53 protein-coding genes are annotated in these 50,122 nt (G+C 62.0%); 30 read left to right on the forward strand and 23 right to left on the reverse strand.

Going from position 1 to position 50,122, the window contains the following annotated elements; genetic code table 11:
- Positions 1-429: 429 nt before the first annotated feature.
- The 4 genes from ACW9I6_RS08940 to ACW9I6_RS08955 form a co-directional block, all read right to left on the reverse strand.
- Complete coding sequence (locus ACW9I6_RS08940; protein WP_008430152.1) at positions 430-1,497, reverse strand: ABC transporter ATP-binding protein; 1,068 nt, start codon at positions 1,495-1,497, stop codon at positions 430-432.
- Between the two features lie 5 nt (positions 1,498-1,502).
- A complete protein-coding gene (locus ACW9I6_RS08945; RefSeq protein WP_008430153.1) occupies positions 1,503-2,294 on the reverse strand; it encodes an ABC transporter permease in 792 nt (263 codons plus the stop codon).
- A 28-nt stretch (positions 2,295-2,322) separates the two neighbouring features.
- Entirely contained in the window at positions 2,323-3,258 is a 936-nt protein-coding gene (locus ACW9I6_RS08950) for an ABC transporter permease (RefSeq protein ID WP_214498575.1), read from the reverse strand.
- 109 nt (positions 3,259-3,367) lie between these two features.
- On the reverse strand, positions 3,368-4,528 hold the full coding sequence (locus ACW9I6_RS08955) for an ABC transporter substrate-binding protein (RefSeq protein WP_008430158.1): 1,161 nt from the start codon (positions 4,526-4,528) through the stop codon (positions 3,368-3,370).
- A 761-nt stretch (positions 4,529-5,289) separates the two neighbouring features.
- Here ACW9I6_RS08955 and ACW9I6_RS08960 point away from each other — a divergent pair.
- The gene (locus ACW9I6_RS08960) at positions 5,290-6,381 is read left to right on the forward strand and encodes a thiamine pyrophosphate-dependent enzyme (RefSeq protein WP_457339196.1); all 1,092 of its coding nucleotides are present in this window, start codon (positions 5,290-5,292) and stop codon (positions 6,379-6,381) included.
- On the opposite strand, the gene ACW9I6_RS08965 is transcribed toward ACW9I6_RS08960, so the two are convergent.
- On the reverse strand, positions 6,372-7,238 hold the full coding sequence (locus ACW9I6_RS08965; RefSeq protein ID WP_032899479.1) for a helix-turn-helix transcriptional regulator: 867 nt from the start codon (positions 7,236-7,238) through the stop codon (positions 6,372-6,374). The genes ACW9I6_RS08960 and ACW9I6_RS08965 overlap by 10 nt on opposite strands.
- Positions 7,239-7,677: 439 nt before the next feature.
- Here ACW9I6_RS08965 and ACW9I6_RS08970 point away from each other — a divergent pair, with 439 nt between their 5' ends.
- The 5 genes from ACW9I6_RS08970 (at position 7,678) to ACW9I6_RS08990 (ending at position 13,468) form a co-directional block, all read left to right on the forward strand.
- Positions 7,678-8,844: a Gfo/Idh/MocA family protein gene (locus ACW9I6_RS08970; protein WP_177040046.1), complete on the forward strand. Its 1,167-nt coding sequence runs from the start codon at positions 7,678-7,680 to the stop codon at positions 8,842-8,844.
- 64 nt (positions 8,845-8,908) lie between these two features.
- The gene (locus ACW9I6_RS08975; protein WP_457339197.1) at positions 8,909-9,940 is read left to right on the forward strand and encodes a glycoside hydrolase family 3 N-terminal domain-containing protein; all 1,032 of its coding nucleotides are present in this window, start codon (positions 8,909-8,911) and stop codon (positions 9,938-9,940) included.
- Positions 9,927-10,967: a glycoside hydrolase family 3 N-terminal domain-containing protein gene (locus ACW9I6_RS08980; RefSeq protein WP_457339198.1), complete on the forward strand. Its 1,041-nt coding sequence runs from the start codon at positions 9,927-9,929 to the stop codon at positions 10,965-10,967. The genes ACW9I6_RS08975 and ACW9I6_RS08980 overlap by 14 nt, the downstream gene beginning before the upstream one ends.
- Positions 10,951-11,832: a sugar phosphate isomerase/epimerase family protein gene (locus ACW9I6_RS08985; protein ID WP_177035691.1), complete on the forward strand. Its 882-nt coding sequence runs from the start codon at positions 10,951-10,953 to the stop codon at positions 11,830-11,832. Before ACW9I6_RS08980 ends, ACW9I6_RS08985 begins: the two co-directional genes overlap by 17 nt.
- 49 nt (positions 11,833-11,881) lie before the next feature.
- Positions 11,882-13,468 (forward strand): GMC family oxidoreductase, encoded by a 1,587-nt coding sequence (locus ACW9I6_RS08990; protein WP_457339199.1) that lies wholly within the window; start codon positions 11,882-11,884, stop codon positions 13,466-13,468.
- A gap of 41 nt (positions 13,469-13,509) precedes the next feature.
- Here ACW9I6_RS08990 and ACW9I6_RS08995 read toward each other — a convergent pair whose 3' ends face one another.
- The 5 genes from ACW9I6_RS08995 to xylA form a co-directional block, all read right to left on the reverse strand.
- The gene (locus tag ACW9I6_RS08995) at positions 13,510-13,689 is read right to left on the reverse strand and encodes a hypothetical protein (protein WP_102605574.1); all 180 of its coding nucleotides are present in this window, start codon (positions 13,687-13,689) and stop codon (positions 13,510-13,512) included.
- A 91-nt stretch (positions 13,690-13,780) separates the two neighbouring features.
- Positions 13,781-14,917, reverse strand: coding sequence for a sugar ABC transporter permease (locus tag ACW9I6_RS09000; RefSeq protein ID WP_003219656.1), 1,137 nt, complete (start codon positions 14,915-14,917; stop codon positions 13,781-13,783).
- A complete protein-coding gene (gene xylG, locus ACW9I6_RS09005) occupies positions 14,918-16,477 on the reverse strand; it encodes a D-xylose ABC transporter ATP-binding protein (RefSeq protein WP_102369420.1) in 1,560 nt (519 codons plus the stop codon). It abuts the gene before it with no gap.
- A 68-nt stretch (positions 16,478-16,545) separates the two neighbouring features.
- Complete coding sequence (xylF, locus tag ACW9I6_RS09010; protein ID WP_008436026.1) at positions 16,546-17,547, reverse strand: D-xylose ABC transporter substrate-binding protein; 1,002 nt, start codon at positions 17,545-17,547, stop codon at positions 16,546-16,548.
- A gap of 57 nt (positions 17,548-17,604) precedes the next feature.
- Positions 17,605-18,921: a xylose isomerase gene (gene xylA, locus ACW9I6_RS09015; protein ID WP_307519576.1), complete on the reverse strand. Its 1,317-nt coding sequence runs from the start codon at positions 18,919-18,921 to the stop codon at positions 17,605-17,607.
- A gap of 153 nt (positions 18,922-19,074) precedes the next feature.
- On the opposite strand from xylA, the gene ACW9I6_RS09020 reads away from it, so the two are divergent.
- The 3 genes from ACW9I6_RS09020 to ACW9I6_RS09030 all read left to right on the forward strand — a co-directional run bounded on the left by ACW9I6_RS09020 (position 19,075) and on the right by ACW9I6_RS09030 (position 22,906).
- A complete protein-coding gene (locus tag ACW9I6_RS09020) occupies positions 19,075-20,286 on the forward strand; it encodes a XylR family transcriptional regulator (RefSeq protein ID WP_003219663.1) in 1,212 nt (403 codons plus the stop codon).
- A gap of 54 nt (positions 20,287-20,340) precedes the next feature.
- Positions 20,341-22,491 (forward strand): phosphocholine-specific phospholipase C, encoded by a 2,151-nt coding sequence (locus ACW9I6_RS09025; RefSeq protein ID WP_457339200.1) that lies wholly within the window; start codon positions 20,341-20,343, stop codon positions 22,489-22,491.
- Between the two features lie 139 nt (positions 22,492-22,630).
- Positions 22,631-22,906 carry a hypothetical protein gene (locus tag ACW9I6_RS09030; protein ID WP_003219667.1) on the forward strand — a complete coding sequence of 92 codons (276 nt, stop codon included), beginning with the start codon at positions 22,631-22,633 and terminating at the stop codon, positions 22,904-22,906.
- Here ACW9I6_RS09030 and ACW9I6_RS09035 read toward each other — a convergent pair.
- A complete protein-coding gene (locus ACW9I6_RS09035; protein WP_457339201.1) occupies positions 22,897-24,612 on the reverse strand; it encodes an amidase in 1,716 nt (571 codons plus the stop codon). The genes ACW9I6_RS09030 and ACW9I6_RS09035 overlap by 10 nt on opposite strands.
- A gap of 152 nt (positions 24,613-24,764) precedes the next feature.
- Between ACW9I6_RS09035 and ACW9I6_RS09040 the strand changes: the two genes are divergently transcribed.
- Together ACW9I6_RS09040 and ACW9I6_RS09045 are read left to right on the forward strand one after the other, a co-directional pair.
- Positions 24,765-25,070 (forward strand): putative quinol monooxygenase, encoded by a 306-nt coding sequence (locus ACW9I6_RS09040; RefSeq protein WP_003219672.1) that lies wholly within the window; start codon positions 24,765-24,767, stop codon positions 25,068-25,070.
- A gap of 86 nt (positions 25,071-25,156) precedes the next feature.
- Positions 25,157-25,411 carry a hypothetical protein gene (locus tag ACW9I6_RS09045; protein ID WP_003219674.1) on the forward strand — a complete coding sequence of 85 codons (255 nt, stop codon included), beginning with the start codon at positions 25,157-25,159 and terminating at the stop codon, positions 25,409-25,411.
- 14 nt (positions 25,412-25,425) lie between these two features.
- Here ACW9I6_RS09045 and ACW9I6_RS09050 read toward each other — a convergent pair whose 3' ends face one another.
- Entirely contained in the window at positions 25,426-26,226 is an 801-nt protein-coding gene (locus tag ACW9I6_RS09050; RefSeq protein WP_457339202.1) for an SDR family NAD(P)-dependent oxidoreductase, read from the reverse strand.
- Between the two features lie 120 nt (positions 26,227-26,346).
- Between ACW9I6_RS09050 and ACW9I6_RS09055 the strand changes: the two genes are divergently transcribed.
- Together ACW9I6_RS09055 and ACW9I6_RS09060 are read left to right on the forward strand one after the other, a co-directional pair.
- Positions 26,347-26,871 carry a MarR family winged helix-turn-helix transcriptional regulator gene (locus ACW9I6_RS09055; RefSeq protein ID WP_457339203.1) on the forward strand — a complete coding sequence of 175 codons (525 nt, stop codon included), beginning with the start codon at positions 26,347-26,349 and terminating at the stop codon, positions 26,869-26,871.
- Positions 26,872-26,945: 74 nt separating this feature from the next.
- Positions 26,946-28,274, forward strand: coding sequence for an LLM class flavin-dependent oxidoreductase (locus tag ACW9I6_RS09060; protein ID WP_003219678.1), 1,329 nt, complete (start codon positions 26,946-26,948; stop codon positions 28,272-28,274).
- 262 nt (positions 28,275-28,536) lie between these two features.
- On the opposite strand, the gene ACW9I6_RS09065 is transcribed toward ACW9I6_RS09060, so the two are convergent.
- The 3 genes from ACW9I6_RS09065 to ACW9I6_RS09075 form a co-directional block, all read right to left on the reverse strand.
- Positions 28,537-29,058 carry a hypothetical protein gene (locus ACW9I6_RS09065; protein ID WP_043225000.1) on the reverse strand — a complete coding sequence of 174 codons (522 nt, stop codon included), beginning with the start codon at positions 29,056-29,058 and terminating at the stop codon, positions 28,537-28,539.
- Positions 29,059-29,119: 61 nt separating this feature from the next.
- Positions 29,120-29,758 (reverse strand): helix-turn-helix domain-containing protein, encoded by a 639-nt coding sequence (locus ACW9I6_RS09070; RefSeq protein ID WP_177067190.1) that lies wholly within the window; start codon positions 29,756-29,758, stop codon positions 29,120-29,122.
- A 4-nt stretch (positions 29,759-29,762) separates the two neighbouring features.
- Positions 29,763-29,921 (reverse strand): hypothetical protein, encoded by a 159-nt coding sequence (locus ACW9I6_RS09075; protein WP_003219684.1) that lies wholly within the window; start codon positions 29,919-29,921, stop codon positions 29,763-29,765.
- A gap of 217 nt (positions 29,922-30,138) precedes the next feature.
- On the opposite strand from ACW9I6_RS09075, the gene ACW9I6_RS09080 reads away from it, so the two are divergent.
- The gene (locus ACW9I6_RS09080) at positions 30,139-32,286 is read left to right on the forward strand and encodes a TonB-dependent receptor family protein (RefSeq protein ID WP_457339204.1); all 2,148 of its coding nucleotides are present in this window, start codon (positions 30,139-30,141) and stop codon (positions 32,284-32,286) included.
- 51 nt (positions 32,287-32,337) lie between these two features.
- On the opposite strand, the gene ACW9I6_RS09085 is transcribed toward ACW9I6_RS09080, so the two are convergent.
- Positions 32,338-32,649, reverse strand: a complete 312-nt coding sequence (locus ACW9I6_RS09085) for a DUF7693 family protein (RefSeq protein ID WP_102605590.1) — start codon at positions 32,647-32,649, stop codon at positions 32,338-32,340.
- Positions 32,650-32,823: 174 nt separating this feature from the next.
- Here ACW9I6_RS09085 and ACW9I6_RS09090 point away from each other — a divergent pair, with 174 nt between their 5' ends.
- The 3 genes from ACW9I6_RS09090 to ACW9I6_RS09100 all read left to right on the forward strand — a co-directional run bounded on the left by ACW9I6_RS09090 (position 32,824) and on the right by ACW9I6_RS09100 (position 36,889).
- The gene (locus tag ACW9I6_RS09090) at positions 32,824-33,369 is read left to right on the forward strand and encodes a sigma-70 family RNA polymerase sigma factor (RefSeq protein WP_102605591.1); all 546 of its coding nucleotides are present in this window, start codon (positions 32,824-32,826) and stop codon (positions 33,367-33,369) included.
- The gene (locus ACW9I6_RS09095; protein ID WP_008435992.1) at positions 33,366-34,310 is read left to right on the forward strand and encodes a FecR family protein; all 945 of its coding nucleotides are present in this window, start codon (positions 33,366-33,368) and stop codon (positions 34,308-34,310) included. The genes ACW9I6_RS09090 and ACW9I6_RS09095 overlap by 4 nt, the downstream gene beginning before the upstream one ends.
- Before the next feature lie 89 nt (positions 34,311-34,399).
- Positions 34,400-36,889 carry a TonB-dependent siderophore receptor gene (locus ACW9I6_RS09100; protein ID WP_457339205.1) on the forward strand — a complete coding sequence of 830 codons (2,490 nt, stop codon included), beginning with the start codon at positions 34,400-34,402 and terminating at the stop codon, positions 36,887-36,889.
- A gap of 55 nt (positions 36,890-36,944) precedes the next feature.
- On the opposite strand, the gene ACW9I6_RS09105 is transcribed toward ACW9I6_RS09100, so the two are convergent.
- From ACW9I6_RS09105 to ACW9I6_RS09115, 3 genes are all read right to left on the reverse strand, one after another.
- A complete protein-coding gene (locus tag ACW9I6_RS09105) occupies positions 36,945-37,544 on the reverse strand; it encodes an LOG family protein (RefSeq protein WP_177021635.1) in 600 nt (199 codons plus the stop codon).
- A 77-nt stretch (positions 37,545-37,621) separates the two neighbouring features.
- On the reverse strand, positions 37,622-39,034 hold the full coding sequence (gene pdxR, locus ACW9I6_RS09110) for a MocR-like pyridoxine biosynthesis transcription factor PdxR (protein ID WP_457339206.1): 1,413 nt from the start codon (positions 39,032-39,034) through the stop codon (positions 37,622-37,624).
- 17 nt (positions 39,035-39,051) lie between these two features.
- The gene (locus ACW9I6_RS09115; protein ID WP_087693030.1) at positions 39,052-39,654 is read right to left on the reverse strand and encodes an FMN-dependent NADH-azoreductase; all 603 of its coding nucleotides are present in this window, start codon (positions 39,652-39,654) and stop codon (positions 39,052-39,054) included.
- Positions 39,655-39,849: 195 nt separating this feature from the next.
- Here ACW9I6_RS09115 and ACW9I6_RS09120 point away from each other — a divergent pair, with 195 nt between their 5' ends.
- From ACW9I6_RS09120 to ACW9I6_RS09130, 3 genes are all read left to right on the forward strand, one after another.
- Positions 39,850-40,296 (forward strand): carboxymuconolactone decarboxylase family protein, encoded by a 447-nt coding sequence (locus ACW9I6_RS09120; protein WP_029615984.1) that lies wholly within the window; start codon positions 39,850-39,852, stop codon positions 40,294-40,296.
- 67 nt (positions 40,297-40,363) lie between these two features.
- A complete protein-coding gene (locus ACW9I6_RS09125; RefSeq protein WP_087693029.1) occupies positions 40,364-40,684 on the forward strand; it encodes a DMT family transporter in 321 nt (106 codons plus the stop codon).
- Between the two features lie 117 nt (positions 40,685-40,801).
- Positions 40,802-41,440: a hypothetical protein gene (locus tag ACW9I6_RS09130; protein ID WP_134326911.1), complete on the forward strand. Its 639-nt coding sequence runs from the start codon at positions 40,802-40,804 to the stop codon at positions 41,438-41,440.
- A 62-nt stretch (positions 41,441-41,502) separates the two neighbouring features.
- Here the strand turns inward: ACW9I6_RS09130 and ACW9I6_RS09135 are convergent, their stop codons facing one another.
- Positions 41,503-42,048 (reverse strand): hypothetical protein, encoded by a 546-nt coding sequence (locus ACW9I6_RS09135; RefSeq protein WP_003219695.1) that lies wholly within the window; start codon positions 42,046-42,048, stop codon positions 41,503-41,505.
- A gap of 213 nt (positions 42,049-42,261) precedes the next feature.
- Here ACW9I6_RS09135 and ACW9I6_RS09140 point away from each other — a divergent pair, with 213 nt between their 5' ends.
- Positions 42,262-42,591: a hypothetical protein gene (locus ACW9I6_RS09140; protein WP_023658946.1), complete on the forward strand. Its 330-nt coding sequence runs from the start codon at positions 42,262-42,264 to the stop codon at positions 42,589-42,591.
- A gap of 3 nt (positions 42,592-42,594) precedes the next feature.
- Here ACW9I6_RS09140 and ACW9I6_RS09145 read toward each other — a convergent pair whose 3' ends face one another.
- Entirely contained in the window at positions 42,595-43,146 is a 552-nt protein-coding gene (locus tag ACW9I6_RS09145; RefSeq protein ID WP_003219697.1) for a DUF4262 domain-containing protein, read from the reverse strand.
- A gap of 172 nt (positions 43,147-43,318) precedes the next feature.
- Here ACW9I6_RS09145 and ACW9I6_RS09150 point away from each other — a divergent pair, with 172 nt between their 5' ends.
- From ACW9I6_RS09150 to ACW9I6_RS09165, 4 genes are all read left to right on the forward strand, one after another.
- The gene (locus tag ACW9I6_RS09150; RefSeq protein ID WP_102369405.1) at positions 43,319-44,014 is read left to right on the forward strand and encodes a fumarylacetoacetate hydrolase family protein; all 696 of its coding nucleotides are present in this window, start codon (positions 43,319-43,321) and stop codon (positions 44,012-44,014) included.
- A gap of 36 nt (positions 44,015-44,050) precedes the next feature.
- Positions 44,051-44,950 carry a helix-turn-helix transcriptional regulator gene (locus ACW9I6_RS09155; protein WP_134326910.1) on the forward strand — a complete coding sequence of 300 codons (900 nt, stop codon included), beginning with the start codon at positions 44,051-44,053 and terminating at the stop codon, positions 44,948-44,950.
- A gap of 91 nt (positions 44,951-45,041) precedes the next feature.
- Entirely contained in the window at positions 45,042-45,488 is a 447-nt protein-coding gene (locus ACW9I6_RS09160) for a GNAT family N-acetyltransferase (protein WP_003219700.1), read from the forward strand.
- 4 nt (positions 45,489-45,492) lie between these two features.
- Positions 45,493-45,753, forward strand: a complete 261-nt coding sequence (locus ACW9I6_RS09165) for a hypothetical protein (RefSeq protein WP_003219703.1) — start codon at positions 45,493-45,495, stop codon at positions 45,751-45,753.
- A 287-nt stretch (positions 45,754-46,040) separates the two neighbouring features.
- Here the strand turns inward: ACW9I6_RS09165 and ACW9I6_RS09170 are convergent, their stop codons facing one another.
- Positions 46,041-46,985 carry a sensor domain-containing diguanylate cyclase gene (locus ACW9I6_RS09170; RefSeq protein ID WP_003219704.1) on the reverse strand — a complete coding sequence of 315 codons (945 nt, stop codon included), beginning with the start codon at positions 46,983-46,985 and terminating at the stop codon, positions 46,041-46,043.
- A 243-nt stretch (positions 46,986-47,228) separates the two neighbouring features.
- Between ACW9I6_RS09170 and ACW9I6_RS09175 the strand changes: the two genes are divergently transcribed.
- Positions 47,229-47,477: a DUF1652 domain-containing protein gene (locus ACW9I6_RS09175; protein ID WP_008435982.1), complete on the forward strand. Its 249-nt coding sequence runs from the start codon at positions 47,229-47,231 to the stop codon at positions 47,475-47,477.
- Between the two features lie 4 nt (positions 47,478-47,481).
- Here the strand turns inward: ACW9I6_RS09175 and ACW9I6_RS09180 are convergent, their stop codons facing one another.
- Positions 47,482-47,625, reverse strand: coding sequence for a hypothetical protein (locus ACW9I6_RS09180; protein WP_166742173.1), 144 nt, complete (start codon positions 47,623-47,625; stop codon positions 47,482-47,484).
- 270 nt (positions 47,626-47,895) lie between these two features.
- Between ACW9I6_RS09180 and ACW9I6_RS09185 the strand changes: the two genes are divergently transcribed.
- Genes ACW9I6_RS09185 through ACW9I6_RS09200 form a run of 4 tightly spaced genes read left to right on the forward strand, consistent with a single transcriptional unit; the run spans position 47,896 to position 49,746 of the window.
- Positions 47,896-48,216 carry a YXWGXW repeat-containing protein gene (locus ACW9I6_RS09185; protein WP_457339207.1) on the forward strand — a complete coding sequence of 107 codons (321 nt, stop codon included), beginning with the start codon at positions 47,896-47,898 and terminating at the stop codon, positions 48,214-48,216.
- 47 nt (positions 48,217-48,263) lie between these two features.
- Entirely contained in the window at positions 48,264-48,845 is a 582-nt protein-coding gene (locus ACW9I6_RS09190; protein WP_008435980.1) for an RNA polymerase sigma factor, read from the forward strand.
- Positions 48,842-49,273, forward strand: a complete 432-nt coding sequence (locus ACW9I6_RS09195; protein WP_003219715.1) for a hypothetical protein — start codon at positions 48,842-48,844, stop codon at positions 49,271-49,273. Before ACW9I6_RS09190 ends, ACW9I6_RS09195 begins: the two co-directional genes overlap by 4 nt.
- The gene (locus ACW9I6_RS09200) at positions 49,270-49,746 is read left to right on the forward strand and encodes a periplasmic heavy metal sensor (protein ID WP_003219717.1); all 477 of its coding nucleotides are present in this window, start codon (positions 49,270-49,272) and stop codon (positions 49,744-49,746) included. Before ACW9I6_RS09195 ends, ACW9I6_RS09200 begins: the two co-directional genes overlap by 4 nt.
- Positions 49,747-50,122: the final 376 nt, after the last annotated feature.

A 50,122-nucleotide genomic window follows, 5' to 3' on the forward strand; every position in this document is an offset into this window, starting at 1 on the left:
GCTTTTAACACTCAGGTCGGCTTTCAGGCCGCCGTGCTCTTGCTTTTGATCTTGATCTGACTGCCCCAATAAGCCCGAGGCCGAACGCAGGTATTGCGCAGCGGGTAAACCGGCAGGACGCCGGTTTAGCCGCGCCGGGCCATGGATGGCCCGTCGCGGCGGCCCGCTTCGCGGTGCCGGAGTGAGGGAACGCCGAGCCCTAGCGAGGCGCCGACAGGCGGGGCAGAGCCCTAATGAGATGGTCAGCCCGGCACGGGCCCCCGGTAAATCTAGACTTACCGGAGGGCCCACTTCCCGCTCAATAAAACCGACCATTACTCTCTTCCCCCCGGGCAAAAAAAACGCCAGACCAGCCTCCCGTGAAAGAGCGCATGATCCAGCGTAAAAATGAACCTCGGCTGCTTCAGCCAGGCCCCATGTTCAACCCCTTCAGACCGGAATCACCACAAAGCTTTCCGGTTTGCAGGTCAACGCCACATTCGTACCCGGCGGCAGTGCGTGGCTGCCGGGAGTCGGCAGTTGCTGGCATTTGAGATCAAGCGTGCCACCGGCCACCTCCACGCGGTAGATCACCCGATTACCGATAAACGAAGTGTCCTTGACCTTCCCGGCAAACGCACCGTCGGCCAGTGCGGCGCCCAGAGCCGGCTCAAGGCCGATGGTTTCAGGCCGGATCGACACATTCACCGGCCCTGCACCCACGCCGCTTTTAGCCGTATGGGCATAACGCCCAAACGGCAACTCGACCACGCCACCCAGCCCATACGTGCCGTTGACGATATTGGTATCGCCGAAAAACCTGGCGGCAAACAACGTGCGCGGCGACCAATACATCTCCTGCGGCCCGCCGATCTGCTCGATGCCACCCTTGTTCAGCAATACCACACGGTCCGACAAGATCATCGCTTCGTCCTGGTCGTGAGTCACATACACAAACGTGGTGGAAGTCTCTTCGTGGATGCGCTTGATCTCGTTAAGCATGTGATGGCGAATCTTCAGGTCCAGGGCCGCCAGCGGCTCGTCCAGCAGCAACACCGCCGGGCGATTCACCAGCGCGCGGGCCAGGGCCACACGTTGCGCCTGCCCGCCACTGAGCTCGGAGATCCAGCGGCTCTTGAAGCTTTCCAGTTGCACCAGTTCCAGCGCCTTGTTCACTTCACGCTTGATCTCATCCTTGGGCTTCTTCTTCAAACGCAACCCGAAGGCCACGTTGTCGAACACGTCCAGGTGCGGGAACAGCGCGTACTTCTGGAACACCATATTCACCGGGCGGTGTTCAGGCGCCAGGGCGGTGGAGTCCTTGCCGTCGATCACCACTTTGCCGGTGGTGGGCTCTTCGAAGCCGGCAATGATCCGCATCAGGGTGGTCTTGCCGCAGCCACTGGGGCCGAGCAGGGTCAGGATCTCGTTGCGTTTTACCGTGAGGTCGACTTTGCCCAGGGCAGTGAGGTTGCCGTAGCTCTTGGAAATCCCGGTCAGTTCAATACTGTTGGTCATGGTGATTACTCTGCAGTTTCAGCACGTTCAAGTTCGAGGCGGCGACGACGCAAGGTCATGACCAGGCCGGCAATGGCGATGATGGCGATGGTCACCACCAGCATGAATACCGAGGCGGCATTGATGGTGGGGCTGACGGCGCGGCGCATCATCGAAAGAATCATGAGGGGCAGCGTGGTGTCGCTGCCGGTGACGAACACGGTGATCAGGAATTCATCCATCGACAGCGCCACCGCGAGGATCGCGGCGCCGGCAATGGTTGGCCCGATGATCGGCAGCGTCACCAGCCAGAACGCTTTGAGGGGCGAGGCGCCGAGGTCACGCGCGGCCTCCTCGAACGACAGGTCGAAATACTCCAGCCGTGAGCGCACCGACTCCACGAAGAACGGAAAGGTGAACAGGGTGTGGCCGATGATCACCGTCAGCAGCGAGCGGGGCAGGCCGACCAGTGAGAAGAAAATCACCAGTGCAATCCCCAAAAATAAACCGGGCAAGGCGATGGGGGCGAAGTTCATGAACGCGAACACCGCTTTCACCCGGCCTTTCATGCGCATCAGCGCCAGGGCCGAGAACGTGCCCAGCAGCGTGGTGAGAATCGCCGAACCGGCGGCGACGATCGCACTGTTGGTCAGGGCTGTCATGAAGTCCGAACTGCTGAACAGCGCCTCGTACCAGCGCGTGGAAAAACCCTCGAACGGGAACGACAGCGAGGCGGACGAGTGAAAGCTGAACAGCGCGATAATCGCGATGGGCGCGTAGAGGAACAACATGTAGACGTAAGTGAATAACCGGATCATGGCGAGTTACCTTTTTTATGAGCGGCAGTCAGTCGTGGTAACGCTTGCCGGGTGCCAGGTTGGCTGCGCGCAACACCCCCAGCAGCAACGCGTACACCAGCATGAACACGATCAACAGCAGATAAGCCATCGCCGCACCGAGTGGCCAGTTACCTACCGAGCGGAACTGGTTGGCGATCACCAGCCCGGTGGTCATCGCATCCCGGCCGCCCAGCAGTTGCGGGGTGACGTAGTCGCTGGCGGCCAGCACGAAGGTGAACATGAAGGAGCTGACGATGCTCTTGTGGGCCATCGGCATGATCACCCGCCACAGAATGGTGACACCGCCGGCGCCCAGGTCCGCAGCGGCCTCCAGGTAGTCCTTCTTGATGTCCCGCAGGCCCGACACCAGCAGCAACAGAGTGAAAGGCAGCATGATGTGCACCAGGGTCAGCACCACGGCGAACTTGCTGAACACCAGCCACTCCAGCGGCTGGTCGATCAGGCCGAAGTGCAGCAGGGTGGAGTTGATCACGCCGTTGGTGCCCAGGATCGAGCGCCATGCGTAGACCCGTACCAGGTAACTGGAAAACCACGACACCAACGCCAGGTACAACACGGCGTTGGAGTGTGTGCGGTACACGATGTAATAGGCCACCGGCGCACTGATCACGGTGGAGAGCAGGGCGGTCCAGAAGCCGTTTTGCAGGGCGATCCACAGCGAGTCATAAAACCCGCTGGCGCTCAGGGCCTTGGCATAGTTGGTCAGGGTGGCGGCGGGCTCCATGCTGAAGGTCTTGGCGGTCCAGAAACTGGCAATCAGCAACAGTGCCGACGGAACCAGAAAGAACACCACCAGAAACAGCAACGGCGGCGACGCCAGCCAATACCCGCTGAGGGTTCTCTTATCCATCTTCACGTGTTTACCGACCCTTGAATCGCCGTCGTCCAGGGGCATGGACTCGGTGTTGTTGACTACGGTCATGATGAGGTTGCCTTTGCGTTTTTATTCGAGAGTCAGGGCGCGTTGACCCGTGGGGCGCGTGTTGATGAACACCCACCCCACGGTTGCCAGCGCCGGCGTGCCAAGCGCTCTAGAACGAGCCTTTGAAGTTCGCCCACTGATCGATCCATTCCGCATAGGTCACATACTTTTCGGAGCTCAGGGGCGGTTGGCCATAGAGTTTGGATTTCTCGAAGAAGCTGTCGAGGTTCGCGTAGTCAAAGGTGTTTCTCAGGTCCTCCGGCAGCAGCGGCACGGCCTTGGGGTTGACCACGCCGGAGAACATCGTGGTTGCCATCTTGGCCTGGGTATCGGGCTCCAGGGTCTTGTTGATGAACTCCAGGGCCAGGGGAATATCCTTGGCGGTTTTCGGGATGAACAACGCATCGCACCACAGCGCTGCGCCTTCGCTGGGCACCGACAGGGCAGTGGTCACGCCACGCTTGATGGTTTCGCTCGGGGTGTTGGCGGAGGCCGAGAACACCGCGTCCACTTCACCCGATACCAGCAGCGATACCGCGTCACCCGACGAAGCCGCGAACACGCGGCATTGATCACGGTACGGCTTGAGTTTTTCAAAGGCGTCGTTGAACTCGGCGCGGGTCAGGTTGGGGTACTTGTCGCCGTAGCCGGCGATGGTCGCGATCAGCGACCAGTTCGAGGTGCCGTCATCGACAAAGGTCAACTTGCCCTTGAGCTTGGGGTCCAGCAGGTCGGTGTATTGGGTGGGCTTTTTGACGTTCTTGGGGTTGTAGATGATGGTGTTCATCCCCCACAGCAACGGGATGCCCCATTGCTTGCCGTCCCAGTACCAACGGCTGCCCTTGTAGAACAGCGCGAGGGTATTGTCGGCGGAATAGTTGGGGATCTTCGTGGTGTCGATGGCCTTGAGCAGGCCCATTTCCTGATAGATCTTTTCGTAGCCCAGGGCGTACATGGTCAGGTCGAGCTGCACTGGATCGGAGCCGGCCAGCCGGGCGGTGATGTCGTCCTGGTTGCTGGCATAACTGGAGCGCACGGTAACGTTGCGTTGCTTGCGCCAGTCGGCGAGTTCGGCGTCGCCGGTTTCGCCTTCCCAGCCGAGGATTTCCAGGTGCCCGGTGGTGGCGGCAAATGCGCTGGGCACGAACGAGCCGAGGTACAAGCCTGCGGCAGAGGCGGCAGCGCCCAGCAGGAACGAGCGTCGTTTCAAGCTGAGGGAATTGAAGTCAATGCCGGTCAAACCATAACCCGTCTCTATTTCTTTTTTCATTTCGAGTTCCTGCCTGGGTGGTGGGTGCAAATGTTGAGCGACTTGCAAGGCATGGGCCTGGTGTCGATGCCAGGTGCGTCCTTTTGTATGCAGTCAGTTGGATCGGCAGTGTTATGGCCAGCATTGATTCCATGCTGCTGGGGAGGGTGGTAAGGCCTCCACTGTTCCGATTGACTCTTCCTTGGCGGGGCGACGCACGCTTATTCCGGGCTGCAGGGTGTTGCGGGCCTGAAGCGGTGCGCCCAGCGCTTGATAGGCTCGGCTTGTTGTTTTCATGGGTTGAGTATTGAGCGGGGAGGCGGGGGGCTCAATTTCGCAGGGGGGTTAAAAGCGACGCACTCTGACGCATTGGAGTGACCTAAGCGGCGCAAGTGGGGGCCCAGGGGTTTCTGGGGGGGGATCCGTAGCAAGAGCACGGCGGCCTGAAAGCCGACCTGCAGGTTAGAAACCAGAGCAGAAGCAGAGCGGCTTTTCTGTAGGCGCTGGCTTGCCTGCGATGCAGACAACTCGGTACATCAGACACACCTGGGCGATGCCATCGCTGGCAAGTCAGCTCCCACATTTGACCGTGCCCGCTTTAGCTTTTGATTTGGCTTCTAACACTCAAGCCGGCCTGCAGGCCACTGTGCTGTAGTGAGCCCCAATATCTGCGTCAATCTGCGTCTCTTTTACCCAAGGTGCGAAATTGAGTCCACCCCGCACCAAGCGAATACTCCAAGCCTGATCCCGGCCCAGACGCCGCGCATTCGCTGGAGTATCGAGTGAAATTCACAGGTGGCCAAATCATCGCCAAGGCACTCAAGGCCAACAGTGTCGACTACGTAGCCGGGCCCCCAGGCGATGGCGCCCGGGCCCTGGTGGAAGCGCTGCTGACCCCGGGCACCGACATCCCCTTCATCCACGTCATCCAGGCCCACAGCGCCGTGCACCTCGCCGACGGCTACTACCGTGCGTGCGGTCGCCCCATGGCAGTCGTACTCACGGGCCCCCTGGGCATCCCCTCAGCCCTGGGAGCCCTGGCCACCGCGCACCAGGACGCCTGCGCGCTGCTGGTCATCAGCAACGCCCAGCCCGAAACGATAGCCGCCAACGTCATGAAAGATCACGCGACGGTTTCGACACTACAACAGCTACCCCAAGCCCTGCGCCAAGCCTTCGACACCATGCTGAGCGCCCATCCCGGCCCCGTCAGCCTGTCCATTGACGACGCCCTCCAAGGCGCCTCCACCAACGCCAGCCTGCCACCCGCTACCCTGCGTGCAGAACCCCAACCCACCCCGCGAAAAATCAGCGTACTGCGCGAAGGCCGCGCCTCACCCTCCGTGCTGGAAAACGACGCCATCCTCGTCTTCGGTAGCGGCCCCACCCAGCCCATGGCCCGCAAGATGTTCCCGGTGCATTACCCCGGCAGGCACTTGTGCGCCGGCAACCCCGCCACCCTCGGCTGGGCCGTCCCGGCGGCGATCGGCGCCAAGCTCGCCATGCCCGCCCGCCAGGTGGTCTGTGCCGTGGGCAGCCGGGATTTCCTGCAGTCGATGCAAGAGATGGCCGTGTGCGTGATGCACAGCATTCCGGTGGTATTCCTGGTCTTCAACAGCAGCGGTGACGAAGCCCTGGGCGACGTACAGACGTCGCCCATCGAGCAACACCGGGCCGGTGAATTCAACCTGCCGGATGGCAAACCCTATGCCCCGGACTTCGCCGGCATCGCCCGAAACTTCGGCCTTGAAGCCTGGCGCGTGGAACACGCGTCACAACTCAACGCGACCCTCGTCAAAGCCCTCAACAGCAAGGGCCCGTCGCTGGTTGAAATGATGACGGCACGCCAGCCCCTGCAGGTCCCTCAGTCCTGACCGCCCCAGACAATGGTGGCGTTGTCGCCGGTCATGTATTCACGTACGTCCAGCGGGATCGACTGGTCGCTGGGCAACAGCACCGTTGCATTGCGCAAGTGGTGCTTGCGGATCTTGCCCTTGTCCACCAGTCCCAGCGCCATGCGCGTGGAGAAGGGTTGGCGGAACGAGGACGACGCCACACCCGTCACCAACCCATAGAGAAAACGGATCGGCCGACGATGCTGCGGCGTCAGGATCGAGAACGTCATTTCGTTACGTTGCTTGCCTTCGAAATCCACCATGAACAGGCGATCGCCCAGCAGCAGGCAGAACCCGTGGTAGGTGAATGAATACCCGATCTTGCCGCTGCCATCGCGCAGCGGAAAGCGCTCGACGGTGACGTACTGCACCATCGAGTCGGCGCGGTACAGGCAGGTGACCGAACGCAGGATCCGGCCCTTGTAGATCGATGAATTGTGGTAGCGGTAATACACCCCCAGATAGTCTTCGAGCACGTCAGCCGACTGCTTGGCCAGCGGCAGGAAATGATTGAACTGCTCCGAAGCCCGCAAGCCGGTCGGCAGTTCGTTTTCATAGCCTTCATAGAACTTCTTGAACTCGGCGGGCGGGCGGAAGAGGTCTTCGGCTTCCATCATGAAATAGCGGCCGATCTTTTGCAGAATCTTCTGCGACGGCACGTGCTGGCCCACCAGGTACTTGTTGAACTGCTGGCGGTTCACATCAACTTTGCGGCACATGTCGGCCACCGACCGGCAGGACTCCACCAGCGTGCTCAGGTTCTTTTGCACATTGGCCTGCAAGTCGCTGCGCGCCTGCTGTCGCTCGGGGTGGGAGGTGGCGGCGGCTAATGACAGGGGCGATGAGTCCGGGCGGCTGGGCATTATTATCTCGATGTACTTGGCTGGGTTAAGGCGCCAGTTATTAAAGTTATAGCGCGGTTATCGAATAACCTTGGGCATAACCGTAATAACCGTTTAAGCGTTTGAAACTTCCGATCATTACCAAAGCATCTTTCATGCCGTTTGTTTAAGTTCAAACATGAAGTTTGAGCATAACTGAATGCGTCAGATTGTAAGCGCTTTTACTGAAGGTTCGGCGCCAGTGCGTTGTGGTTTTCACGGGTCAATCGTGACGGTGGCGGTCCGCCCAGTAACACATTCGATAGCGACGGGTAACACCCCGTGCTGCGCAGGAGTGCTTCAGTCCGCGTCAGGTATCGCCAAGGGTGCGAAATGGTGGAAACACCGGTCACCCCTGATACTCGGGCCAATGCTTTTTGCGGAGGATTGGGCGATGGCAAGGTTGACCGGCGACATTCCCGGAAAGAGGCGACTCAAGGTCGGCATGGTCGGCGGCGGGCAGGGCGCTTACTTCGCCAGTTACCACCGCGCCGCGATGCGCCTGTGTAATCGCTTCGATATCGTCGCCGGCGCATTCTCTGCCGACGCAGATAAATGCCGCGAGGCGGGCGCAGCGCTCACTATTGAACCCGAACGTATCTACTTGTCGTTCGAGGACATGGCGGCCGCCGAGTCTCGCCGCCCCGACCCGATCGAGGCGGTGGTTATCGTGACGCCCAACCACTTGCACTTCGAACCGTGCCGGTTGTTCCTGGAGGCGGGCATCCCGGTGATCTGCGACAAGCCCCTGGTCAACCACCCTGACGAAGCCCGTGAGTTGGCGAGCCTTGCCGAGCGCCATGGGACATTTTTTGCGCTGACCTACACCTACCAGGGCTACCCGATGGTCAGGGACGCCCGCAGTCGCATCCAGGCCGGCGAGCTGGGTGAGCTGCGCTTCCTGTACGTCGAATACCTGCTGGAGTGGCTAGCCCCCGGCGTGTCCGGCTTGAGCAATAGCCTGGCGTGGCGCGGTGACCCGCAAAAGGCCGGCCCCACCGGCGCGCTGGGAGACGTCGGCACCCACGCCTTCAACCTGTTGGAGTTTCTGTCCGGGCAGCGCTGCACCCAGCTCAACGCCAAGTTGACCAGCGTGGTGCCGGGTTGGGGCCTGGACGATACCTGCGTGGTGCAACTGGAATTCGACGGCGGCGTGGATGGATTGTTGTGGGCCAGTTTCGCCGCGCCCGGGCATCGCAACGGCTTGCGCTTCAAGGTCGTCGGCAGCCTGGCTTCGCTCGAATGGTGCCAGGAGTCACCGGAAACCCTGTTGTTCACGCCCACTGACGGTGCAGACCGCATCTATCGGCGAGGCCAGTCCGACAACAGGCCGCAGACGCTGACATTCACCAGCTTGCCGGCGGGCAATACCGAAGGTTATCTGGAAGCGCTGGCCGTGCTGTACGCCGACTTCGCCGAGGCCCTGGACGCCGGGGCGCAATGGCGCACAGCGACCAGCGTCCCGTTGCCGGATATTCACGAAGGCGTGCGCGGGGTGTTGTTGTCCCAGGCCAGCCTCGAATCCCACCAGCAGCGGGCCTGGGTGCCTTTCCCGCGGTAATTGATTTCATGCGTGGCACCGCTGCGCATCCAACGACTCACCCAAACGCTGTTGAGGAAAAACAATGTCAAGCGAACTGCATCGCGCCGCGTATTCGGTACTGCTTCCCGCATTCGGGGATTTGCACCTGGACGACAATGTGCGCCGTTACCTGAGCCGTGGTGGTGTATCCCTGTTGCTCGGGGAAACCCGGGATGAATACGTGGGCCGAGGCATGAGCCCGGCGCGCAAGGCGGCCGAGTCCAAAGCCGATTTCAACAGTATCGTCAAGGAAGCCACGGCGCTGGCGGGCTCTGCGGTGCTGATCGCGGTAGACCAGGAACTCGGCGGAATCGAACGCCTGCACCAACTGGTCCCGGCGGTCGCCACCCGGGCGCAGCTCCAGGACCTCGGCGCCGAGGACCTCGAGCAACGTTGCTTCGAGATGGCCGCCGCGGCCCGCGGGCTGGGTGTGAATCTGTTCCTGGCGCCCATCGTGGACGTGGTCACCGGCGTCAATCCATGGCTGCACAACCGGCACCTGGGCGCGGATCCAGTGGAAGTCAGCCGAGTGTCCTGCGCGTTTATCCGCGGGGTGCAGCGCGCGGGTGTGATCGCCACTGCCAAGCACTTTCCCGGGCACTACGTCACCGAGCACGATCCGGCCATTGCCGAAGCCACCGTGCCGGGGCCGCTGGAATTGCTGCATGACAATCTTGAAGTGTTCAAGCAGGTCATCGCCACCGGCGTAAAAGCCGTCATGCCTGGCCCGGCGGTGTTTCCTGCGATTGATGCGCAGCAGTCGGCGTCCACCTCGTCGAAGGTCATCGGCGTACTGCGTGACACCCTGGGCTTCGAAGGCCTGATCATTTCCGATGACCTGGACGCCGTGTCGATCCTGCGCGGCAACACTATCCCCGATACCGCCGTAGCCTCCCTGGTGGCCGGTGCGCACCTGTTGCTGGTGTCCAGCGAGTCAGGCCTGGACAGCATCGCCGAGGCGATTGTCGCCGCCGTCCACGAAGGCACCCTGGACCGCCAGGTTCTGTTGGACGCCGCTGCCAAGGTTCGTCAACTGGCAATCGCCACCCAGGAAACCAGCCATGAGCGCGAATGACCGCAAGGCCTACGGCGTACTGTTCCCGGTATTGCTGGACGTGCAGATGACGGATGACGTGCGTCGGTTCCTCGGCAATGGCGGGCGCAGCCTGTTGTTTGGCGAGACCGGAGAGGAATACGTCAGCGGAAAAATGAGCGCCAGCCGCCTGCAAACCGAAACCCTGGACATCTGGCAGCGTTTTACCGGCACGGCCACCGAACTGGGTGGGCCGCTGCTGCTGGCAGCCGATGCCGACATCTCCGCCGTGCACCGCTTGCAAGGGGTGACCCCGGCGCTGCCGGAGCCCGATGTGGCCCGGGCGATGGATTGTGCGGCGCTGGAACAGGCGTGCTTCAAGGTCGCCACCGCCGCGCGGGCGACCGGGGTCAACCTGCTGCTGTCGCCGACGGCGGATGTGGTCGGCGGCCGTAATGTGTGGCTGGCGGGGCGCACGCTGTCGGGCGATGTCCACCAGACGGCGGCGATGGTCGGTGCGTATGTGCGCGGCGTGCGGCGGGCCGGGATGGCCAGCACCCTGAAGCACTTCCCCGGGCACCCGGTGCTGTTTCAGCAGCCGTCGACTGAAACGGCGGTGGTCAGCGAGTCCATGCAGCAACTGCGGGCCTTCTGGCCCGGGTTTCAGGCCGGGATCGACGCTGGCGCCGATGCGGTGATGATGGGCCCGGCGATATTCGCCGCATGCACACCGCCCACGGCAGCCTCGGTGTCGCCTGAATTGATCGGCGTGTTGCGCCAGGAGTTGGGCTTCAAGGGGCTGGTCATGACCATCGACCTCGATCACCGCTCAATCATCGGCCAGATGTCCCTCGGCGAGGTCGCAGTGGCCGCGCTGAATGCCGGGGCCGACTTATTATTGATTTCCGCAAAGGCTATGCCCCACGTGCCGCAGATCGCTCGGGCGATTGTCGCCGCCGTCGCCGAGGGCCTCTTGCCCCAAGCGCGGCTGGACGCCGCGGCGTTGGCCGTTGGTGCCTTGGCTGATCGCTGTTCAACCGTAGGAGCGCCATATGGCAACCCAAAATAACGTCCTCGCCCTGCATTCCACCGTTGCGAAACACTCGACCCTGGCGATGGATATCGACATCGCCCGGACGCTGGGTTTTGACGCGCTGGAGATCAACAGCGGCAAGCTGGAGGCGTATCTGCAGGCCGGCTATACCGAGTCAGAGCTTCAAGCACTGCTCAACGACGTGCCTGTCACCGGCATCGGCTACCTGCGGGATATCGAACGTCAGGGTGACGAGCGTGACGACCTGTTCAAAGAAGCCCGGCGGCTATTTGAGCTGGCCAATCTGGTGGGCGCCAAAGGCGTTCAAGTCCTCACCGGTCCGATCAATGTACAGGCGGTGATTGATTTTCAGGCGACCGGCAAGAGCCTGCATTACTCAGGCTTGCTGGGCCTGGATCAAGCCGAACAGTACGCCCGCACGGCAAGCAACCTGGCGGAGTTGGCCGATGTGGCCCGGCAATACGGTCTGCTGCTCTACCTCGAAGCCTTGTCCTGGACGCCACTCAACACCCTGGATCACCAACTGCAGCTGATTGAACGCACCGGGCGCAGCAACGTGAAGATGGTGATCGACTATTGGCATTGCTTTACCAGCGGCGTGACCCCTGCGGACGTCGCCCGGCTCGACAAGGACGTGATCTACGGCGTGCATGTCTGCGACTCACTGGCCTTCGAAGGCGGTATCCCGAATGAGGAAGTGCTGCGCGATGTGCCCACCGGCAGCGGCGTGCTCGACCTGGTCGAGTGGACCGCCGCGGTAAAGGCCACCGGTTACGCCGGGTGGTGGAGTTGTGAGTTGTTCTGCAAAAAACAGCAGCAGCAAAACAGCTACGCCGTCGCCCAACAATTGAAGACGCTGTTAACCGGCCTGGTCGGTTGATAACGCGCGTTTCGACACTGGCTGAATACTAAAAAGATCTGAGGTTGTCATGGTGGATTTCATCGTAATCGGGGGCGGCTCCACGGGCTGCACAGTCGCATCGCGCCTGAGTGAGGATGCGGGAGCGTCGGTGGTGCTGTTCGAGGAAGGCCCGCGGGATCGCAGCCCTTACATCCATATTCCCGGCGCCTACTACAAGACCGCCCAGGGCCCGCTGCTCAAGCGTTATGCGTGGGAGCCGACCGAGGACCAGCACCGCAGCGAAACGCCGACCATGGTCCAGGCCAGCGTGCTCGGGGGCGGCAGCTCGGTGAATGCGATGATTTATATCCGTGGCGTGCCCGCCGACTACGACGGATGGGCCGAACAGGGCGCCGCCGGGTGGTCGTATAAAGACGTGTTGCCGTACTTCAAAAAGGCCGAGGACAACGAGCGGTTCTGCAACGAGGTACACGGTGTCGGCGGGCCGTTGGGGGTGTCGGACCCGATCAATATCCACCCCTTGACCAAAGTCTGGCTGCGGGCCTGCCAGCAGTTTGGATTGCCCTATAACGAAGACTTCAACTCGGGCCAGCCCGAGGGCTGCGGGCTGTACCAGATCACCGCCAAAAACGGCTTTCGCAGCAGTGCCGCCGTGGCCTACCTGGCGCCGGCCAAGTCGCGCAAGAACCTGACGGTGAAGACCGGCTGCCGGGTGCTGCGTATCCTGATGCAGGGCAACAAGGCCGTCGGCATCGAATACCTGGAGAAGGGCGTGCGCCAGGTGATGCACGCCGACAAGGAAATCATCCTGTCCTGCGGCGCCATCAACTCACCCCGGTTGCTGATGTTGTCGGGGATCGGGCCCGCTGAGCAACTGGAAAAACACGGGATCAAAGTGGTTCAGGATTTGCCCGGTGTGGGGCAGAACCTGCAGGACCATATCGAAATTTCACTGGTGTATGAGCTGACCGGCCCCCACAGCTACGACAAGTACAAAAAACCGTGGTGGAAGCTTATGGCGGGGTTGCAGTACGCGTTGTTCCGGCAAGGCCCGGCGGCGTCCAACCTGATTGAAGGCGGGGCGTTCTGGTGGGGCGACAAGACGGCGGTGCACCCGGATATCCAGTATTTCATGGTGGTGGGCGCGGGCATCGAAGAGGGTGTGGATTCGGTGCCCGGCGGCAATGGCTGCACGTTGAACCTGGGGCAGATACGGCCAAGGTCCAGGGGCTATGTGGAGCTTTACTCCGCCGACCCGATGTCCCCGCCGCGCATCGTGCCCAACTACTTTTCCGATCCGTACGACATTGAAAGCCTGGTGGACGGTTGCCTGGTGGGCGAACAGATCATGGCCCAGGCGGCCTTCAAACCCTACGTGGCTCGTCGGCATGTGCCGGAACCCACCGTGCGCTCGCGCGAAGCGATGAAGCAGTTCTGTCACGAGGAAGCCCACGCCGCACTGCATCCATCCGGCACCTGTCGCATGGGTGTGGATGAGCGGGCAGTGGTGGGGCCGGACCTCAAGGTGCATGGCATCGAAGGGCTGCGGGTGGCCGATGCGTCGATCATGCCGACCCTGATTTCAGGCAACCCCAACTCGGTGTGCATCATGATCGGCGAAAAAGTTGCCGACATGATCCGGACCGCCCGATAGGGTTGCCCGGGCGGTAACACCGGCCTCTTTTTGGGGCAGGCTCAGGCGCCGATCAACCACAGCGCGAAACAGCTGCCGAGGGCCAGCAGCCCAAGGGCGATGCCAAGCTTTGCCTGCAGTTCAAGGGGCATTGCCCTTGGGGCCGGATGTTTGTCCATGGAATCAACGGACTGTACGCGGCCGTTGATCATCTGAGCGGTTGCAAAGAACAAACTGTGCATGGCATGTGCCTCGTGGGTCGTTTCTGCTCAAGTCGAGGCCGATATCGGCCGCCTGCTGGTCAAGAGCAAGCTCCATGCCATTGCCCAAATCTCAACGGCGCCCCGTCCGTGTACTCACATCCACCCACACCGCCAGCACCAGGATGCTGCCCTTGACGATCATCTGCCAGTAGCTGTCCACGTCGAGCATCGACATGCCGTTGTCCAGGCTGCTGATCACCAGTGCGCCGAGCAGGGCGCCGTACACGGTGCCCGAACCGCCGCGCATTGAAGTACCGCCGATAAAGCACGCCGCGATAGCGTCCAGTTCGCCCATGTTGCCCGCCGAAGGTGAACCCGCCGCCAGGCGCGCGGTGTTGACCAGCCCGGCAAGGGCGCACATCACGCCCATGATCCCGAAGATCCACAGTTTGACCGCCTGCACGTTGATCCCCGACAGGCGCGTGGCTTCCATGTTGCTGCCCACCGAGTAGATGCGCCGGCCAAAGACGGTCTGGCTGGTGACGTAACTGAACACCCCCAGCAGCACCAGCAGAAGCAGCACCGGCACGGGAATCCCGTCGTAGCTGTTGAGGGTGTAGACGAAGCCGGCCAGCACGAAACCGATCAACACCACGCGCACGCTGTCGCGCAGCATCGACGGCAGCGCCAAGCCGTGCAGGGCGCGGTTGTGGCGTTGGCGCCAGGTCAGGAATATCGCCAGCCCGAACAGCAGCACGCCGAGAATCACCCCGACCACCGTCGGCAGGTAACCCTGGCCGATGTACACCAGTTGTGGCGAAACCGGTGCAATCGTGGTGCCGCCGGTAATGCCCAGCAGCACCCCGCGAAACGCGAGCATGCCGCCCAGGCCGACGATGAAGGAGGGGATGCGCAGGTACGCGGTCATGTAGCCGTTGCCCAGGCCAATCAGCAAGCCACAGAGGGCGACGATGGCCAGGTTCAGCGGCAGGGGAATGTGATAAACCACATCCAGGATCGCCGCGACGCCGCCGAGCAAACCGAGCATCGAGCCCACCGACAGGTCGATCTCGCCGCTGATGATCACCAGCACCATGCCGCAGGCCAGGATGCCGGTAATGGACATCTGCCGCAGCAGGTTCGACAGGTTGCGCGGGGTCAGGAAACCGCCTTCGGTCTGCCAGCTGAAAAACACCCAGATCAGCACCACGGCGATCAACAGGGCGAGCATTTTGTAGCGGGTGAAGAGCTGTTTGACCTGGTTCATTTACGCGGACTTCCGATCATTATTATTGTCATGCCCGTTCGGTTGGCTGAGGGCGGCGGCGAGCACCTGTTCCTGGGTCAGGCCCTGGTTGATGAAGTCGCCGCGCAACTGGCCCTCGCCGATCACCAGCACCCGGTCGGAGACCCCCAGCACCTCGGCCAGCTCCGAAGACACCATGATGATCGACACGCCTTCGGCCGCCAGCGCGCCCATCAATTTGTAGATTTCATATTTGGCGCCCACGTCCACGCCACGGGTCGGTTCGTCGAGGATCAGCACCCGGGGTTTGGTCAGGAGCATCTTGGCCAATACGGCCTTCTGCTGGTTGCCGCCGGACAGGCTGGTGATCGGCAGGAACGGGTTCGCCGTCTTCAGGTGCATGCGCTTGATTTCCTGCTCGATGCTGCCCAGTTCCGCCTCGGCATCGATGCGCGTCAGGTGCGAGAAACGGTCCAGCACCGCCAGGGTGATGTTTTGCCCAACGCCCAGGTCCGGGACGATGCCCTGGCGCTTGCGGTCTTCCGGGACCATGCACAGCCCGGCGCGAATCGACTTCAGCGGCGTGCGTGTATCAATCGGTTTGCCATCCAGCCATACCTCGCCTTGGTAGCGCCCGGGGTAGCTGCCGAACAGCGCCGACACCAGTTCCGTGCGGCCGGCGCCCACCAGCCCGGCGATGCCGAGGATTTCGCCACGGCGCAGGCTGAACGAGACATTGTCCACCCGCTTGCGGCTCGGGTTATCGACGTCGTGGCAGGTGATGTTGCGCGCCTCGAACAGCACCTCGCCGACCGCATGGGGTTCGGTGGGGTAGAGGTTGCTCATCTCACGGCCGACCATCTGCGTGATGATGCGCGACACGTCCATCTCGGCCATGGCCGTGGTCGCGATGTGTTTGCCGTCGCGGATCACCGCGATGGTGTCGCAGATGGCCGAGACCTCATCGAGCTTGTGGGAGATGTACACGCAGGCGACGCCCTTGGCCTTGAGCCCACGGATGATGTCCAGCAGCACCTCGATTTCCGAGCGGGTCAGCGCCGAGGAGGGTTCGTCGAGGATCAGCAGGCGCGCCTGCTTGTTCAGGGCCTTGGCGATTTCCACCAGTTGCTGGTAGCCGCCGCCGTATTGCGAAACGGGCAGGGCGACGTTCATGTCCGGCACTTTCAGCTCGCGCATCAGGGCTTCGGCACGGTGCATCATGGCGGGGTAGTTCATGCGCCCGCCGGGCAGTGTCAGCTCGTGGCCCATGAAGATGTTTTCGGCCACCGAGAGGTCGGGTACCAGGGTCAGTTCCTGATGGATGATCACGATGCCGCAGGCTTCGGTTTCGGCGATGGAGTGGGCGCGCAACGGCTGGCCGTCCCAAAGGATTTCGCCGTCCCAGGTGCCATGGGGATACACCGCCGACAGCACTTTCATCAGGGTCGATTTGCCGGCGCCGTTCTCGCCGCACAACCCTACGCATTCCCCGGGTTTTACCTTGATGTCGATGCCATTCAGGGCTTTGACGCCACCGAAGGTCTTGACGATGTTGTTCATTTCCAGCAGGTAGTCGGACATGGCGGGCACTCATTCCACAGCGAAAAGGCAGGAGCGGCCTCAAGCCGCCCCTGCAGTGAGCCGTACGCTTACTGCCCGGCGATTTGCGCTTTGGTGTAGAACCCGTCTTCTTCCAGTACGTTGACGTTGTCTTTAGTCAACGCGGTCGGCTTGAGCAGGATGCTCGACACCTGTTTGCTGCCGTTGTCGTACTGCGAGTTGTAGGCCGGTTTCTCGTCACGCACCAGTTGCACCGAGAGCTTGGCCGCCTCGGACGCCAGCAGCTTCAGCGGCTTATAGACGGTCATGGTCTGGGTGCCGGCGATCACGCGCTTGATCGCGGCCAGGTCGGCATCCTGGCCCGAGACCGGCACCTTGCCCGCGAGTTTTTGTGCCGCCAGGGCCTGGATCGCGCCGCCGGCGGTGGCGTCGTTGGAGGCGACGATGCCGTCGATCTTGTTGCTGTTGGCGGTCAGGGCGTTTTCGACAATGCTCAGGGCTTCGGTGGGGTTCCATTCCTTGACCCATTGCTGGCCGACAATCTTGATGTCGCCCTTGTCGATCGAAGGCTGCAGCACCTTCATCTGGCCCTGGCGCAGGATCTTCGCGTTGTTGTCGGTAGGTGCGCCGCCGAGCAGGAAGTAATTGCCTTTAGGCTGCGCGTTCAACACGCCCTGGGCCTGCATCTCGCCGACCTTTTCGTTATCGAAGGAGATGTAGGCGTCGATATCGGCATTCAAAATCAGCCGGTCGTAGGACAGTACTTTCACCCCGGCTTTCTTGGCCTCGGCCACCACGTTGTTCAGCACCGTGGCATTGAACGGCACGATCACAATCACGTCGACGCCCCGGGAGATCAGGTTTTCGATCTGCGAGATCTGCCGCTGTTCGTTGGCGTCCGCCGACTGCACGTAGACCTTGGCCCCCAGTTGCTCGGCGGCGGCGGTGAAATAATCGCGGTCGCGGGCCCAGCGTTCAAGGCGCAGGTCGTCGATGGAAAAGCCGATTTTCGGGTGGGCCGCGTCAGCCATGACCGAGTTGGAAAGCAGTGCCAGAGCGCTGGTGAGCAAGACAGTTTTCAGGTGTTTCATGATGGTGAGTCCCTTTTATTGTTGTTTAGACGCACTGCTGGACCTGGAGCGTAGCGGTCATGGGTAGATAAAGCGATTCACTACGCCTTCGAGCATCTCCTGGCGGCCACTCACGGCTTGTGGGTTCAGCTGGTGGCTGAAGGCATGCTCGGCCAGCGACGCCAGGCTGAAGTCGCCGCCAAGCACGGCACGCCCGAAGGATTGGTCCCAGCCGGCATACCGCTGGGCCTTGAACTGTTCGAGGGCGTCGTTCTGCACCATGGCGGCGGCGCGTTCCAGGGACAGCGCCAGCACGTCCATTGCGGCCACGTGGCCATGGAACAGGTCCACTTCGTCGAGGCTTTGGCGGCGTACCTTGGAGTCGAAGTTGTAGCCACCTCCCTTGAAACCACCGGCCTTGAGTACCTCGTAGGTGACCAGGGTCAGCTCCTCGACGCTGTTGGGGAACTGGTCGGTGTCCCAGCCGTTCTGCGGGTCGCCACGGTTGGCGTCGATGCTGCCGAAAATCCCCAGGGATGCGGCGGTGGCGATCTCATGGTGAAAGCTGTGGCCGGCGAGGGTGGCGTGGTTGGCCTCGATGTTGACCTTGATCTCTTTCTCCAGGCCGAACTGATGCAGGAAGCCAAACACGGTGGCGCTGTCGTAGTCGTATTGGTGCTTGGTGGGCTCCTGTGGCTTGGGCTCGATAAACAGCTCGCCGGTGAAGCCGATCTTGTATTTGTGCTCGACCACCATGCGCATGAACCGCCCGAGTTGCTCGCGCTCGCGCTTGAGGTCGGTATTGAGCAGGGTCTCGTAGCCTTCGCGGCCGCCCCACAACACATAGCTGGAGCCCTTGAGACGGTGGGTGGCATTCATCGCGCTGAATACCTGGGCCGCCGCATAGGCAAACACTTCCGGGTTCGGGTTACTGGCGGCGCCGGCGGCAAAGCGCGGGTTGCTGAAGCAGTTGGCAGTGCCCCACAGCAGCCGGATACCGGTCTGTTCCTGATGGCGTTCGAGCTGGTCGACCATCCGCGCAAAGTTGTCGCGGTACTCCGCCAGGCTTGCGCCTTCGGGAGCCACGTCGGTGTCGTGGAAGCTGTAGTAGTCGATGCCCAGCTTGGAGAAAAACTCGAACGCCGCTTCGGCCTTGCCGCGTGCCACTTGCAGGGCTTCCCCCGGTTGCTGCCAGGGCCGCTGGAAGGTGCCGGAGCCAAACATGTCACTGCCGGGCCAGACAAAGTTGTGCCAGTAACACGCGGCCATCCGCAGGTGCTCGCGCATCGGTTTGCCGAGGATCAGCTTGTTTGCATCGTAGTGCCGGAAGGCCAGGGGAGAGTCGCTATCGGGGCCTTCATAGAGGATTTTTTCGACCGCGGGAAAGTAGGGTATCGCCAGATCCTTGTTGTTATGAGTGCACGTTAACCTTGCCTCGATATTAGCAACGGCCCCCGGCCAACCGATTATGAAAATCACCAGAGCGGGGTTCGATTTTGAGTGGTTTTGCGCGCATAGTGGCTCGACATATCGCATGGAGCCGCCCCTGTGAAAACTGTCCCGCCTGTGCACCGGATTGCCCTGCTGTTCAATGGCAACAAGATCTACGATCGCGGCATCATCACCGGGATCGGCAACTACCTGAGCAGTACGCGGGTGTCGTGGGATCTGTTCCTGGAAGAGGACTTCGTCTGCCGGCTCAAGGGTATCGAGCGCTGGCATGGCGACGGGATCATTGCCGACTTCGACGACCCGGCGATGGGCCCCGCGTTGGCGGGTGTGCATGTGCCGGTGGTGGCGGTGGGCGGGTCTTATGAGGATGAGCGGGCTTACCCACGGCATACTCCGTATGTGGCCACTGACAATTTTGCTTTGATCAAGCTGGCCTATGAACACCTGATCGAAGCCGGGCTGACACGCTTTGCCTGTTTCAGCCTGCCTGAAGCCGATATCAACCGTTGGGCCCAGGAGCGCGAAAAAGCCTTCCGCCGCCTTCTGGAGCGCGATGGCTTGCCGGTGGAGGTGTATCGCGGGCTCGGCACCAGCGCGCCGCTGTGGGACTCGGCGGTGGAGCAACAAATTGCCTGGTTGCACAGCCTGCCCAAACCCATCGGCATCATTGCGGTCAGCGACGCCCGAGCCCGCCAGTTGCTGCAGGCCTGCCTCACCGCCGGCATCCCGGTGCCGGAGCAAGTGGCACTCATCGGCATCGACAACGACCCCTTGACCCGCACCCTGACCCGCGTGCCGCTGAGCTCGGTGATCCAGGGCACTGAAAAAATGGGCCGCACCGCCGCGCGCCTGCTGCACCAGATGCTGCACGGTATGCCTTCGGCAGGCAGCCAGATCCTGGTGCCGCCGGAAGCGGTCAACGTGCAGACCTCAAGCCTGCACCAACCCCTCGGCCATCCCTACGTGATGCAGGCGCTGCATTTCATTCGCCAGTACGCCTGCCAGGGCATCAAGACCGCCCAGGTCGCCAACTACGTCGGCGTGTCGCGGTCGTCCCTGGAAGCGCATTTTCGCAGTGAACTGAACCGCAGCGTCCACGATGAAATCCTGCGCTTCAAACTCGCGGCTGCGGTTTCCAGCCTGGAAAATACCAGGGCCGCGATTGCGGATATTGCCTATGACTGCGGGTTCAAATCCGCGCAGTACCTGCACACGGTGTTCAAGCGCGAGTTCGGGTGTACGCCGAGGGAGTACCAGGTGGGGCAGGTCGAGCGCGATTCGAGCGATGTCATTTCTTTGTCGCCTTGAGTCCCTATTTTGTCCTGAGCCTCGCTCCAGAACTTCAAGGGATTGAATCGTCTTATGCCGACTCTTACACGCAGAACGTTGTTGCAAGCAGCTGCCATCGGATCCGCCTACACCCTGTTGCCCGATTCCATTCGCCAGGCCCTGGCGATCCCCGCCAACAACCGCACCGGCACCCTCATGGACGTCGAACATGTGGTGATCCTGATGCAGGAAAACCGCTCCTTCGATCACTACTTCGGCACCTTGCCGGGTGTGCGCGGGTTCAGTGACCGCTTCACCATTCCACTGCCGGGCGGGCACCGGGTGTGGGAGCAGCAGGGCGTTGGGCGGCGGATCCTGCCCTATCACCTGGACAGCTCCCGTGGCAACGCGCAGCGGGTCAGCGGCACGCCGCATTCCTGGGTCGACGAGCACGCCGCCTGGAGCAGCGGCCGGATGAACGCCTGGCCAACGTTCAAGACACCCACCTCGATGGGTTACTACCGTGAGCAGGAAGTGCCGTTCCAGTTCGCCCTGGCCAACACCTTTACCCTGTGCGACGCCTACCACTGTTCGGTACACGCAGGTACCAATCCCAATCGGCTGTTCCACTGGACCGGCACCAACGGCCCGACCGGTGCAAATGTGGCGGCGGTGGTCAACGAATGGGACGGCCCCGGTGCGGTGGGCGTGGGCTACACCTGGAAAACCTATCCCGAGCGCCTGGAAGAAGCGGGTGTGAGCTGGAAGGTTTACCAGTACCTGCCGGATAACTTTGGCGACAACCCCTTGGCCGGGTTTCGCCAGTTTCGTGCGGCCAGCGTCGCGGCCGGCAACCCCGCCGTGCCACCGAAAGACTTCAAGGATTTTGTGCCCTACAGCGATCAACTGAACGCCCGCGTGCCGTTGTACAAAGGCAACGGCAACACCCTGCCGGCGGTCAGCGGCAGCGACCTGAAATCGATCATCCAGGGCTTTCGCAAGGACGTGAACGACGGGCGCCTGCCACAGGTGAGTTGGCTGGTGGCGCCGGCCGATTACTCCGAACACCCCGGGCCTTCCAGCCCGGTGCAAGGCGGCTGGTTCACCCAGGAAATCCTCAAGGCACTGACCGCCAACCCGGACGTGTGGAGCAAGACCGTGCTGCTGGTCAACTACGATGAAAACGACGGTTTCTTCGACCACGTGCCGTCGCCGTCAGCCCCGTCCAAGCGCCTGGATGGCAGCTTTGCCGGAAAGTCCACGGTGAAGTTCGACAGCGAGATTTTTACCCACCCGGCACCGCCCGGCTCTAGCCAGCAACCCGCGCCGGACGGCGGGGTGTACGGCCCCGGGCCGCGAGTGCCAATGCTGGTGCTGTCGCCATGGAGCCGTGGTGGCTGGGTCAATTCCCAGGCGTTTGATCACACCTCCGTGCTGCAATTTCTGGAGAAACGTTTCCACGTGCGCGAACCCAATATCAGCGCCTGGCGCCGGGCGGTGTGCGGCGACCTCACCTCGGCCTTCAACTTCGTCAACCCCAACACCGAGACCCTGCCGCCGCTGCACACCATCAGCCGCCAGGCCGCCGACTCCCTGCGTCAACGCCAGGAGCAACTGCCCCAGGTTGCCCTGCCTACGGTGGGCCAGCAACAGGCGCCGTTCCAGGCGCGAATGGCGCGGCCATCCCGGGCGCTGCCGTACCAGTTGAACGTTGAAGGTTCGGTTGACCGTCGCGCCAGTTCGGTGAGCCTGGACTTCTTCAATAATGGCGAACAGGGCGTGGTCTTCCACGTCTACGACCGCCTGCACCTGGACGAGGTACCGCGCCGCTACACGGTGGAAGCCGGCAAACACCTCAGTGACACCTGGCAAGTGGCGGGTGCCTACAAGCTTTGGCTGTTGGGACCGAATGGGTTCCACCGTTCGTTCAAGGGGCACCTGCAGCGTCGCGAGCCGGAGTTATCCCTGGCGTATCACGGTGACACCTTGCTGCTGACCCTGGTCAACCCCGGCAAGCGTGCGGCCTCAATCACCATCGAGCGTTGCCCTTACACCAGGCAGGGGCCGTGGCTGCTCGAGATTGCGGGCGGCGGTCGCGTGCAGCGCACGTTCTCCTGCCAGCCCAATGGAGGCTGGTATGACTTCAAGCTACGCGACGAGCATGGTTGGGTGCGGCGGGTGGCGGGGCGAATCGAGACGGGGGCGCATAGCATCAGTGATCCGTTGATGGGCAAGCGTGTGTGAAAGGCTGTTGATCTGCGGGGTGATTTCGTGAGCTTTTTCCCTGTTTTGTGTAGGAGCAGGCCTTTCTCCCCATGCAGCGCTTGAAACGCCACCCCTCTGGGCCATAGCCTCACGCTTTTCCTGACACTGAGGCCCGGCATTGGGTAAGCGAAAAACGGTTTGGCCCACGGAGCGGGAAGTTCGACTGCGCTTTATCCTGCTGGCAATCATTGAAACGGCCTGTATTCGAGGCGTTCCCCTCGAACGCCTGCTGCTTTCATACATACTGTTGCGCAACAAGCCGACCCAAGAGCAACTTTGGGAGGCCATCAGCGATTGCCTGCTCCTCGATGAGATGCGTGGCTTTCGATTTGAACCCGGGTCGGAAGCCGATCGGTTGATGCGCAAGATCAGCAGCGAAATCAATCAGTCCTGACGAGCCACCAGCGCCGGCGTGCGCGGCGGCACCAGGCGCTTGCTGCCCGTCGACTCATAGGCCGATGCCAATCGCAGCAGCGCCGAATCGTCATACGCCCGGCCGGCAAATGTCAGCCCCACCGGCATGCCGATGTCGGCCATGACGCCCATGGGCACCGTCACTGTCGGCACGCCCAAATGGCGGATGGCGAGGTTGCCGTTGGCGACCCACACTCCGTTGCTCCAGGCGATATCCGCCGACGCGGGATTCACATCCGCATCCGCCGGACCTACGTCGGCGACTGTCGGAAAAATCACCGCATCCAGCCCCAGGTTATCCATCCAGTCTTCAAGGTCGATGCGTCGTGTCTGTTCCAGGCCGCGCAGGCCGTCGGGCACGGTGCTGATCCTGTCCCACGGCGTGATGCCGCGCTCGGCCATGCGCACGTATTCGTCCATGCCGGCGGCCAGGTCGTCTTCGCGGTTGGGCAGGGTGCCGGGGTCGTGGGGGAAGATCTTCGGGCCGTCGACATCCGCCAGGCGGTTCAGCGCAGGGTCGCCGTTGGCCCGCAGGAAATCATCGAACGCCCAGGCCGACAGTTCCCACAATTCATCGTGGAGGAATTCCTTGGAGACCAGGCCTCGGGTAAACACTTTCGGTGCGCCCGGGCGATCGCCTTCGCAATTGGAGACCAGCGGGAAATCCACCTCGACCACTTCTGCGCCGGCGGCTTCAAGTGCCTTGCGCGCAGCTTCCCAGAGCTCGATCACCGAGGCCCGGGTTTTGATTGGCTGGCCAGTAGGGCCGCCGATTCCCGGGGCGTCGCTGGTGCCTGCCTCGGGGTCGGCATTGATGTACATGCGCGGCACGCCGAAGCGTTTGCCAGCGAGTGCATCGCCGGTCGCGGCCAGGTCTGCGTAGGACTGCGGGCGTACCGAGGCGACGCCGGGGATTGGCACCCAGGGTTGCATCCGCCACAGGTCGCCGCGTGTGTCGGGGTCTTCTGCGACCACGACGTCGAGCACTTCAAGCAGGTCGGCCATGGTCCGGGCGTAAGGCACGACCACGTCCATGGTCGGGGTCAGCGGCCAGTTGCCGCGCACCGAGATCACGCCACGGGACGGGGTGTAGGCACACAGGCCATTGTTGGACGCCGGGCCGCGCCCGCTGGACCAGGTTTCTTCCGCCAGGCCAAACGCCGCGAAGCTCGCCGCAGTGGCCGTGCCGGCGCCGTTGGAGGAGCCCGAGGCGAACGGTGCGGTGAGGTAGTCGGCGTTGTACGGGCTCTCGGCCCGGCCATATACGCCGCGCTGCATGCCGCCGTTGGCCATCGGCGGCATGTTGGTCTTGCCCAGGCAAATGGCGCCTGTTGCCCGCAGTCGCTCGATGGTGAACGCATCGCGGTAGGCAACCAGGTTCGCGAAAGCCGGGCTGCCGGAAGCGGCGGTGAGGCCCTTGACCAGGTAGCTGTCCTTGGCTGTGTAGGGAATGCCGTCGAGCGGGCCCAGGGTTGTGCCGCTGGCCCGGCGTGCGTCGGATGCCCGGGCTTCCTCCAGCGCTTGCGGGTTGCGCACCACCACCGCGTTGAGCGCGGTGGCAGTCGTGGGGGCGTCGTAGGCGTCGATCCTGGCGAGGTAAGCCTCGACCAGTACAACCGCCGTGGTCTGGCCGGATTCGAGCGCAGTGCGCAGCTGGGCAATGGAAACTTCGGTTACTTCGATCACGTGGTTATCGCCGGGTGCAGAAAAGGGGGAGGGCTTGAGTGCTGACTCAATCCAATCAGTGAAAGTAGCTTACTGATAGATTTTTCATAGCGCCAGAGAATGGCATCCCTTACTGTGGCGCCTCAATTTCCTTATCGATAACGGTGCTGTTTATGTCCGATGAAGTGCGGCTTGTCGTCATCATCAATACCCAGCCTGGCCGGGGTGCGGACCAGTTGGCGGCCTTTGCCGGGCTCGCTCCGCTGGTCCGGGCCGAAGCCGGTTGTATCCAGTACGACCTGCATCCGGTCGAGGGCAACAGCGACAGTTTTGTGTTGATCGAGACGTGGGCTTCAAAGGCGGCGCTCAAGGATCACCACGCAGCGCCGCACATGCTGGAAGCCGCGAAGCACAACCCGACATTCCGTGCGGGCCCCTCCAACGTATTGGTGCTGGAACCTGCCGTCCAGGCACGTTGACTTCAACCCGGCAGCTCAAGGGTTTATCATTGCCCCTTCATTTTTTGCTGCCCGGAAAGATTTCGATGTTGTTTACAAGGACTGTCATGGCGAGCGCACTGCTCGCCGTTCTGGCCACCCAGGCCCACGCGTCCAGCCTGGACCTGACCTACGAGGCACCTGTCCTCAGCGCTGTACCGCTCACGCCGCAGGCTGAGCCCAAACCGCGCTTTCCGGTCAAAAGCCTTGCGCCGGTGACCGTGGAAAACAGCTGCACCGGCCGCGAGTGCACCTACGAAGGCGACATCAGCCTGCCCCGTGAGGAGCAGACTGTGCGGCGTATTTCCATCGGTATTCAATAAAGCCGGCTGGCGCCTCAGACGATCCCATACCGGGGCGCCGGCTTGCCTGTTTGCGTGGCCGCAAACAACGCACCACGCGCCGCATCATAGGTCTCCCACAACGAACCATCGGCCACCGACGGCCAGGTGATCGTCTCACCCTGATCCAGCCCGGCCAGTGCCGCGTCCACCAGGTTTTCGGTGGTCATGACCGACTCCTGTTCCAGGGCGGAAAGCTGAATGCCCGACGCGTCCCAGATCTCGGTAGCGGTGGCTGCCGGCAACACGATCTGCACCTTCACCCCGGTTTCCGCCAGTTCCGATTGCAAGCCACGGCTGAATGCCAGGACATAGCTCTTGGTGCCGCTGTACACCGAGCTGACCGGCAGCGAGTGCACGCCCAACACCGATGCCACGTTGATGATCAAACCTTCATTGCGCACCAGCATGCCCGGCAGCGCCGCGTGGGTCAGGCGGGTGAGGGCGGTGATGTTCAGGGCGATCTGGGTCGTGGAATCCTCGACCGAGGATTGAGCCAGCGGATGCAGGCGGGCCAGGCCGGCGTTATTCACCAGCACCTGGATCGCCGGGTTGCCGGCGAGCAGGCTTTCAACACGGGCCAGGTCCGCGGGGTTTACCAGGTCGGCGCCGATGGTCTGGACCTCGCGCCCGTAGGCTTGAGTGATCTTCGCCGCCAGGGCTTCGAGGCGGTCTTCACGACGGGCGACCAGGATCAAGTCGTAGCCACGGGCTGCCAATCGGTCGGCATACACGGCGCCAATACCTGAAGAAGCACCCGTGATCAGGGCAATTTTTGTGGAAGCAGGGATCGACATGAACGGCTCCAATAGATGAGTACTCAACCAATATTGTTGAGGGCTCAAGTTATAGGCTTGGCGTTTGTCCTTGTCAATGGTTTAGTACTCAATCATTCTACCGGCATGGAGGATCTGAAAATGCCAACACACAAGACTGACAAGCCTGATGCCCGTGCCGACCTTTTGAGCCTGCTGGGGGACGTGGCGTGCACCAACAACGCACTGCGCCGTGCCGCCCGGCGGCTGGGCCAACTGTATGACGAAGCGCTGGCGCCGATTGGCCTGAAGGCTACGCAGGTCGGCTTGCTGGGTGAAATCGCCCGGTGGGCGGCGGTGGATGAGCAGGCAGGGCCGACGTTGCAGGAGCTGGCCGGACGCCTGGCGATCCTGATGTCGGCGCTGACCCATGCGATGAAGCCGCTGGTGCGCGACGGGATTGTCGAGCTGCGCCCGGATGCCCTGGACAAGCGCACCAAACGCTGCGTGCTCACGCCCAAGGGCGAAGCGCTGTTCAGTGAGGCGCTGGTGTACTGGGCGGCCGCCAATAACCGGGTAGAGGAGGTGTTGGGGCATGATTCGGCCGCGCAGCTGCGGGGCATGGCAGACCATGTCGCCTCCGAAGAATTTCTGGCGTACTACAACAGCCGATCCGCGCAGGCATAAGTCAGATCCTTTGGTTATTAGACAGACGCCGTTCGCCCATCCGATGCTGGGCCCCTCTCGATCAGGGGCTTTCCATGACCACTCAACGCCAACTGAAGCTGGGCGCGTTCATGCGTCCGGTCAGCATCCACACCGGCGCCTGGCGCTATCCCGGCGCTTACCGTGACGCCAACTTCAACTTCACGCACCTCAAGCAGTTTGCCCAAACCCTGGAGAAAGCGCGTTTCGATGCGTTCTTCATGGCCGACCACCTGGCCCTGCTCAACATGCCCATCGACGCGTTGAAGCGCAGCCACACCGCCACCTCCTTCGAACCGTTCACCTTATTGTCGGCCCTGAGCCAGGCCACCGAGCACATCGGCCTGGTAGCCACGGCCTCGACCACCTACGACGAACCGTTCCACATTGCCCGGCGCTTCGCGTCCCTGGATCACCTGAGCAACGGCCGCGCCGGCTGGAATATCGTCACCACTGCCAACCCGGATGCGGCGCAGAATTTCGGCCTGGAGCAGGCCTATGCTCACGACGAGCGCTACGCCCGTGCGCGGGAGTTCTACGATGTGGTCACCGGGCTCTGGGACAGTTGGGCCGATGATGCCTTCATCCGCGATGCCGACAGCGGTGTGTACTTCGACCCCGACAAGCTGCACACCCTCAATCACCAGGGCCGCTACCTCAATGTGCGCGGCCCGCTGCACATTGCCCGCCCGGTGCAGGGCTGGCCGGTGATCGTGCAGGCCGGCGCCTCGGAGCCCGGCCGGCAATTGGCGGCAGAAACCGCCGAGGTGATCTTCGTGGCGCCCGGCACGCTCGAGGAAGGGCGTAAATTCTATGCCGATATCAAGCGCCGGATGCTGGCGGTGGGGCGGCATCCCGACCATCTGAAGATCTTGCCCGGGGCGTTTGTGGTGGTCGGCGATACGCTGGAAGATGCGCGGCGGATTCGTGCGCATCTCGACAGCCTGGTGCATTACGAAAGTGCGATTGCCTCGCTGTCGATCGCGCTGGGTACCGACGCGACGAAGTTTGATCCCGACCAATACCTCCCGGCGATTCCCCAAACCAACGCCAGCCAGAGCTCCCGCGAACGGGTACTGGCGCTGGCTGATCGCGAACAGTTGACGGTGCGCCAATTGGCCCAGCGTCTTGGCGGTTATGCAGGTCTCTCGTTTGTCGGCACCGCCCACAGTATTGCCGATGAGATGCAGCAGTGGCTGGAAGAAGAGGGCAGCGATGGCTTCAACATCATGTTCCCGTGGCTGCCGGGCGGGCTCGATGACTTTGTGGCCAGGGTGGTGCCCGAGTTGCAGGGGCGCGGGATCTTCCGGCGCGAGTACGAAGGCTCTACCCTGCGGGAAAACCTCGGGCTGCCGCGTCCGGCGAACCGCTTCTTCGCCGAATGAGCGGGTATTTCTACCGTGGTTAGATCGTTTATTTCCTTCTGATTGGGGGCCATTCCCCAATCGCATATCCATCGCGCCGGTTTGGCCCTGATAGCGGAGCCGGCCGGCGTGATCACGCCAAAGCATCTGTCATCGCGGAATTATCCGCTGCCGCGCCCCGGGAAATCCCCATGCAGCGTCTATTCCTGCTGCAGGGCCAGCGTCTTGCGCCGTTGTGCGGCCTCTCTAGAATCGGCCCCAGAACTTACTCATTTCCTGTCGATTACGGAGTTTCGAAGATGATGAACGCCATACAGATGCCAATGAACAACGCGATGCCGATGATGCCGATGATGGGCATGCCGATGATGATGGCAACCATGACCTGCAAGATGACCGACGAGGCCATGATGTGCACCATGAAGCCGGCCGCTGGCATGGACATGGCGATGTTCAAGAATAACGCCGAAATGATGGCGATGATGATGAACTGCGGCATGCCGATGATGATGCAGTGCGCCAACATGTCGATGATGTGCATGTCTGAAGACGGCATGGCGATGATGAACAGCATGTCGACCATGAACATGCCGATGATGATGCCGATGGGCATGCCTATGCCGATGATGAAGTGCGTCATGGAATGCAAGATGGAAGCCGACTGCATGACCTGCAAGATGATGCCGATGCCTGGCATGAGCATGGACATGATGAACAACTGCTGCATGCTGATGATGAAGATGATGAACGACTGCGCCATGCCGATGATGATGAGCTGCAACGGCATGCCGATGATGTGCTGCACCTGCTGATTGGTTTGGCGTGAAATCTAAAAAGCCCCGGCGAGTGCCGGGGCTTTTTGCGTTTCAGTCCAGGCGTTCCGGGTAGGTGATCACCAGGAACGCCACCGCCTCACTGTCTGCGGGGTTGCGATAGCGGTGGGGCTGGTCGGCGTAGAACAAAATCGAGTCACCGGTAGACAGCAGGTAGCGTTCCTCGTTGACGCTGACTTCCAGCACGCCCTGGGCCACCACCAGGTTTTCCTGGATGCCGGGCCCGTGACCTTCTGAAGTTTCCTCGCCGAGGGCCTTCAGGCGTATCTCGTAGAACTCCGACTGGCGCGCCATATCGTACGGAAACAGCGCCCGGCTGATGAAGCTGCCATCGGCACTCACCAGGCGTTTGCTCTGTTGCGCCGGCAGCAGCTCAACCCCTTCGAACGCTCGATTTTCCAGGAACGCCGCCACCGACACTTTCAAGCCTTTGGCGATCTTGCACAGCACCTTGATCGACGGCACGCTGCGCCCGGACTCGATCTGCGCGAGCATCGCCCGGCTTACGCCGCAGTTGCGCGCCAGGGCATCCAGCGACAGGTAGCGTTTACTGCGCAGGCGCTGCAAGTTCTGCGCGACGCACTGGCCGATGGCGTCATCGTCGCCGCTGTTGCAGTCCTTGGGTTTGGTGGGGAGGTCGGGCACTTCGGGTATCGCGTGCAGGAAATTCATCGCCTCACGCCCGGCGGGTATCGCTGGACGTGGTGACGTGTGCGGTAAACAGCGCGACCCCGGCCCGTGCCGCATACATCGCCCACATCAGTTCAGCCGCTGCGCGAGCCTGGCGGCGTTTGCGGTGGAGGGTGAAATCGATGACGGTGGCGGATGTTTGCATGACGTAAATCTCTGGGGACTCAATGGCTCTACAGTAATCGGTGCCGCTTATTTCCATAAATACTGAGTTTGCATTTGGTAATTCTATTTTGGACTTAACGCCGATGGGGGCCTGTGCGTTCATCAATGGTGACCCGCCGCGCTTCACGGGCTTCCCACCACAGACCTTGTGCCGGACCGAGCCCGTCGCAAAAACGAATTCCAAGGATTTACCCCCCATGCCCCCCGCGTTTCCGTTCACCTCCCGAAAAGCCTGGCCCTTGCTGGGCTTTGGCGCCGCCCTGAGCTTCAGCCCGGTTTCCCAGGCTGACGACACATTGCAACTGGCACCCGTCGAAGTCAGCAGCGCCGAACTCAGCGCCGACGAACTGGCCGAGGCCCAGCTCAAGAGCGTGCCCGGCGCTACCAACTACATCGACATGGGCAGCGTCGATCAGGGGCGGGTGAGCACCAACGAGGACGTATTCAAGTACCAGGCCGGTGTTTATGCCAAGGCGGCAAACAACGAAGGGGTGAAGCTTTCGATCCGTGGCTCGGGTATCAACCGGGGCCCGGGCGCCCACGCTTCCGGCCTGTATGAAACCTTCGACGGCCTGCCACTGACCGGCCCGGGTGGCACGCCCTACGAACTCAAGGACCCGTTGTGGCTCAGCCGCGTTGAAGTGCTGCGTGGCGCCAACGGTTTTGACCAGGGCGCATTGGCCCTGGGTGGGGCAGTCAATTACGTGACCCACACCGGCTACGACGCGCCCAGGCTGCAAGTACGCTACGAAGCCGGCAGCCATGGCTACGGCCAGCGGGAGATCAGCTCGGGCCAGGTGCTGGGGGATGCCGACTACTACATCAGCCTCACCGACTCGCAATACGACGGTTTCCAGGACCACAGCGCCGGCAGCGGCAAGGGCATCGCGGCCAACTTCGGCTACCGCTTCAACCCCGACCTGGAAACCCGCTTCTACTTTCGCTACCGCGAAACCGACAACGATTCCCCCGGCAAACTGACCCGCGACCAGATCAGCCACGACCCGCGCGCCGCCGCCAGCCTCAACGTGGCGCGAGACTCGAAACGCACGCAACCGGGCTCGACCTGGATCGCCAACAAAACCACCCTGCACCTGGACGACAACGCCCGGGTCGAGGTCGGGCTGGCGTATCACGATTATCCGATGGACCTGCGCGAGGGCACCAATCGTCTCAAGGTTGCCTACACCGACGTCAGCGGCACCCTGAATTACATCCGCCAGGACACATTGTTCGGGCGTGACAGCAAGACCACCCTCGGCCTGCGCACCACCCAGGCGATGCCGAACAACGGCGGCTCGGAGTTCGTGCGGATCCCCACCGGCAATACGGCGGGCTACGCGCCCGGCACCAGGACCCGCGACTACAGCTACCTGGGTTCGGACAGCGTGCTGCATATCGGCAATGACCTGGAACTGCTGTCGGACCTGTGGCTGACCACCGGGCTGGCGGCGATCTACACCCGTCGTGAAACCGAAGTCAGCTACCCGCAGACCCACACACCCGTCAGCCAGCACGATTGGGATTACGCACCAAGGGTTGGCCTGCGCTACGACTTCAGCCCCCAATTGCAGGTGTACGGCAACCTGAGTCGCTCGGTGGAACCGCCCCATGCGTGGTCGATGATCTGGGGCTCCAACAAGTACTTCCCCGTGGGCAGCGGCCCGGCCAGCGGTTTGCAGCGTGAAGGGGTGAAGCTGAAAAACCAGACCGCCACCACCCTGGAAGTCGGCGGTCGCGGTGAAGCGTGGTTCGGTCAGTGGGACCTGGCGCTGTACCGCTCCGAGGTGCGCCACGAACTGCTCAGCGTCGAAACCCAGGCCGCGACGTCCACCACGTCCGCAATAATCGCCGAATCCAACGCCAGCCCAACCGTGCACCAAGGCCTGGAGCTGAGCCTGATCAGCCCGCTGTGGGACGGGGGCCGCACGGGCCAGCTCGCCCTGCGCCAGGCCTACACCTACAGCGACTTCCACTACCGCAACGACGACCGCTTCGGCGACAACACCTTGCCCGGCATCCCCAGGCACTGCTACCAGGCGCAATTGCGCTACAGCCACCCGAGCGGTTTCTACACCAGCCTCAATGGCGAACATTCATCGCGGGTCGCGGTGGACTACGCCAACTCCTACTACGCGGCGGCCTACACACTGCTCGGCGCGACGCTCGGGTACGACGCGCCGAAGCACGACTGGCAAGCCTGGGTCGACCTGCGCAACCTGACCAACCGGCGTTACGCGAACACGGTCACGCCGGGTTATGACGACAAGGGGCTGGACGTGGCGCGGTCGACGCCGGGGGATGGCATGGGGGTTTACACCGGGGTTTCCTGGAGCTGGCGTTAATCCGTAAAGTGTTTGATGTTGGCAGTGGGTGATTGCGGGCAAAGCGTACGTTCAGCGAACGAAGGCTGCATGCACCAGGCGCTGCAGCTGCGTTCGCTCCCACAGGCTCATCAGATCGAGCGGATTGGTGCCGTAACGTTGCCAGGTGTCCAGTGAACCTTGCCTGTTATCCGGTGCAATACAGCGCAGGCAGCACTCCAGAGCCGTCCCGCAGGTTGACAGCGTGACCTGCCAGCCGTCGATGTCGACAACCATTTGCTCGTCGCTGGAGCTGACGGGTTTCAGCGTTCGAACCTCTAATGCCACGTCCTTGAGCAGTTGATAGGCCTCGCGGGTGGAGACCGTGTTGGCGAAGGTTGTCATGCGTGATGTCCTTGTATGAGTCGCAGAAGTGTCGCGTGCGCACTGGTCGCTTTCAAGGTGCGCACAGCAAGTCGCAGATTCATTGCAACCCATCACTCCATCCTTGCTCCCCCTTCGTTTTACTGTCATCGTTCGCGCAATTGGTAATCTTTCTTGTTTGAGAAATTTTTGCGCATGCATGACTTTCCTGTAGCTGATGGTGATACAACCCGTCGCCAGCAGACCATCACCACCCTCTACAGCGACCATCATTCCTGGTTGCACGGTTGGCTGCGCAAGAAACTCGGCTGCTCGCAACATGCCGCCGACCTGGCCCACGACGCGTTTATCCGCATCCTGCTGCTGGCCGATCCCCATACCATCAAGGAACCCCGCGCCTTCCTGGCCACCACGGCGGGGCGCTTGATGATCGATGGCGCGCGTCGGCGGCGCATCGAAAAGGCCTACATGGAAGCCCTGGCGATCCAGAGCGAAGATGCCGGCATGCCGGACCCGGCGGCGATTCATGTGGCACTGCAGGCCCTGGAACGCATTGCCGAAATGCTCATCGGCCTGCCCGCCAAGGCCCGCGAGGCATTCCTGCTCAGTCGCCTCGACGGGCTGACCTACAGCGAAATCGCCGAACAACTGCAGGTGTCTTCCAGCACCGTGAAGAACTACATCTCCAGTGCGTTGGTGCATTGCTATCACACCCTGCACGGGGCGGACCCGCTGTCGTGAGTTCCGAGCAGATCATCAGTGAAGCCGCCCGCTGGCTGACGTTGTTGCACGACGACCACGTGACCGAGGCCGACCGCGCGGCCTTCGAGAAATGGTGCCAGGCCGATCCACGGCATGCCGTCGCCATCGAGCGCATGCGCAGCCTGTGGGGCAGCCTCGACGAGTTGCCCGCCGCCCCGGCGCGCATGGCCCTGAACCGTGCATTTGCCCCACAGAAAACAAGGTTTGCCGCCCGTAGCACCCAGGCCGTCGCGCTGTTGGGTGTGTTGCTGTGCGGCTGGGCCGGGATTGAGCGCCTGCCGGTGTGGATGGCCGACCAACGCACCAGCGTGGGCGAACGGCGCCAGGTGGCACTGACCGACGGCAGCCAGGTGCAGCTCAACAGCAACTCGGCACTGGACGTGAAGTTTGACGGCCACCAACGGGTGATCGAACTGTTGCAGGGCGAGATGTGGGTCGAGGTAGCCAAGGACGCGCAACGGCCGTTCGTGGTGCACACCGACCAGGGCACGGCCACGGCGTTGGGCACGCGGTTCCTGGTGCGCAAGGCCGAGGATGGCGCGACCGTGGTCACCGTGATCGAGTCCACCGTGGCCGTCAAAGGCACCGTTGCGGGCGACGTGAAAGTGCCGGCGGGGCAGAAGTCCACGCTCCAGGACGGCCGTGCCGGCACCCCACAACCCATCGGCAACGCCGACCCGGATGCCTGGACCCGTGGTTTGCTCAAGGTCGACGACCAGCCCCTGAGCGAGGTCCTGCAAACCCTCGCCGGTTACCGCCATGGGCTGGTGCGCTTTGATCCGCAGGCGCTGCAAGGGATGCGCGTGTCCGGGGTATTCAAGCTCGACGACACCGGCGCGGCCCTGGCGTCACTGGCGGATAACCTGCCGATCAAGGTCGAGTACTTCACCGATTTGGTGGTGGTGATCAAGCCGCTGTAAAAAGTCTGAATAAAAACTGCTCTCATTCATACCCGATTTTCCGACATGGCCGTCATGACTAATAGAACCCCCATTTCCCAGGACTTCTCATGTCGCGCCTTGCTCGTCCTTTACAGCCATTGACCCTTTCAGTGGCGATGGCGTTTGCCGCCGTACCCCTGCTGACCGTTCAAGCGTCCTACGCGGCTGAAAGCGCTGCGTTCTCCATTCCCGCCGGTGACCTGAGCCAGGCCCTCAACAGCCTCGCCGAACAGGCGGGCCTGGTATTGGCCTTTGATTCGAGCCTGACCCGTGGCAAACACAGCAATGGCCTGAACGGGCAATACAATACCGACGCCGCCCTGGCCCAAGTGTTGGCCGGCAGCGGCCTGCAAGCCCTGAAGATCGCCGACGACCGCTACCGTCTCGAAGCCATCCCGCACACCGATGGCGCCATGGAGTTGCAGGCCACCACCATCAGCGGCGCGTACCAGTCGGAAAGCCCCACCGGCCCGGTGTCTGGCTACGTGGCCACCCGCAGCCTGTCGGGCACCAAGACCGACACCGCACTGATCGAAACCCCGCAGTCGATCTCAGTGGTCACCAAAGACCAGATGCGCGCGCAGAACGCCGAGAGCCTCAACCAGATCCTGCGCTACAGCGCTGCCGTGATCCCGGAAACCCGTGGCTCCACCGCCTCGCGCCTCGACCAGTTGACCATCCGTGGCTTCACCCCGGCGACCTACCTCGACGGCCTGCGTATGCCCTCGAGCCGGGATGCCCTGCCGCAAAAAGACGCCTTCGACCTGGAGCGCGTCGAAGTGCTGCGCGGGCCGGCGTCGGTGCTGTACGGGCAGGGCACCCCCAGCGGCGTGATCAACATGGTCAGCAAACGCCCGCTGGACACGCCGTTCCATGAAGTCGGCGTCGAGTACGGGACCTTCAACAAGAAGCGCACGACCTTTGACTTGAGTGGCCCGCTGGACGACCAAGGCGTTTATTCCTACCGCGTTGCCGGCCTGTTCGACGATGCCGACGGGCAGATCGAGCACACCGAAACCCGTCGCCAGTCCCTGTCCAGCGCCTTCACCTGGCGACCGGACGAGAATACCTCGCTGACCTTGCTCGGGCACTTCCAGAAGGACCCCAAGGGCGCGTCCTACGGCTCGATGCCAGCCTGGGGCTCGGTGCTGCACAGCCCGACGGGGCGCAAGATCGACGTGGATTTCTACGACGGCGAGAAAAGCTTCGAGAAGAGCGACCGCGAGTATTACTCCATCGGCTACGCCTTCGAACATCACTTCAACGATGTCTGGACTGTGCGCCAGAATGCGCGCTACCTGCGCAGCGAAGGGCAATACCGCAGCCTCTACAGCAACTACCTGGAGAGCGATTACCGCACCATCCGGCGCTCGACCACTGCCAGCGACGTGAACATCGACGCCTATGCCCTCGACAACCAGTTGCAGGCCAAATTCGACACCGGCCCGTTGCAGCACACCGTGCTGATGGGCGCCGATTACCAGAACACCAGCACTGACACCAAGTCGGGCAACGGCGTGTACACGGCAGGGCCTACGCTGGATATTTTCGACCCGGTCTACGGCGCGGCCGTGCCGGTGCCGGCCTACACCAGCGACGCCACCTCGCGCAGCGAGCAAACGGGGGTGTACCTGCAAGAGCAGATGAAGTGGGACAAATGGGTGCTGTTGATGGGCGGGCGTTATGACTGGGCCAGCACCGACAACAGTACCCTGGCGATGACCACCCAGAAAAAGACCAAGTCGTCCCAGGACAGCAAGGCCTTCACCGGCCGCCTGGGCCTGGTCTACCTGTTCGATAACGGCCTGGCGCCGTATGTCAGCTACTCGGAATCCTTCCAGCCGCAATCCGGCACGGGCTACGGCGGTTCGACGTTCCAGCCGACCGAGGGCAAGCAGACGGAAATCGGCATCAAGTACCAGCCGCCGGGCAGCAACAGCTTCATCACGGCTGCCATTTTCGACCTGCGCCAGACCAACGTACCGACGCTGGACCCGGACGCTTCCCACCTGTGCAACGGCTCGCGTTGCCAGATTCAGGACGGTGAAGTGCAATCCCGCGGGTTTGAACTGGAAGGCAAGGCCAGCCTGAACGACAACCTGGATATCACTGCGGCCTATGCCTACCTGGATAACCGCATCAGCAAATCCAACAACACCGTGCGTTATGCGCCCATCAGCGACATCGGTGTCGGCCCGGCCATTGCGGCCGAAGGCACCACCACCTACGCGGTGCCGCGTCATACCGCGTCGGCCTGGGCGGATTACACCCTGCACGACGGCACGCTGAAGGGCTTCGGCGTGGGGGCCGGTGCGCGCTATGTCGGTTCTTCCTGGGGCGATACCGCCAACACCCTGAAGGTGCCCGGTTACACCCTGTTTGATGCAGCGGTGCACTACGACATCCCGCACATCAATCGTCAGGGTGACAACCTGCGCCTGGCGGTAAACGCCACCAACCTGGCGAATAAAGAGTACGTCGCGTCCTGCTATTCCTACTCGTGGTGCTGGTATGGCTCGCAGCGTACCGTGCAGGCCAGTGCGACCTATCAGTGGTAAATAAAAAGGCCTTGGCGAAAGGATTCGGGAGCAGCATCGCCAAGGCCGAAAAACGTTAGTTCGCCACCGGCTCAATCAGCTTGGAAACCATCGGCGCCTGCCACTGCTCCAGGGCATCAATCAGGGCGCCGGGGTCTTCGTTGAACATCAGCATCTGGCTGTGCTCGACCTTCATGAAGCCTTCCTTCACGGCGTGATCCAACAGGGCGCGCACCGGGTTGAAGAACCCCTCCGTATTCAGGCACGCCACGCCCTTGTGGTGTTCGCCGACCTGGGTCAGCGTGGCCGCCTCGAACAACTCCTCCAGGGTTCCCAGCCCGCCGGGCAAGGCAATGAAACCGTCGGCGCAGTCGCTCATGCGTGTCTTGCGGCTGCGCATGTCTTGAGTCACTTCATGGTGGGTAAGCCCGGCGTGGGAATGGCCGCGTTCATGCAGTAACTCGGTGATCACGCCGATGACTTCGCCACCTTCAGCCAGCGCAGCATCCGCCACCACGCCCATCAAGCCCTTGTGGGTGCCGCCGTAGACCAGGCGTATGCCGCGCCGGGCGATTTCCCGGCCGAGGGCTTGGGCGCCATCCGCATAGCGCGGGTTGAAGCCGAAATTGGTACCGCAGAAAACTGCAAGGCTGCGCAGGGGAGTGGGCATGGGCATTCCAGGCGGGTGAGGACAAGCTGTCCAGCATGGCGCCACTCGCCGGTGGGCGAAAGAGCCAAGAACGCGCAGGCGGATCAGGCCATGAGTGCGTCCAGGATGCGTTTTCCAAGGGCTTCGGCGATGGCCTCGGATTCGATATTGGCAAAGCCCAGCAGCAGGCCGGGGCCGGTCTGGCCTTGAATATTCCAGTCGCTCAAGGCTTCGGCATAAATGCCGGCCTGCGCCAGGCGTTCCACGCACAGGCGGTCTGACTGTTGTGCATTGAGGCGCAGGATCAAGTGCATCCCGCCCGGCTGGGCGTCAATCGAAATATGCTCGCCCAAGGCCTTGCGCAAGCCCCTGGCGGTGGCCTCCCGACGCTCACCGTAGAGCTTGCGCATGCGCTGGATATGCCGCGCAAAATGCCCCTCGGTCATAAACGTTGCGACGATCGCCTGGGTCAACTCCGGGCAGCCCCCGAGGAAGGTCTGGCTGACATGTTCGAAGCGTTCCACTTGAGCTGCCGGCACCACCAGATAGGCCAGGCGGATGCCGGGGAACAACACCTTGCTGAAGGTTCCGGCGTACAGCACTCGGCCGTCGCGGTCCAGGCTCTTGAGGGCCGGCAGCGGGCGGCTCACGTAGCGGTATTCGCCGTCGTAGTCGTCCTCGATGATCCAGGCCTGCTGGCGACTCGCCCAATCCAGCAGTTCCAGGCGCCTGGGCAAGGACAGCGAGACACACAGCGGGCTTTGATGGGCCGGCGTGACCACTACGGCGCGGGCGCCTTTGCCCTGTTGCACGGCCCGGGATACCTGCATGCCATCCGGGTCCACCGGCACCGGTATGGCCTTGATATTCAGGTAATCCAGCAACGGCCGGGTGAACAGGTAGCCCGGGTCTTCCACCAGCACCCGATCGCCCGGTTCCAGCAGTGCATGGGCGATCAGCCCCAGCGTATTGCGATAGCCCGAGGTGACGAAGACCTGCGCCGGCGAACAGTGGATGCCCCGGGCGACCTGCAAGTAGCTGGCAATCGCCGTGCGCAGCGAGTGCAGGCCGAACACGCACGGGTTGGCCATGTCGGCGACCTGGGTGGCCCGCACGCAGCGGGCGGCGATTTTCGACCAGATCTTGCGAGGGAACGCATCCAGTGCGGGCAGCCCCATTTGAAACGGCAACACGGCGGCCTTGTGCCGCACGGCATTCTGGTCGCTGGCCGTCATGGGGCGCTCCGGCAGGCTGGCCTTGATCCCTTCAGCCACCACCGTGCCGGCCTGGCCTCGGGCCTGGATATAGCCCTCGGCTGCCAGCAGCGAATACGCCGTGTCGATGGTGCCCCTGGCCAACCCCAGCTCCTTGGCCAGGGCCCGGGCTGCGGGTATGCGTTCGCCCGGCTTGAGCAAACCGTCGGCAATCGCGCTGCGGAACCGCCAGTAAAGTTGCCGGTAAATCGGCTCCGCGGCGCCGGCGTCCAGCGGTGAAAAGGCCTTGATCGAAGTGCTCATCCGGCGGCGGGTCCTGTTCAGGTGGCGAAATAATCGTGCAGCGCCTGGTCGGTCTGGCGGCGCGTCTGGGCCAGAGTTTCCGGGCGGGAAGCGGTGCCTTCGACGGTGAAGAAGGTCACGTCATGCAGGCCGATCATGCCCAGTATGGTTTTCAGGTACGGCGTCAGGAAGTCCGGCTGGTGCGCGCGCTCCCCGGAAAACCGCCCGCCTGAGGCGATGGCGACGAACACTGGCCGGTCCTGCAACAGGCCGATCTTGCCCTGGGCCGAGATATCGAAGGTGCGGCGCACCCGTGCGATGTGATCGAGCCATAGCTTGAGGGCCGCGGGCACCGAGTAGTTATGCATAGGGGTGGCGATCACCACAATGTCGGCCAGCTCCAGTTCCTGAACAAGCCGCTCGGACTGGGCCATCGACCCCTCGGACGAGACGTCCACGAGGGACTGCTGGGACGTTGCATAAGGCTCGTCCACCGGTGCCAGGGCATTGGCGGCAATGCCGCGCTGGATCACCTCGGCGTCCGGGTGCCGCTGGCGCAGGCATTCAATGATCTTGAGGGAGAGGGCGTTGCTCTCCGACGCTTGCCCGCGAGGGCTGGCACTGACATGGAGGATATTCATGGTGCGTTGCTTCCTGGATGGATGGCCCTCAGTCTACGAACCCCATGACCCATGCCAAAGAGCCAAGAATCATGATTCAGAGTAGGCCATGTCCGCGGGTCCATGGCCTAGCGCTCAAGCCGGATCATGGATCTTTTTGGGTGGGCCATGGCGCCGCAAGATGGCGGCTTCATCCAACCGCTACAGGACTTCACCATGACAACGCGTCTCGACTACTCCAAAGCTTCCCCTGAAGGTTACAAGGCGTTCGGCGGGGTTTACGTCTACCTGCAAAACAGCGGCCTGTCCAAGGAGCTGATCGACCTGGTCTACCTGCGGGTTTCGCAAGTCAACGGCTGCGCCTTTTGCATCGACATGCACTCGCGGGACCTGCTCAAGCAAGGCCTGGCCGTGGACAAGCTGGTGCTGGTGCCAGTGTGGCACGACGCTGGCGCAGTCTTCACCCAGCGTGAGCGCGTGGCGCTGGCCTTTGCCGAAGCCGTGACCGCCAGTGATGTTTCGGACGCCGACTATGCGGCAGCGGCCGCCGAGTTCAGCGACAAGGAACTGGCTGACCTGACCTACGGCATCGCCTTGATGAATGCCTTCAACCGACTGGGCATCACCTTCCGTACCACGCCAGCGGCGGCTGCCAAGGCATAGCCAACGCTGATTCGGTGTGGCGGGGCTGCTCGCCACACACTCACTGTATTTCCTGAGGGCTCATCCCATGGCATGGCTACTGCTCGGCTTGGCCGGCATCCTTGAAATCGCCTTCGCGTTCGCGATGAAGGCCTCGGACGGTTTCACCCGATTCACCCCCGGATTGCTCACCGTCGTGACCGGCGTTTCCAGCGTGATCCTGCTGTCGATGGCACTGCGCACCCTGCCGGTGGGCAGCGCCTACGCGGTCTGGACTGGAATCGGCGCAGCGGGCACCGCGATCCTCGGCATGGCATTGCTGGGCGATTCCACCGCGCCATTGCGGGTTTTGTGCATCGTGCTGATCCTGGCCGGCGTGATCGGCCTGAAACTGGTCTCCGCCAACTAGTGCTGCCTGCGAGCGGGTATTTCTCGGAGATGGCCTTTTAACATTCCCACCCACTCTTTATCATCCGCCCCCAGCAACTCCGGCCATGGAGACGCTCCATTCACTAAGGAAGTCGTAATGCACATTGGAAAAATGCTGGGGTTGGCCCTGATCACGTTGTCGATGGGCGGCTGCGCCAGCTTCACGAAAGACGAAGTAGCACCCGTCACGCTGCCGTCGAAGGCCAGCTACGCCAACAAACCGAACGTCTACGTAGACTTCAAGTTCTACCAGGGCGAGCCGACAAATGCCGCCGCGGCCGAAGTCCCACAAGCGCGTGACATGCTCAAGCCACAGCTGCAGAAAGTCCTGACTGACTCCGGCCTGTTTGGTCGCGTGACCCTGGATGAATTCCAGAAGCAGCCAGGCGATTACAGCCTGCGCCTGAAGGTCTACAACCATCCACCGGGTGGCGGCCAACTGGTATTGGCCTTTATCAGCGGCTTTACCTTCACCATCATTCCGGCGCTGGGGACTGATCAGTACACCATGAAGCTGGAATCGGTGGACGCACAAGGCCAGGCGCTGAGCACCGGCACCAACCACGACTCGATCAATACCTGGATGGGCATCTGGTTCATCCCGTTGATGGCCAATACGCCGAAAGACGCGGTGACCGATACCTTCACCCGCCAGGTCAATGCCCTGCTCAAGCAAATGGTCGACGGTAATAACCTGAAGTATTCGGCGCTGGATGCCGGCGTGCCACGGGCGTGACACGTAACTGAACGTTTGAAACAGCTGCGAGGGCAGGGTGGCCGATCCTCGCAGCCCAGGCCTTACTTAAGCGCCTTGATGAACAACGGGTCGCTGTACAGCGACTTGAGCAAATCCCGCACCATCGGGTTGTAGGCGTTGGCGGCATTCGGGATCGCAATGAACCCGAAGAACGAACTGGGCCAGGTGTGATTCACTTCCTTGGTCGCGTCGTACACCACGTCATTGCCCTTGAGCAGGGTAAACCGCGCGGCCAGGGTGCCGTTGCCGGAGCCCATGCCTGCCGACAGCGAATTCTTCACCACCAGCACTTGCAGATGACGTTCTGCTTGCGGGTTCAGCAGGCCTGCCAGTTGCAGTTCCTGGGTGATTGCAGCCTGGATATGCGCCGGGATGCTGCCACTGGGCGAGCGGATCGGGTTGGCACGTACAGACAACGAGCCTTCGCCCGACGCGGCCGTCACCTGGGCATTGCTGACGGGTTGCAGCGGCGCTGCCTGCTTGAGGACCTGGACGTTATCGAAGTTCGGCTCGTATTGCGTCATGGTGACGCCGCAGCCTTGCAACAGCAGCGCGAGCAATGGGGTCAACAGTAGAAGCTTTTTCACGGCGTTTCCTTGCGTGAGTGTGGGAGAGCGCCGCGATTATCGTCAGGCAATGGGCCATCGGCAACCAATAGTGGCAAAATGCCTGAATGGCAACGCTGTTACTCGGTTCGGTTTCAGGTCGGAAAATTCACCGATAAGGCAATTTGCTGGCCCCTTTGTAACAAAATCCTCGCCAAAATCACTTTTATTTTCAGGTGGTTAGGCGGGATGCAAATGCGCAATGTTGGAATCATGCTGATCGCCTGTTCCCTGGCGGGTGGGGCGGTTTCGGTTGAGGCACGGGAGCTGCGGGACAACGACAAGTACATGTGCAGTTGGGGGGCTGGCACCGCCGCCCGGGCCCAGGAATTGAAGCTGTCGGGCGTCTCGCTGTACGCCGCGCGGCAGAAGCTGAAGACCTACCAGTTCAAGAAACCCTGGATGCACATGATGGCCATGGGCATCACCGAACAGACCTACGACAGCCGTTCGCGGGTCAAGCCCGAGGTGATTCGCCAGAGTTTTTATCAGGACTGTTTGCGCTACAAGCTGGCGCGTAAATAACCCTTATTTATCCAGCAGCAATTGGAGCCTTGAGAACGACTGGTCGTAGTTGGGCTCCCACGGAAAGCGCCCTTGTTTGTCCGGCCAGACCATTTGCAACGCAGGGAAATCAGCTTTGATCGAGGCGTAGAACCAGCCGGCATAACCGAGGTACTCGCGGTAGTGCCTGCGGTCTACAGGAATGAAGGCGATGCGCATGCCTTCGGCAATATCGTCATAGGGCTTGTAGGTTTCATAGGCGGCTTTTGCACCGGCAAAGCGGATCGCGGCGATGTTCAGCAACTGCTGGGCAATCTGCGGGGGCAGCCCGAATACGATGATTTCCGGTTGGCCGAAGTTGGCGTAGAACCCCAGGGAGTAGGCGAACGAAGGCTCACCGTCTTCAGCCCGCACATGCACATGGTGCCAGCCGATCTTCTTGATATCCGCCAACACCTTCTCGTCATATTCCGAATCTGCCTTGGGCAACTGGAATCCCGGAAGCGGGGCCTTGGCTGAAGTGTTCATCGAGAACAATGAGGCGGCGAAGAGGGCGACGGCGCGAATGATGTTCATCAGAGTCCTTTCTGCGGGATCAGGGGTTGAAAGCGCGATGAGGCTAGCAGTGTTGGGTTCGCTCGGCAAAGTGACCGATGCACCGCCCAGTACAAAATCTGCGTAAGCCTGTCCAACTTCGCCCCGGAGCCCGTCCGCATACTGGCCCCAGGTAACCGAAGAGGCACATGCCATGACCCGCTACGTCATCACTCCCAACGAAACCCCGTCCCTCGCCATCCACGGCGACGACGCCCGCTTCCCGCTGCGCCGGGTGTTCTGTGTCGGGCGCAACTACAGCGAACATGCCCGCGAAATGGGCCACGACCCCGACCGCGAGCCGCCGTTCTTTTTCATGAAGCCAGCTGATGCCGTGGTGCCCGCCGAGGGCGTGATCGCCTATCCGCCGCTGACCGCCGATCTGCACCATGAAGTCGAGTTGGTGGTGGCCATCGGCAAGGGCGGCGTGGACATCGCCCCGGAAGATGCGTTTGCGCATATCTGGGGTTACGGCTTGGGCATCGACCTGACCCGCCGCGACCTCCAGGCCCAGGCGAAAAAGCTGTCGCGGCCGTGGGAATGGGCCAAGGCCTTTGATGAGTCGGCACCTTGCACTCCGCTGCGGCCGGTGAGTGCCGTCGGCCACCCGGGCACTGGGCGAATCTGGCTCAAGGTGAATGGCGAGCAACGTCAAGTGGGCGATCTGGCAGACCAGATCTGGTCGGTCAGTGAGGTGATCAGCCACGCGTCCAAATCCGTGGCGCTGAAAGCCGGCGACTTGATCTTTACCGGCACCCCGGCGGGCGTCGGCGCCTTGCAACCGGGCGATGTGGTGACCGCCGGGATCGACGGCCTGGCGGAGCTGAGCTTCACCCTCGGCCAGGGTTGACGCTACAGTGGTGCCCAGGCCCTCCGAGAAGTACGTATGCCCGGCACCCGCATCACCACCTATGGCATGGAACAACGCAGCGACCGCTCCGACTTCTACATCCGCGACAAGCGGGGCAGGGCGGCGCTGACCAGTCCCCATCGCCACGAATATTTCCAGATCCAGATCAACCTGGGTGGCGACACCGTGCAGCACATCGGCGGTGCGGTGCGCCCGTTCCCGAAAAAGGCCCTGGCCTTTATCCTGCCCCATCGCCTGCACGTGATTCCCCATCCCGACGACGGCGACTTCATGCTGATCAATTTCAGCCAGGGTTTTTTCCTGCCGCAACTGACCTGCGACCCGCTGGACCTGGAAGACATCCCCATCGGCCAGGCGCCGGAGCTGTCGCCGTTCCGCTTCCAGGAGCAGTTGGACTTCATCCTCGACGACGCGGCCTTCGAAGAAGTCAAAACCTGGCTGGAACACATGCGCACCCTGGACGCCCACCGCAGCTTCGGCGCCCGGGAGCGGCTCAAGGGTTACCTGTTCCAGTTGATCGGGCTGGTGTGCGAACAGTACGCCGAACCGCTCCAGGCCTTCGCCGCCAACAACGCCACCCGGCGTGGGCGCAAGGATGCCCTGGCCCGGGTGCAAGGCTACATCCGCGAGCATTTGCACGAGCCGTCGCTGAACCTGACGGATGCCGCGGCGGCGGCGTTCCTGTCGCCCAACTACCTGACCCACCTGTTGCGCAAGGAAACCGGCAAACCCTTCTCCCAGTTGGTGCTCGACCGGCGCATGCAACTGGCGCGCACGCTGCTGCTCAACAGCCCGCAGATGATCGGCGCGATTGCGCACCGTTGCGGGTTTACCGACGAGGCGTATTTTTCCCGGTGTTTCCGCAAGGCCCACGGGCTGGCGCCGGGGCAGTTCAGGCGGCGTGAGCAGGATTAACGCGCAATCCGGCTGACTGTTTTACAAATCCACCACAACCGATGTGTTTCAATTTACATACAATTGAGCGTCTCATCGGGAGGCGGTGCACATGGGTTCGGTTATACGGTTGGCAACTCCGGGCGATATCAATGCCATTTTCGACATTCGCACCGCCGTGGTGCAGAACCACTTAAGCCGCGAGCAGATGGCTGAGCTGGGCATTACCCCGCAAGTCGTCGCCGACAGCATGCGCGAGGCGCCTTGCGTATGGCTTGCCGAACTGGACGGCAGGCCTGTCGCGTTTGCAATGGTTGATCTTGCCGAAGGCGAGGTGTTCGCCCTGTTTGTATTGCCGTCTCACGAGAACCTTGGGTTGGGCCGCCAATTGATGGCAGTGGCCGAGGCCGCGCTGTTCGAGCACCACGACACGCTCTTCCTGATCACGGATGGGCGGGATCAGATCCGTGCCAACGGTTTTTACCAGCGGCTTGGCTGGGCAGTGGTCGACACGGCCGAGGGCGACGATGTTCGCTATCAGAAACACAAGGTGCAATGAGTGTATGAGTGAGCTGGAACCCCCTCAATCCAACGCCTTGCGCTATTTTGGCGTCGGCGTTCTATGTGTCGCGGTGTTGTTGGGGACTTATTTCGTTCGGCTCAATGCCCAGGTCGACCGGCAGCGGGAAGAGGCGGCGGAGCGCCTGGCGTTATGCCGTCAGGCAGCCAGTGTTTCGCGCGCCACGCCCCAGGACGAACTTGTGTTGGTGGATCCGTGCAAACACCTGTATCAGCACTATTTGAAGAAGCCCACGCACTTTTAATCAATAACCTTATTTTTATCGCGGAATTAAACAGCGAAGTTTGTTTAACGATGCGCTGTTATTGCACCAAAAAGTGGCATTTCCAATAATCGGATCCATTAAAAAAGTGTGGTTATTGAATGACTTAGCGCTGTTTTAATCCGACGAAAGGTTGAAAATTATCTTGTTACAAGTTTTCCCGCTGGGTAATATAGCCGGGCGTTCACCTCCCACGGTTTATGCATTTTTAAATCCCAAGTTTCCATCAGCTACTTGGGATTTTTTTTGCCCGCGATTTGAGCGTTGTATCAATCCTCTACGTCGGCAAACTCTGCGCGCATCCGCCCATTGCGCTTGGCCTGGTACAGCAATTTGTCGACGGCTTCGACAAAGGCCAGCGCCGCGCCGCCCGGCGTTACCGTGCAAGTGCCTACGCCCAGGCTCAGTGTCAGCAGGTCCGACACCGCCGAGTGCTCATGCGCGATCTGCTGCTGGCGGATCAAGTGCAGGCAGCGTTCGGCCACGCGCCGTGCCGACTCGGCATCGGTTTCCGGCAACAACCACACAAATTCCTCGCCGCCGATGCGCGCAATGAAGTCCCGTGGCCGGTTGGCCGCCTGCGACAGCGTGCGTGCCACCTGGCGCAGGCATTCGTCGCCCTTGATATGCCCGTAGAGGTCGTTGTACTGCTTGAAATAGTCGATATCCAACAGGATCAACGACAGCGGCAATTGGCTGCGCTGGGCGCTGGTCCATTCCCGCGCCAGCACGGTGTCGAACATGCGCCGGTTGGCGATGCCGGTGAGGCCGTCCTGGAACGAATACTCCTCCAGCTGCTTCTGCAGGCGAATCAGGTGTTCTTCGGTCTTCTTGCGCTCGCTGATGTCGAACATGAAGCCGATCAGCGCCTGCACCTCGCCGTCCTTGCGCTCCACGTGCACCACGTCGCGAATCCACACGTACTCACCGCTGGCGGTCAGCGCCCGGTAATCGGCTTCATGATCGACCCCGGCGCGGGACTGCGAGACGCAGAAGTTGACCACGTATTCGCGGTCATCCGGGTGCATGCGTTCCACCCAGTCGTCCACGGTGGCCCAGCTCTGTGGCGTCCAGCCCAGCAGCGCCTCGATTTGCGGGCCGATGTAGCTGAAGGTCATGGTCGGCCAGTCGATGCGCCAGGGGATGGCCTTGGTCGATTCCAGCAACGTCTTGTACACAGCACTGTCGGGTTCGATCAAAGGTTCGATACTCATGCGGGGTGCTCTCGGTGTCGGAAAAAACCAGAGCATCTGGCCATCATCGCCAGGAAGCAAGCCCTTCGCGTGGCATCGGATAAGAGGGGGGCTGTGTGGTTTTTCTGGCGTCAGCCGGCCAGCGGTTTTAGCCGAAATGCGCACCAAGTATCACTTTTGAATTAATTCCCGGGCAGTTTGAAAAAGCTCATCTACCCTAGACGGATCACGTCCTCCGAGCTCCGAACAGGGAAGGGTGCCCGCATGATTTCGATCGCCGAGTTTCGCCACATCATGGAGTCGGGCTTCCTGCCCCTCGCCTGTGACTGCTCATTGAACAGCGACGGTTCGCTGCGCATCAACATCTTCGACCCGGCCTCCGGGCGCGTCGACCTGCTGCTGCCCCGTGTGTCGCCCCAGGGTCTGGACAGCATCCGTTCCATCTCAAACCTGATTGGCGAACTGCGCACCGAGATCAAGGCCGGGCGCAGGGGTTTTGCAGCGGTCAGTTAGCGGATCAGGAGATCGCTTGTGCCGTCGGGGTAGTCACTACCCCGTAACCGCGCCAGCAGCAATGCTCGCGGTGCCCCGGCAGGAACACGCAGCCGCCAAGGTTCATGAGCAGGACGGCGGCAACCAGCAGTGAAATTCGACGAGACATGGTGATTTCCTCAAGGTGATGGGCGTCGCCAACCAACAGAACGCGCCTGTCGATTACCAACGGTTAACCCTTGAACGCGGCCATATGGATAAATCCGTCGCGACCTTTCAACAATTTCATCAACTCCCCGCAAACCCTGGGCAATACTGGCCCTGCCTGCCGTCCTGAGCGGTCGCGATAAAAAGTTCTTTTTGTTGCGACGGATTTTCGGACACCTGCCGTTCAACCCTACAACTGCGATCACTGGCGATCGCCGATGAAGGAGTTGTCATGAGACTTGCACGACCGCTGGCCAAATTACGTTATGCCCTGTTGATCCCGCTGGCACTGGCCGTCCTGGTCAGCACGCCGACCTTTGCCCAGACCGAAGTGATCATCCGCGAAGCGCCACCGCCGATGCGCGTCGAGGCCGTTCCCGTCGAACGCCCTGGCTATGTGTGGGATCGCGGGCACTGGCGCTACGAAGGGCGCGGTTATGCCTGGGTACCGGGCCACTGGCAGCCGGTGATGCGCAACGCCCGTTGGGAACCTGGCCACTGGGAATCGCGCGGCCCCAACTGGTACTGGAGAGAAGGGCACTGGATCCGCTGAGCATTCCGTCAACCTGACCCTTAGCTATCGGACCGAGACTTGCCCTATTGAAAGACACTGATCCGGACGTTGAGCTGTTGGCCCGCATCGGTAACAACGAACCGGCGGCCATCAACGAAATGGTGACGCGCAAACTGCCGCGTTTGCTCGCGCTCGCCAGTCGGATCCTCGGGGATGCCGACGAGGCCAGGGACGTGGCCCAGGAAAGCTTTCTGCGTATCTGGCGCCAGGCTGCAAGCTGGCGCAGTGGCGAAGCGCGTTTCGACACCTGGCTGCACCGCGTGGCACTCAACCTGTGCCACGACCATTTGCGTCGGCGCAAGGAGCGCCCGTTGCGCGATGAGGAGGCGATGAGCGAGGTGGTCGACACAGCGCCTGCGCCCGATGAACAGCTGGAAGCGGCCGCCCGCAGTGAGCGCATGGCGGCGGCGTTGGCGTCGCTGCCTGATCGCCAGCGTGAAGCGATTGTGTTGCAGTATTACCAAGAGCTGTCGAATATCGACGCCGCGGCGCTGATGAACATCAGCGTCGAGGCACTGGAGAGCTTGCTGTCACGGGCCCGGCGCAACCTGCGCAGTTACCTTGACGACACACCCGGGCCCGCCCGCCCAGGAAGGGGAAAACCATGACGCCTGAACGATTTGCCCAATTGGCCGAGGCTTACGGCGGCCACTTGCACCGTTGGCCGCGCGCCGAACAGGCCGAGGCCCAGGCCCTGCTGGACGCAGGCGATGCCAGCCTCCTTGAGGTGCTGCATCAGGCGCGATGGCTCGACGGCCAGCTGGACGGCTATCAACTGGCACCCGTCGACCCGGCGCTGGCGCGGCAGATTCGCCAATCGTTTCCCCAGCGCCAGTCCTTCTGGGCGCGCTACGCCGGCTGGCTGTCGCCGGCCGGTTTTGTTGGCGTGGGCATCGCCGGGGTCGCCGCCGGAATCCTGGTGGCATCGTTGAGCGTGCCGTTGCCCATGCTTGGCCCTGAAGTACTGCCGAGTGTCTTCGACCAGGGCGACGCCGAAGTCGTCTTCACCGTCAACGCCGAGGAAAGCGAGCAATGACCCCGTCACCCAAGTACCTGAAGCCGCTGCTGGTTGTGTCGGTGTTGTTCAACGTGTTTTTGATCGGCGGTGTCGGCGGTGGCTTGTACCATTGGTTGGCGAACACCAAGCCCGCCGAGGCGGTGGTTAACCAGCATGGCCTGCGCCAGGCGATGGTCAAGCTGCCGCCGGAACGGCGCAAGGAACTGCGCCAGTTGTTGCGCCAGAACCGCGCCGACAGCCAGCCGCTGGTACTTGCCGGGCGCGAGGCGCGGCTGGACGTGATCAAGCAACTGGAGGCGCCGACTCTCGACCGTGAGGCGTTGGTGACGGATTTGGGCAAGGCCCGGGAGGCGGACATGGCGCTCAGGGCGCTGGTGGACAACACCCTGGCGCAGTTCGCCAGCACCTTGCCCCGGGATGAGCGCCAGCGGTTGGTGGAGGCGTTGTATATGAAGGGGCAGGCAAAGGGCAAGGTCGCCAAGAGCCACTGAAGATCGTTCCCACGCTCTGCGTGGGAATGCCGCCCCGGACGCTCTGCGTCCAGTTGGCGATGCAAGGTTCAAGTCTTGTGCAGTGGTGACGCGGAGCGTCACGGGATGCGTTCCCACGCAGAGCGTGGGAACGAGCATTAATCACCGGATGGCATCGCCTGGGTCTGACTGACAGACCGAGGTGCCTGCATCGCGGGCAAGCCCGGCTCCCACATGAGCTCGCTGCGAAACTGAATATATGAAGATCGTTCCCACGCTCTGCGTGGGAACGCCGCCCCGGACGCTCTGCGTCCAGTTGGCGATGCAAGGTTCAAGTCTTGCGCAGTGGTGACGCGGAGCGTCACGGGATGCGTTCCCACGCAGAGCGTGGGAACGA

The organism is Pseudomonas sp. SDO5522_S412 (assembly GCF_054071215.1).

Bases quoted from the DNA above. Each gene is read 5' to 3' on its own strand.
- ACW9I6_RS09040 (WP_003219672.1), top strand. From the start codon at position 24,765: ATGTCCGATGAAGTGCGGCTTGTCGTCATCATCAATACCCAGCCTGGC.
- ACW9I6_RS08975 (WP_457339197.1), top strand. From the start codon at position 8,909: ATGTCAAGCGAACTGCATCGCGCCGCGTATTCGGTACTGCTTCCCGCA.
- xylG (WP_102369420.1), bottom strand. From the start codon at position 16,477: ATGTCCGACTACCTGCTGGAAATGAACAACATCGTCAAGACCTTCGGT.
- ACW9I6_RS08940 (WP_008430152.1), bottom strand. From the start codon at position 1,497: ATGACCAACAGTATTGAACTGACCGGGATTTCCAAGAGCTACGGCAAC.
- ACW9I6_RS09045 (WP_003219674.1), top strand. From the start codon at position 25,157: ATGGCGAGCGCACTGCTCGCCGTTCTGGCCACCCAGGCCCACGCGTCC.
- ACW9I6_RS09000 (WP_003219656.1), bottom strand. From the start codon at position 14,917: ATGAACCAGGTCAAACAGCTCTTCACCCGCTACAAAATGCTCGCCCTG.
- ACW9I6_RS09145 (WP_003219697.1), bottom strand. From the start codon at position 43,146: ATGAACATCATTCGCGCCGTCGCCCTCTTCGCCGCCTCATTGTTCTCG.
- ACW9I6_RS09140 (WP_023658946.1), top strand. From the start codon at position 42,262: ATGCGCAATGTTGGAATCATGCTGATCGCCTGTTCCCTGGCGGGTGGG.
- ACW9I6_RS09120 (WP_029615984.1), top strand. From the start codon at position 39,850: ATGACAACGCGTCTCGACTACTCCAAAGCTTCCCCTGAAGGTTACAAG.
- ACW9I6_RS09170 (WP_003219704.1), bottom strand. From the start codon at position 46,985: ATGAGTATCGAACCTTTGATCGAACCCGACAGTGCTGTGTACAAGACG.
- ACW9I6_RS09175 (WP_008435982.1), top strand. From the start codon at position 47,229: ATGATTTCGATCGCCGAGTTTCGCCACATCATGGAGTCGGGCTTCCTG.
- ACW9I6_RS09090 (WP_102605591.1), top strand. From the start codon at position 32,824: ATGCATGACTTTCCTGTAGCTGATGGTGATACAACCCGTCGCCAGCAG.
- ACW9I6_RS08980 (WP_457339198.1), top strand. From the start codon at position 9,927: ATGAGCGCGAATGACCGCAAGGCCTACGGCGTACTGTTCCCGGTATTG.
- ACW9I6_RS08995 (WP_102605574.1), bottom strand. From the start codon at position 13,689: ATGCACAGTTTGTTCTTTGCAACCGCTCAGATGATCAACGGCCGCGTA.
- ACW9I6_RS09165 (WP_003219703.1), top strand. From the start codon at position 45,493: ATGAGTGAGCTGGAACCCCCTCAATCCAACGCCTTGCGCTATTTTGGC.
- ACW9I6_RS09105 (WP_177021635.1), bottom strand. From the start codon at position 37,544: ATGCCCATGCCCACTCCCCTGCGCAGCCTTGCAGTTTTCTGCGGTACC.
- ACW9I6_RS09155 (WP_134326910.1), top strand. From the start codon at position 44,051: ATGCCCGGCACCCGCATCACCACCTATGGCATGGAACAACGCAGCGAC.
- ACW9I6_RS09195 (WP_003219715.1), top strand. From the start codon at position 48,842: ATGACGCCTGAACGATTTGCCCAATTGGCCGAGGCTTACGGCGGCCAC.
- ACW9I6_RS08970 (WP_177040046.1), top strand. From the start codon at position 7,678: ATGGCAAGGTTGACCGGCGACATTCCCGGAAAGAGGCGACTCAAGGTC.
- ACW9I6_RS09180 (WP_166742173.1), bottom strand. From the start codon at position 47,625: ATGTCTCGTCGAATTTCACTGCTGGTTGCCGCCGTCCTGCTCATGAAC.
- ACW9I6_RS09085 (WP_102605590.1), bottom strand. From the start codon at position 32,649: ATGACAACCTTCGCCAACACGGTCTCCACCCGCGAGGCCTATCAACTG.
- ACW9I6_RS08950 (WP_214498575.1), bottom strand. From the start codon at position 3,258: ATGACCGTAGTCAACAACACCGAGTCCATGCCCCTGGACGACGGCGAT.
- ACW9I6_RS09025 (WP_457339200.1), top strand. From the start codon at position 20,341: ATGCCGACTCTTACACGCAGAACGTTGTTGCAAGCAGCTGCCATCGGA.
- ACW9I6_RS09200 (WP_003219717.1), top strand. From the start codon at position 49,270: ATGACCCCGTCACCCAAGTACCTGAAGCCGCTGCTGGTTGTGTCGGTG.
- ACW9I6_RS09150 (WP_102369405.1), top strand. From the start codon at position 43,319: ATGACCCGCTACGTCATCACTCCCAACGAAACCCCGTCCCTCGCCATC.
- ACW9I6_RS08990 (WP_457339199.1), top strand. From the start codon at position 11,882: ATGGTGGATTTCATCGTAATCGGGGGCGGCTCCACGGGCTGCACAGTC.
- ACW9I6_RS09050 (WP_457339202.1), bottom strand. From the start codon at position 26,226: ATGTCGATCCCTGCTTCCACAAAAATTGCCCTGATCACGGGTGCTTCT.
- ACW9I6_RS08985 (WP_177035691.1), top strand. From the start codon at position 10,951: ATGGCAACCCAAAATAACGTCCTCGCCCTGCATTCCACCGTTGCGAAA.
- ACW9I6_RS09080 (WP_457339204.1), top strand. From the start codon at position 30,139: ATGCCCCCCGCGTTTCCGTTCACCTCCCGAAAAGCCTGGCCCTTGCTG.
- ACW9I6_RS09055 (WP_457339203.1), top strand. From the start codon at position 26,347: ATGCCAACACACAAGACTGACAAGCCTGATGCCCGTGCCGACCTTTTG.
- ACW9I6_RS09060 (WP_003219678.1), top strand. From the start codon at position 26,946: ATGACCACTCAACGCCAACTGAAGCTGGGCGCGTTCATGCGTCCGGTC.
- ACW9I6_RS09115 (WP_087693030.1), bottom strand. From the start codon at position 39,654: ATGAATATCCTCCATGTCAGTGCCAGCCCTCGCGGGCAAGCGTCGGAG.
- ACW9I6_RS08955 (WP_008430158.1), bottom strand. From the start codon at position 4,528: ATGAAAAAAGAAATAGAGACGGGTTATGGTTTGACCGGCATTGACTTC.
- xylF (WP_008436026.1), bottom strand. From the start codon at position 17,547: ATGAAACACCTGAAAACTGTCTTGCTCACCAGCGCTCTGGCACTGCTT.
- ACW9I6_RS09125 (WP_087693029.1), top strand. From the start codon at position 40,364: ATGGCATGGCTACTGCTCGGCTTGGCCGGCATCCTTGAAATCGCCTTC.
- ACW9I6_RS09185 (WP_457339207.1), top strand. From the start codon at position 47,896: ATGAGACTTGCACGACCGCTGGCCAAATTACGTTATGCCCTGTTGATC.
- ACW9I6_RS09130 (WP_134326911.1), top strand. From the start codon at position 40,802: ATGCACATTGGAAAAATGCTGGGGTTGGCCCTGATCACGTTGTCGATG.
- ACW9I6_RS09075 (WP_003219684.1), bottom strand. From the start codon at position 29,921: ATGCAAACATCCGCCACCGTCATCGATTTCACCCTCCACCGCAAACGC.
- ACW9I6_RS08945 (WP_008430153.1), bottom strand. From the start codon at position 2,294: ATGATCCGGTTATTCACTTACGTCTACATGTTGTTCCTCTACGCGCCC.
- ACW9I6_RS09100 (WP_457339205.1), top strand. From the start codon at position 34,400: ATGTCGCGCCTTGCTCGTCCTTTACAGCCATTGACCCTTTCAGTGGCG.
- pdxR (WP_457339206.1), bottom strand. From the start codon at position 39,034: ATGAGCACTTCGATCAAGGCCTTTTCACCGCTGGACGCCGGCGCCGCG.
- ACW9I6_RS09160 (WP_003219700.1), top strand. From the start codon at position 45,042: ATGGGTTCGGTTATACGGTTGGCAACTCCGGGCGATATCAATGCCATT.
- ACW9I6_RS09070 (WP_177067190.1), bottom strand. From the start codon at position 29,758: ATGAATTTCCTGCACGCGATACCCGAAGTGCCCGACCTCCCCACCAAA.